The following is a 55,690-nucleotide window of genomic DNA, read 5'->3' on the forward strand; positions in this document are numbered from 1 at the left end:
AAGGAGAACCTCCAGGAGCTCAACCAGCGCAAGCTGGCCGCCGACTACCCCGTCATCCTCGGCGGCGCCGCCCTGACCCGCGCCTACGTCGAACAAGACCTCCACGACATCTACGAAGGCGAAGTCCGCTACGCCCGCGACGCCTTCGAAGGCCTGCGCCTCATGGACGCCCTCATGGGGATCAAGCGAGGAGTGGCCGGAGCGGAGCTCCCGCCCCTCAAGCAGCGCCGCGTGCCCCAGCGGGACGCGGCGCCCGTGGTGGACATCGAGGACATCCCCGAGCTGGGCTCCGTACGCTCGGACGTCTCCGTCACCAACCCCGTGCCCGCCCCGCCGTTCTGGGGGACGCGGGTGGTCAAGGGGATCCCGCTGAAGGACTACGCGTCGTGGCTGGACGAGGGCGCCCTGTTCAAGGGGCAGTGGGGTCTCAAGCAGGCGCGCGCGGGCGGGGCGACGTACGAGGAGCTCGTCGAGAGCGAGGGACGGCCGCGGCTGCGCGGGCTCCTGGACAAGCTGCACACCGAGAACCTCCTCGAAGCCGCAGTCGTCTACGGCTACTTCCCGTGCGTGTCCAAGGGCGACGACCTGATCATCCTGGACGAGCAGGGCAACGAGCGGACCCGGTTCACCTTCCCCCGCCAGCGCCGCGGCCGCCGCCTGTGCCTGGCGGACTTCTTCCGCCCCGAGGAATCGGGCGAGACCGATGTCGTCGGCCTCCAGGTCGTCACCGTCGGCTCCAAGATCGGCGAAGCCACCGCCAAGCTCTTCGCGGCCGACGCCTACCGCGACTACCTCGAGCTGCACGGCCTGTCCGTCCAGCTCGCCGAGGCGATGGCCGAGTACTGGCACGCCCGCGTCCGTGCCGAACTCGGCTACGCGGGCGAGGACCCGGACCGCGTCGAAGACATGTTCGACCTGAAGTACCGCGGCGCCCGCTTCTCCCTGGGCTACGGCGCCTGCCCCGACCTGGAGGACCGGGCCAAGATCGCCGACCTCCTCCAGCCGGAGCGGATCGGGGTCCACCTCTCCGAGGAATTCCAGCTCCACCCCGAGCAGTCCACCGACGCCATCGTCATCCACCACCCGGAAGCGAAGTACTTCAACGCACGCTGAGAAAGGAGACAGACATGCCGGCCACACTCACCGCCCTCACGGAACGCCCCCGCACGTCCGCCCCGGCCACGCTTGGCGTCCGCGACCTGCTGGCCCAGGGCCGGCAGAGCTTCTCCTTCGAGTTCTTCCCGCCGAAGACGGACGCGGGGGAGCGGGTCCTGTGGAACGCCATCCGCAGGATCGAGCCCTTCGCACCCTCCTTCGTGTCCGTCACCTACGGCGCGGGCGGCTCCTCGCGCGACCGGACCGTCGAGGTCACCAAGCGCATCGCGGCCGAGACCACCCTGCGCCCGGTCGCGCACCTGACCGCCGTCGGGCACTCGGTGGCCGAGCTGCGCCACATCATCGGGCAGTACGCCGACGCGGGCATCCGCGATGTCCTGGCCCTGCGCGGGGACCCGCCCGGCGACCCCAAGGGCGAGTGGACGGCGCACCCGGAAGGCCTGGCCCACGCCCATGAACTGGTCTCACTTATACGGCAGTTGGGGGACTTCACGGTCGGCGTGGCCGCCTTCCCCGAGCGCCACCCGCGCTCGCCCTCCTGGGACGAGGACATCCGCCACTTCGTCGCCAAGTGCCGGGCGGGCGCGGACTACGCCATCACCCAGATGTTCTTCCACGTCGAGGACTACCTGCGGCTGCGCGACCGGCTCTGCTCGATGGGCTGCCTGACCCCGGTGATCCCCGAGATCATGCCCGCGACCGACCACCGGCAGATCCAGCGCTTCTCCGAACTGAGCGACGCCCGCTTCCCCGCCGCCCTCGCCCAGCGCCTCGAAGCGGCCAAGGACAGCCCCGGCGACGGCCACCGCATCGGCGTCGAATACGCCACCCGGATGGCCGAACGGCTGCTCGCCGAAGGGGCGCCCGGCCTGCACTACATCACCCTCAACAAGTCCACCGCGACTCTAGAGATCCATCAGAACCTTGACCCGGACACGCGCCGGACATCAGCCATCCCGGTCACCTCAGCCACCCAGGCCACCTCAGCCACCCAGGCCACCCCCGCCACCACCATCACGGAGTAGAACCCCATGGACTTCAAGGTCGCAGACCTCTCACTCGCGGATTTCGGCCGTAAGGAGATCACCCTGGCCGAGCACGAGATGCCCGGTCTGATGTCGATCCGCAAGGAGTACGCACCCGCGCAGCCGCTCGCGGGTGCCCGCATCAACGGTTCCCTGCACATGACCGTGCAGACGGCCGTGCTGATCGAGACCCTCGTCGCGCTCGGCGCGGAGGTCCGCTGGGTGTCCTGCAACATCTACTCCACCCAGGACCACGCGGCCGCCGCCGTCGCGGTCGGCCCGACCGGCACCCAGGAGAACCCGGCGGGCATACCGGTCTTCGCCTGGAAGGGCGAGACGCTGGAGGAGTACTGGTGGTGCACCGAGCAGGCGCTGATCTGGCCGGGGCACTCCGGGCCGAACATGATCCTCGACGACGGCGGTGACGCCACCCTCCTGGTCCACAAGGGCGTCGAGTTCACCAAGGCGGGCGCGGTCCCCGACCCCTCGACCGCTGACAACGAGGAACTGCGCCTGGTCCTCGAGCTGCTCGGGCGCAGCGCCATCGACTGGCCGGCGCTGGCCGCCGAGATCCGCGGCGTGTCCGAGGAGACCACGACGGGAGTGCACCGCCTGTACGAGATGCACCGCGAGGGCGCCCTGCTGTTCCCCGCGATCAATGTGAACGACGCGGTGACGAAGTCGAAGTTCGACAACAAGTACGGCTGCCGCCACTCCCTGATCGACGGCATCAACCGCGCCACCGACGTCCTCATCGGCGGCAAGACGGCCGTGGTGTTCGGCTACGGCGACGTCGGCAAGGGCAGTGCCGAGTCGCTGCGCGGCCAGGGCGCGCGTGTCATCGTCACCGAGATCGACCCGATCTGCGCCCTGCAGGCGGCGATGGACGGCTTCCAGGTCGCCACCCTCGATGACGTCGTCGAGACGGCCGACATCTTCATCACCACGACCGGCAACAAGGACATCATCATGGCCTCGGACATGGCCAGGATGAAGCACCAGGCGATCGTGGGCAACATCGGTCACTTCGACAACGAGATCGACATGGCCGGTCTCGCGAAGATCGACGGCATCGTCAAGGACGAGGTCAAGCCCCAGGTCCACACCTGGAAGTTCCCCGACGGCAAGGTCCTCATCGTGCTGTCCGAGGGCCGCCTGCTGAACCTCGGCAACGCGACCGGGCACCCGTCCTTCGTGATGTCCAACTCCTTCGCGGACCAGACCCTGGCCCAGATCGAGCTGTTCACCAAGCCCGAGGAGTACCCGATCGACGTCTACGTGCTGCCCAAGCACCTGGACGAGAAGGTCGCGCGCCTCCACCTGGACGCCCTCGGCGTCAAGCTCACGACCCTGCGTCCGGAGCAGGCCGCCTACATCGGCGTCCCGGTCGAGGGCCCGTACAAGCCGGACCACTACCGCTACTGATCGACCCCGGCACCCACCGGGCGTACGCGCAGCCGAACAGAATCCGCCACCGGCCCTCGAAAGACGCTCGAGGGCCGGTGGAAAGGCCATGGCCGGGGGTCCCGGGGGATGCCACGATCGGACGTCCGAGCCGAGGGCAGGCACGACCCGACCAACCACCGAAGGACACACCCATGAACACCAATCCGGCCGGTAGCCCGAACCAATACCAGCAGCAGCCGCAGCACTCGCCGTACGCCGGTCAGCCCGGGCCGTCGGCGAGCGCCGAGCGCGGCAAGCTGCCCACCGTCCTGCTCCTCGTCTCGACCGTTCTCGTCGGCCTGATGGCCGGTCTGTTCTTCGCCTTCGACATCTCGGTGATGCCGGGTCTGGCCAAGGCGGACGACCGGACGTACGTCACGGCGATGCAGAACTTCAACTCGGTCATCGACGGCAGCCCCCTCTTCGGGATGGCCTTCATGCTCGCGCTGGTGGTGGCGGTCGTCTCGGCGATCGTCGAGTTCCGCAAGGGCCGCCGCAACGTGGCGATCTGGGTCGCCGCGGCGGCCGTCGCCTACTTCGTCGTCCTCCTGATCACCTTCAGCGTCAACATCCCGCTGAACAACGAGCTGGCCGACGCCGGCAACGCCGCGAAGATGACCGACTTCTCGATCGTCGACAAGTTCAAGACCACCTGGGTGAGCACCAACATCGTGCGCACCCTGCTGTGCACGGTCGCCCTGACGGCCCTGTCCCGGGCCTTGATGCTGTACGGCCGCGCCACCCGCTGACCGGCTGACCCGCACCACCGCCGTCCGCCGGCCCGCCGGCCCCCGAACCGCCACCGCCAGTGCCTCAGGCGGTGGCGGTTCCGTGCAGTACGAGCGCCCAGGCCAGGAAGCCCAGCGCCGCCGTGCACAGCAGCGTGCGCCACACGTTGGCGCGTACCCACGGTCCCTCGAAGGCGCGCCGCACGGCGCCCGGGTCCGCGATCCGCTCGACCGGGCCCGCCTTCTCCAGGGCGTTGTTCAGCGGGATGTTCACCCGGTTCGTCACGCCCATCGAGAGGATGTAGCAGAGCAGCGCCCCGCTCAGCGGGACCAGCAGATCGTGCCCGTCGGCCGTGACGTGCAGGCCCAGCGCCAGCGCCGTGAAGAGGAAGGCGCCGATGTAGCCGAGGACGAACCAGCCGTTCAGAATGGCCACGTTGATCCGCTGCATGACCGTGATGAGGGTGCGGTCGTCGCTGCGCTTCAGCCCCGGCATCACCGCCACGGCGAAGCCGTAGAACAGCCCGCTGACCAGTCCCATGGTGACGGTGGCGGCGATGAGCGAGGCCAGACGGGCGGTCTCCACGTGATTTCCCCCTGCTCGTGGTCATCGACAGGTCATCAGATCGTCAAGTCACCGCGATCATACGGGCGTCGGCCGCCCGAGGCGCGGGCGGCTCCACCCGCTCTCGACGATGCCTTGAGCGGGCCTGTGGGCGCCGGCTCATCGGGGGGCGTGGCTCATCGCGTCCGAGGGGGCGTCCGCCCCCGCGCCCTGCGGGGCGTCGCCGAGCGTCAGGGTCACCGGGATGCCGCCGCCCGCCACGCGTTCCAGCCGGGACCTGAAGTCCGCGGAGGCGAGGCCCTCGGCGCTCGTGAACACGGTGACGCCGCTCGCGTCGCCGGCCGGGGCGGCGGCGTAGACGGGCTCCGCGCCGCGCAGCCGGACGATCCGCTGCGCCGCGTCCGCCAGGGCCCCGTGCGTGTACCGGCTGAGGTAGAGGTCGGCGCGGGCCGGATCGGCCCGCGGATCCGCCCGGTGCGCGGCCTCCAGCAGGAGGCGGCCGCGGGCCAGGTCCGTGACGCAGAGCGTCACCCGGCCCGGGGGCGCGTCGGTGATCTGGGTGGAGTACACGTCGGCGAAGGCGCCCCGGCCCTGTTCCCCGACGGCCTGCGAAAGGGCCGCCGCCTCGGGGGTGTTGGCGGGCGTGCCGTCGATCACGGTCGGCGGCGCCTGCCCGCCGTCCGGGCCGGAGCCGGATCCGGGGCAGCTCCGGGGGCTCGTGGCGCTGATGGGGGCGGGGCGCTCGGGGCTGCCCCCGCCGGCGGGCGTGGTCCCGCAGCCGGTGAGCAGCGCGGCCGCCGCCACGCCGGTCACGGCGGTCGCGGCGGCCCTGCGGGTGAACTGTGCGGTGGTCGTACGGCGCATCGTCCTCGGTCCCCTTTCGGAGCACGGCGGTGGTCGGCACGGAAGGGACGTGCCGACCGGTCCGCCGGTTCCTTCCGGTGCGGACGGGAGCGCGTCAGGCCGCGGCGCCGCCGTCGACGGCCGGGGAGTTTCCGAAGGCCTTGACCGCCTGGTAGTAGGTCCAGGCGGTGGAGTCGCAGGAGGCCTTCTTCACCCCCGAGTACGCGGCGCAGACCCGCTTGAGGTCGGCGTACAGGGCGTCGTCGAGGCGGGACTTGTTCGCCGGGAAGATGCCCGCCGCCTTGTGGTTGCGGTAGCCGAAGTCGTGGCGCGCGCAGGCCGTCGCGAACGGGAAACCGAACGGATTGTCGGGGGAGGAGGAGCAGTAGTCGGTCGACCAGTCGAACCCGTACGCCGCCCACGGGGTCCGGTTGTTCCGCGCCGACAGCCAGGCGTTGTAGCTCGCCGCGCTGGTCTGGGTCCAACTGCTCAGCACCTGCGGCTTGTCGGCCGGCGCGGCGGAGGCGGGCCCCGCGAAGACGAGGAGCGCGGCGGTGGCCGGGACGAGCGCGGCGGTGAGTCTACGGCGCATCAGGAACCTCCAGGGGAAGGGCGCGCCGGGGGGATCGACGGCGCGGCGTGCCCAGGATGTACGGCCGAGATAAAGGGATGGCATCGCGCGGCTTGACAACCGGAAACGCGCCGGGCCCCCGTCCCTGAAGGGACGGGGGCCCGGCGCGTGGCGCGGCGTGGCCGTGCGGGCCGTCAGGCGACCGGCTAGCGGCCCTTCCTGCCCCAGCTCTGGCTGTCCAGGATGCGGCCGTGCTCGTTGCGCAGGGTGGCCGCGTCGCGGTGGTCCCAGACGTAGTTGGTCCGGTCCTGGTACACGTCGTGGGCGGTGTCCTTGCCCTTGCCCGTGTGGACCTTGACGCTGGCGTGGCCGTCGAGGCGCAGGTTGCGGAAGTGGTAGCGGTTGCCCTGGCGGTCGGTGAGGGTGTAGCCGCGCAGGTTGACCGGCTTCTTCCCGGTGTTCTTCACCTCGACCCACTCGCCGTTGAGGCTGCGGTTGGAGCGGTCGTCGCGGCCGGGGCTGTCGTACTGCACCTTGCCGATCATGATCGTGGAGTGCTTGCCCGTCATGCCGTGACCGTGACGACCGTGGTCGCGGCCGTCGGCGGCCGCGGCCGGGAGGGCGGCAGCGCCGAGGACGGCGGCGGAGGCCACGACGGTGGCGAGGACGCGGCGAGTGGTGCGCGAAGCAGACATGGAGATGTCACCTCAAGAACGTGCGGGTCCCCGGCTTGCTGCCGGGAACCCACACTGTGGCGCGCGCGCCGAGCGTTTTCTAGCAAAACGCCCAAGGTTACCGAATACAGACAAATAGGCAATATTCTATGATTGGCGTGTGATCGGAGTGGCGTGAACGGGTTCTGGCTGTGGTTCGTCGCGGTGGGTCACCGGCTGGGGATCTCATTCGAGTAGGTTCACAGCGAACCGAGAAACCCGCTGACAGCTGCGGCGAACTCCACTGGGACGGTCTCGTGGACGGTGTGTCCGGCGGGGAGTTCGATGAGTCGAGTGTGGGGGCGCCGCGCAGCCAAGTCCTTCGCGTGCTCCGCGCTGAGCACCGAGCTGCGGCTGCCGCGGATGAGCAAGGCTGGGCAGTCGCTGGCGAGCCAGTCGTCCCAGTGGTCCCCGTTGAGGTGCTGCTGACCATGCCGCGAGCGGTAGGTCATCCGGAGTTCGCGGGCGACCGCGCGTGACGCCGCGGGGGCGGCGGCCGGTATCTGCCGGACCGTGGCCGGGTGGCCGAGGTCCGGTCCACCACCATCGAGGACGCCCTCGCCGCCGCGCTGGGGAACCCGCCCCCGAGCAGCTCAGGGAGGTGGCCGACGCCCTCGACGTGCTCGCCCGCCACCTGTCCCGGGACTGACCGCCGCCCTCAGCAGACCGGCCGCCGCCCCGCGTCCCGGGCGGCCTCCTCCTCCGCCGCGACGGGGGTCGGCAGGTCCTGCACCGGCGCGTCGAGCGGCACCAGCAGACCCGCCTGCCCCGGCAGGACCGAGGCCCCGCCCTTCGCGCTCACACGGCCCGTCGGCGCGGCCTCGAGGGTGCCGAGGGCGGCGACGTACGCGGTGAAGCTCTCCATGTCCCGCCGGTGGCGCACCGGTTCCCGGTACCCGCCCAGCGCCGGATAGCCGTCCTGCCCGGTCAGCGTGTACGAGGTCGTCACCACCCGGTACACCCGCTCCGGCCGCAGCGCCTCGCCCCCGATCAGCACGTCGGCGGGCGCGACCCGGTCCCCGGCGGGCCGCGCCGGGTCGAAGGAGTAGCGCACGCCCGCCGACACCGCGAGCGGCGCGTACGTCAGGGCGCCCCGCGCGTCCGTCGCCCACTGCTGCTCCAGCGCGTCGTGCAGCTGCGCCCCGCTGACCGAGGCCGTGACCAGCGGATTCCCGTACCCCACCGCCTGCCACGCCCGTTCGAAGGTGACGGCGTCCTCGCCGGGCGCCGCCACCAGGTCGGTATTGATCACGCTGCGGCCCGCCCGCGGCGCGAGCGCGATCAGCGCCAGGTCCGCGGGAGGCGGCGCGGGGACGGGCCGGGGGCTGGTGTCGAAGGGGTCCGGCGCCTGCGCGGCCGCCCACAGCGCCCAGTCGGCCACCAGGTTCCCCATCGTGCTCTCCCCGGCCGCCGAGAGCTGCCGCCGGAAGGGGGCGCGCTGGCGCCCGATGGTCCGGCCGGCCCGCTCCCGGGCGAAGCCCCGCCAGTAGTCCACCACCTCCCGCAGGCCCGGATCCTCCGGCACGTCATGGGAGTTGGGGTGGTTGGTCGAGGTGGTCAGCTCCCGCACCACCGCGCCGGTGTCCGCGTCGAGCCGCAGCGTGATCTCGTTGACGATCTGCCCGTGGCAGCCCGCCTCCACGAACGGCCGCGGCCGTCCGGCCGGGTCCGGCAGCATCATGGTGAAGGCCCGGTGCCAGTGCCCGGTGACGATCGCGTCGATGTCCGCCGACACCCGCAGCGCCAGCTCGTACGCCGGACCGCTCGGCGCGGTCCCCGAGTCGAACGCGTCCCCGGCCACCGCCCCGTCGTGCATGCTCAGCACGATGGCGTTGACCCCCTGCGCCTTCAGCAGCGCCGCGCACCGGTCGGCGGCGGCGACCTCGTCCGAGGTGCGCAGCCCGGGCTGGAACGAGTTCGGGAAGCCCTCCGTGCCCAGCGCGGTCAGGTGGATGAACCCGACGGGCAGCCGCCGCCCGCCCGGCGCGCTCACCCACTCGATGTTGTACGGGGGCAGTACGGGCGTCCCGTCGCCCTGGCCCGCCGTCACGTTCGCGCTGTAGTAGCGGAAGTCGGCGCCGTGGAACCGCAGTCCCGCCGAGTCCGTGAAGGAGTGGGTGACCCCGGCCCCCTCGGCGGCGGCGCCCGCGCCCCGCTCCATGTGCTCCGTCAGGAAGCCCGGCGTCCGGTCGAACTCGTGGTTCCCGGCGGTCGCGAAGTTCAGCCCCAGCCGGTTCAGCGCCTCGATGGTCGGCTCGTCGGACAGGCTGAAGGCGGGGAACTCCCACCCCGAGAACAGATCGCCGGGAGCGAAGAAGAAGGAGTTCGCCCACCCGGCCCGCAGCCGCTCCAGGTGGGTGGCCATGTGCGCGACCCCGCCGACGGTGTACGTCGCCCCGTCCGCCCCCGTGATCACCGCGTCCCGGGCCGGGGGACCGCTCAAGTACCCGTGCAGATCGGTGATGTTCAGCAGCTGTACGTCGACGTACCCGGCCGCGCCGGCCGCGTCGAGCGCCGCCGCGCTGCCCGCGACCGCGGTCCCGGTGAGCGCCTTGACCCCGATCGCTCCGGCGGCCGTCAGGAACCGCCGCCTCCCCAGGCCGGCCCCCGCGCCCGCCCTCCTGCCCGCCCCTGTCATCGTCCCGTCCCCTTCCGGCCGCTGTCGCACGGGTCGTGTCCCCTTCACAACGTCCGGCCGACGGGGGCGTCACGCGCCGGTCACACCTGCTTGAGTGCGAACCCGGCGCCCTGGGCGGGGGCGTGCTCGGCGCGGTAGCGCTTCATGAACTTGAACATCAGGACGACGGAGGCGATCGGCACGCCCCAGTTGCAGATCCAGTTCAGGTCGCCGTCGGCCGGGGCGGCGAGGGCGATCAGGTGGGCCACGGTCATCAGGGCGAACACGCCGCCCCACGCCGCGGAGAAGAGCCGGTTCGTCTTCTTGAAGAAGGGGGAGCTCCAGGCCGCCGCGGGGACCTCCTGGCGGGCGTACTGCTCGGTGAAGGGCATGAACGGCAGGGTCAGGAAGATCAGTACGGCGAGTACGGCGGTCGCCACCGTCCGGCCGTAGTCGGTGACGAAGACCTCGGCTCCGTGCCCGCCGATCCAGGCCACCGCCGAGAGCCCCGCGAAGGTCACCACGCCCATCGCGTCCAGCAGCATCACCTTGCCGCGCACCAGCGCCGGACTCGCGAGGGTCAGCGAGACCAGCGCGGCGAGCGCCGCCGACCACTGGGGGGCGAGACCGCTGCCCGCCGCCTCGGAGAAGGCGATCCAGGGGACGAAGCTGATGAGCGGGTTCGACTTCATGGCCGGGTCTCTTTCGGTCGGGGTGTGTCCGGCCTGCCCTCCTGGCCTGACAGGTCAAAAGTAGAACGTTCCCTTGTGACATGTCAATAGTGGAATGTAGCCTCGTGTCCATGAGCCTCCGACACGCACTCCTCGGCCTGCTGACCGACCGCCCCTCCAGCGGGTACGACCTGATGAAGCTGTTCGACACCACGCTCGCCAACGTCTGGCGCGCCACCCAGAGCCAGGTCTACGGGGAGCTGACCCGGATGGCCGGCGCCGAGCTCGTCGACGTCTCCGCCGAAGGCCCCCGGGGGCGCAAGGAGTACACGCTGCGCCCCGAGGGCCGGGCCGAGCTGGAGCGCTGGCTGACCACCCCCGCCCCGCCCCAGCCGCTGCGCAGCGACGCCATGCTGCGCGTCTTCTTCCTCGGCCTCCTCCCGCCCGAGGGGGCCCGCGAGCACCTCGCGCGCATGGCGGCGGTGGAGGACGGGCAGCGGGTCCGGCTGGAGCGGCTGCGCGACAGCCACGCGTGGACGGGCCATCCGCTCGCGCTCTCCGGGCGCCTGGTCCTGGAGTACGGACTGCGCGACGCCGAGGCCAGGCGGGAGTGGGCCCGCTGGGCCCTCGGCCAGATCCCGGGGCGGGGGCGCGGCGAGGCCTGAGCGGTCGGGGCAGATCGGGCTTACGGGTTACGGGTTACGGGGCTGCCGGGGCCGGGGCGAGGCCGTCCGCCACCAGGCCGGCCAGCACCGCCCGGCCCAGCGCCTGCACCGCCGACTGCGGCCGGACCATCACGGTGAACTCCTTGATCCGCCCCTGCGCGTCCAGGTGCAGCAGGTCGATGCCGTGGATCTCCTTGCCGTCCACGGTGGCCCGGAAGACCAGCACCGCCGCCGGGGCCTCGGATCCGTCCACCCCGGTCTCGGCGGCCCCATCGAACCGCCCGACGTAACGGAAGTCCTCGAAGGTCCGCAGCAGCACCCCGAAGAGCCCGAGCACCATCGGCCGGCCCTCGAAGGGGGTGAACTTCACGGGGCTGTAGAGCCGCACGTCCTCGGTGAACAGCTCCTCCAGGGCGGTGAGGTCACGGGCGTCGACGGCGGCGCGGAAACGGTCCACGGTGCTCGCGGTGGTGGTCATGACGGCTCCTTGATTAGTAGCGAACATGATTAGTCACTTTCTTGACTATGATGGCGCAGGGTCATGCCCGTGACCAGGGCCCGTGACCAGGGCCCGCGAGGGACGAAGAAGAGGAAGGCGGCACCCCGATGGCACTGCGCCACGCCGTACTGGCGGCGCTGCTCGACGAGGAACTGAGCGGCTACCAGCTGGCCAAGGCCTTCGACATGGGGGTCGCCAACTTCTGGCACGCCCTCCCGCAGCAGCTCTACGTCGAACTCGCCAAGCTGGAACAGGAAGGCCTGATCGCGGGCCGCGAGGTCGTCCAGGACACCCGCCCCAACAAGCGGCTGTTCCGAGTCACCCCCACGGGTCTGGCCGAGCTGGACCGCTTCACGGCCGCCGTCACCAAGCCGTCCTTCATGCGCGACGACCTGGTCGTCAAGGTCCAGGCCGCCGACCACGTCGACACCGGCGCACTGATCACCCAGCTCACCGAACGGGCCATCTTCGCCAGCGCCAAGATCGAACTCTTCGACGCGATGCTGTGGAAGATGCGCGGCCAGCGCACCGAGGAGGAGTACCTGCGCCACGGCGACCGCATCGGCCCGTACCTGACCTGCCTGCGCGGCCTCGAATTCGAACGCGCCAACCGCGAGTGGTACGAGCGCACGATCACGGTCCTGCGCGAAAGGCACCCCGACCATGCCTGACCCGACCATGCCTGACCCGACCACGCCGGAGGCGACGATGCCCGAGCCGGTCACGCCGGAGCGGACCACGCCGGAGCCGACGACGGCCGAGCCGAACACGCCGGAGGCGGTCACGGCCGGGGCAGCCATGGCCCGGGACGGCCTCCCGCACCCCCTGCGGTTCGTCGCCCTCGGCGACAGTCAGACCGAAGGGCTCGGCGACGGCGACGACACCACCGGCCTGCGCGGCTGCGCCGACCGCTTCGCCGAGGCGCTGGCCCTCCACCACCCCGGCGCCACCGGCGCCACCGGCGCCCCAGGCGCCCCCGGCGTCCTGTACGCCAACCTGGCGGTGCGCGGCCGCCTCTCGGGCCAGGTCAGGGCCGAGCAACTGCCCGCCGCCCTCGCGCTGCGCCCCGACCTGGCCACCGTCGTCGCCGGGGTCAACGACCTGCTGCGGCCCCGCTTCGACCCCGACGAGACCGCCGGCCACCTGGAGGCGATGTTCGCGGCGCTCACCGGCCAGGGCGCCCGCGTCGCGACCGTCACCTTCCCCGACATCGGCCTGCTCGTCCCGCTCGCCCGCCCGCTCGGCTCCCGCGTCACCGCCCTCAACGCCCGGATCCGGCTGGCCGCCGACCGCCACGGCGTCGCCGTCGCGGACACCGCCCGGTACCCCGTGGTCACCGACCCCCGCCTCTGGAGCCCGGACCGCCTGCACGCGAGCCCGCTCGGCCACGCGCGCATCGCCGCGGCCGTCGCCCACGCCCTCGCCCTGCCCGGCAGCGACGACGCGTGGACCCGCCCCCTGCCCGGCCCCGGCCCGGCGCCCCGCACCCTGGCGTCCGAACTCCGCTGGGCCACCGCCTTCCTGACCCCCTGGCTCAGCCGCCGCCTGCGCGGCCGCTCCTCCGGCACGGACCGCACCGCGAAACGCCCCACCCTGCTCCCGGTGACCCCGTACGCGCCGGACGCCCGACCCCGACACGATCAGGCCCCCGGTCACTGAACCCGACCCACCCAGGCGGGCTCCCGCTCAGGCCCCCGGCCTCGGCGATGGCGACGGCGACGGCGACGGGCCGCGCGCCGCGTCCGTTGCCGTCAGGGCCGCGGCCAGTCTGCGGGCGTCGGCCGGGTCCGTGGCGTCGTAGCCGGTGAGGAGGTGGATCCGGCCGAGCCGGTAGGTCAGGGTGTTGCGGTGCACCGTCAGGGCCTGCGCGGCCTCCGCGCGCCGGTAGCCCGACGCGATGAACTCCCGCAGGGTGTCCAGCAGATGGGGCTGGTCCCCGAGCGGCGCCAGGGTCCGGGCCAGCGCGTCGCGGGCCGGGCCCGGCTGCACGAGCTGGTACTCCACGGCCAGGTCGGCCAACCGGTACAGCCCCGGGCCCCGGCCCAGCGCCTCGGCCAGCGACAGGACTTCGGACGCCTCCGTGTGCGCCTGCGCCACCGCCGCGTGCCCCCGCGCCCTGGCGGCCGCCGCGATGCAGCGCTGCTCGGTCGCCGCGTCGAGCCGCCCGAGCAGCCGCCGCGCCGCGCACGGCGGGTGCCGCAGCCCGTCCGGCCGCCCCGGGCCCGCGCCCGTACCGCCTCCGCCTCCGCCTCCGTCACCGTCCTCCACCACCGGCACGAGCAGCACCCCGCCCTCGCCCTTGAGCGTGGCCAGCACCTCCGGATTGCGGTCGAGTTCGGTCCGTACGGCGCGCAGCACCCCCGTCGCGGCGCCGCCGTGCGCGTCGGGCAGCCGGAAGACGACCACGTCGTACCGCTCCGCGAGCGTGCGCCCGTACCGCTCCGCCGCCCGCCGGGCCGGACGCCCGGCGAGCAGGACGTCGGCCAGATTCCGGCCGTGTTCGCGCTGCTCCCAGTCCAGGTCCGCCTGTTCGCGTACGTACGCCGCGGCGACCTTCGGCATCACCTCGCCCAGGAAGCCGAGCAGCCGCGTCCCCAGCACGTACGGATCGACGGACGGATCGACGGACGGATCGATGGACGGAGCGACGTCCGGATCGATCCCCGGCCCGCTCCCAGGCCCGTCCCCCGACCCCGCCCCCACCCCCGCGGCGGCCAGCGCCAGCTTCCACGCCTCGCCCGCCCCCAGCGAGTAGACCCGCAGCACGGCCTCCAGCGGCACCCCGTCCCGGGCCCGTTCCGCCCCCCACGCGACAGGCGCGGCCAGCTCCGGCGCGGTCGGCGGCCGGCCCTCGGCGAGGGTGGTCAGGAACAGCCGCAGCACCGCCTCGGTGTTGGCGAGGAGGTCCCCGGCGATGACGCTGTCGGGCAGCAGCCGGTAGGCGGGGATCTCGGCCGTCAGGTGCGCGACGGTCGCCGCGGCGATCTCCCCGACCCGGGGCAGCAGCGACGCGGCGAATCCGGACTCGTCCATCCGCGCATTGTCACCGTGCACAAACGCGGGTGGAAGCTTTCTGCGCGTACCGCCAGGGGACAGCGGGTCCCGGCCGGAGCATCCTGTGCAGTCCGACCAGATGTCGGGCCGGCCCCCCGGCCCGACGCGTCCGGCCAGAACGGCTCACCCCCTCAGGAGAGTTGCGATGACAGCGACCGCACACCCCGTCCGCAGGTGGCTCGCCCGGGCCGCCCTCCCGGTGGCCCTCGCCCTGGCGGCCACGACGGCCCCGGCCCGGGCGGCGGAGCCGGCCCCCGCCGCCGCCCCGGCCCCCGCCGCCGCGGCCTCCGGCGGCATCAACGACTTCTCCTGCCGCCCGAGCGCGGCCCACCCGGAGCCGGTCGTCCTCCTCCACGGCACCTTCGCGACCTGGTACGAGGACCTCAACTACCTCCAGGCCGACCTCGCCGCCCGCGGCTACTGCACCTTCGCCCTCACCTACGGCGCCTACGAGGGCTTCCCGCTGGTGGGCGGTCTGAAGCCGGTGGCCGTCTCCAGCGTGGAGATCAAGGAGTACGTCGAGCGGGTGCGCGCCGCCACCGGCGCCGCCCAGGTCAGCGTCGTGGGCCACTCCGAGGGCGGCCTGCAGGCCCTCTACCTCGCGAAGACGCAGGGCATCCAGACCCACATCAAGGCCGTCGTCGCCATCGCGCCCCCGACCCACGGCACGGACGCCGCGCGCCTGGTCGACCTCGGCGACAAGGTCCTCGGCCGCGGCACCCTCGACCACATCGCGGCCACGCTCGGCATCCCGGTCCTGTCCGACGAGTTCCCCGGCGGCCCCGCCATCGTCACCCTCAACGACGGGCCGGTGGCCCAGCGCGGGATCGCGTACACGATCATCTCGTCGCGCTACGACGAGCTCGTCACCCCGACCGAGACGGCGTTCGTCCGCGAACCGGGCGTCGACAACCGCTACGTGCAGGACTCCTGCCCCCTGGACCCGGTGGGCCACATCGGCGAGGCGTACGACCTCAACGTCTGGCACCTGGTCCGGGGCGCCCTCGACCCGAGCCGCGCGACCCCCCTCCTGATCTGCGCCGTCGGCTCCCCGGGCTGAACCGTCCCGGCCACGGGCCCGGTTCATGGTCAGGGCGCGGTGGCTTCCCAGGCCGCCTCGATCATCCGGAAGACCTCGTCGACCGTGGCCCCGGGATCGTCCGCCCGGCAGGCCAGCGCGTAGGCGTCGATGGTGAACCGCGCGGTCGCCCGGCAGGCCGTCGCGCTCCGGGACAGGCGGGGATCGGCGGCCAGCGCCGCGGCCAGCGCCTGCGCGTGACGCAGGCTCATCGACTCCTCGTACTCCCGCAGGGCGGGGGACCCCTCGATCATGCGCCGGAGGGGGGCACTCCCCTCCGCGGTGCAGTGCCGCACCAGGGCCTGGACGGTGTGGCGCAGCGCGGGGATGAGCGGCTCGTGCGGCGGCCGGTCGGTCACCGCCCGCGTGAGGCGCTGCTCGAAGTCCTGGTCGCGCTCGAAGACCAGGGCCTCCTTCGAGGCGAAGTGGGCGAAGACGGTGGTCACGGCCACGTCGGCCTCGGCCGCCACGTCACGGATGCCCACGGCGTCGTACCCGCGCTCCAGGAAGAGGCACAGCGCGGTGTCGGCGATCTTCTGACGGGTCGCGGCCTTCTTGCGTTCGCGGCGCCCGGTCGTCTCGGTCATGCCCTGACACTACCAGGTAGGAATCCAGCACTGTTGCAAAATGCTAACCGTTAGGCCTATCTTCGGCCGCATGAGGAAAATCAGCTTCGCCGCCTTCGGCGGTCCCGAGGTCCTGCACCTGGTGGAAGCCGAGGAGCCCCACGCGGGCCCCGGCCGGATACGCATCGCGGTACGGGCGGCGGGCGTCAACCCCGTCGACTGGAGGGTCCGGGAGGGCCAGGTCCTGGGAGCCCATCCGGTCGAGCTGCCCGCCGGGGTCGGACTGGACGCCGCCGGGGTGGTGGACGAGGTCGGCGAGGGCGTCGAGGGGATCGAGGTCGGCGACCGCGTGTTCGGCGAAGGCGTCGATACGTACGCCGAATTCGCCGTGCTGTCGGCCTGGGCCCGGATGCCCGAGGGGCTGGACTTCGACGAGGCGGCCGGGTACCCGTCGGTGGTGGAGACCGCGCTGCGCGTCATCCGCGAGGTCGGCGTGCGGCCCGGCCGGACGCTTCTGGTCAGCGGCGCGTCCGGGGGCGTCGGGTCGGCGGTGCTGCAGATCGCCCGCGCCCGCGGCATCAGGGTGATCGGCACGGCCGGGGCCGCGAACCAGGACTACCTGCGCGGCCTGGGCGCGCTCACCACGACGTACGACGAGGGCTGGGTCGAACGGGTGCGGCACCTGGGCCCGGTCGACGCGGCCCTCGACCTGGCCGGCTCGGGCGTGATCCGCGAACTCGTCGAGCTGACCGGGGACCCGCGCAAGGTCGTCTCCATCGCCGACCTCGGTGCGCCGCGCCTCGGCGTGCGGTTCTCCGGCGTGGCCGGGAGCGTGCCGGACGCGCTCGCCGAGGCCGTCGATCTCATCTCCCGGGGCAGGCTCCACATCCCGGTCGCGAAGGCGTACGCGCTCACCGAAGCGGCGGCGGCTCACACCGACAGCCGCGCCGGCCACACCCGCGGGCGCCGCGTCCTGCTCGTCTGAACCGCCGCCCGCCCGGCGTCCGGCTCTGCCCGCCCGGCGTCCCGCTCTGCCCGCCCGCCCCGCGTCCCGCGCCGAACGGCCGGTCGCCAGGTCCCCGTCGGCCGGTCGCCGGGCTCCCTCGGCCGTTCATCAGGCCCCGTCCGCCAGTCACCCCGCCGACGGTGACGGCGCGTGCAGCCCCGCCACCACCATCCGCACCAGCAGGTCGTACGTCTCGTCCAGCTTCTCCGGCAGTTGGAAGCCGCCCCCGGTCTCCAGCGCCGCGAACCCGTGCACGGCCGCCCGCAGGCAGCGCGCCGCGTGGATCGCCGCGGAGTCCTCCAGGCCGTACGCCCGCAGCGTGGCCAGCATGATGCTCACCAGCCGGGCCCCCGCCTCGGCCGTCCGGGGCTCGGGGCGCTGGAGGAGCGCCGCGTACCGGTGCGGATGGCGGCGGGCGTAGGCGCGCCACGCCGTCATCAGGGCGCGGACGGCCTCGTCGGAGGAGCGGCCGAGGACGGCGGCGGCGACCTCGTCCGCCATCTCGTTCGTGATCCGCGCCGACAACAGGTCGCGCAGCTCGGCCAGGCTGCGCACGTGCTTGTAGAGCGACGGGGTCGCGACCCCGGCCCGGGCGGCCACGGCCGACAGCGTCAGCGCGGCGGGCCCGCCCTCGGGACCCTCGCCGCCCTCGTCGATGAGCTTCAGCGCGACCTCGACCACCGCCTCCGCCGACAGCGCCGCCCTAGCCACGGGCGTCGTCCTCGACGGAGCCCGCGGGGCCCGCGGAGCCCAGGAAGGCGAGGATCGCGTCGGCGGTCTCCGCGGGGTACTCGGCGTGCGGGTAGTGGCCCGCCCCCTCGATCATCTCCACCCGGCCCAGGCCCGCGGGCAGTTCCGCCACGATGCCCTCGCCCTCGGCGCGGGAGTCGGCCCAGTCGGGGTCGAGCGTGCCCTCGACGATCAGCGCGGGGCACCCCACGGCACCCAGGCGCGCTCCGGCGTCGGTCGGCGCGGACATCCCCATCGCGGCGACCACGGCCATCCGCCCGGGCCTGCGCAGGTCGCCTTCCAGCGCACCGAGCCGGGCGGCCAGCGCGGCCCGCCCCATGTGCGGGTGGGCGTGGCGCAGGTACCGCGTCCACAGCCCCACGCTGCGCAGCACCCCGGCCCCCATGAGCAGCAGCATTCCCTTGCGGTAGCGCCCCTGCCGCGCCATGGCGCCCAGGTCGATCTTCTGCGCTCGCGTGAAGGGGGCGATCTCGACGACCGCGCGGACCAGCCCCGGCTCGTCGGCCGCCGCGATGGTGGCGGCGCCGCCCGCGAAGGAGTGGCCCACCAGGACGGCGGGGCCGCCGCCGAGGTGCCGTACGAGCGCCAGCAGGTCGCCCGCCACATCGGTCCGGCTGTACGAGGCCCACCCGGCGTCGGACTCGCCGTGTCCCCGCAGATCGGTACGGGCGACCCGGTAACCCGCACCGGTCAGGAGCGCGGCCAGCTCGCCGTACGCCCCGCGGTTGTCCCCCATCCCGTGCGCCAGCACGACCAGCGGGCCCTCGCCCGCGACGTCGTACGCGAGCTGTCCGCCTTCGACCTTCAGGAACTCGGTCATCGCCCTGCCCTCTTCCGGAGACCTGCGAGCTAATGTCTGTTGCCATTAAGCTAATGCCATTAGCCGACCCCGTCAAGGCCCCTGCCGCGGCCCCCGCCAAGGCCCTCGCCGAGGCGTCGGCCGGGGCAGCGGGAGCGGTCAATTCGGACCGGGTGATTCCGGACAGGTTTTCGGATACCGGCGGCCCGTTCGGGCGGGTCAGGTTCCGGTCGGCCGGGCAGGCGCGCCCCGAGCCCCGGGTGTGCCCGTGCCGCCCGGTGAGGTCGAAGGCCCGGCCTTTGGCGTAATGACAACTATGCGGCGATTGGCCGGTATTCACCCCGCTGGCCCGCTTATGGGCTGCTCCGGGGCCAGGTTCCAAAGTCCGTACGTTACGGTAACTTCGCTTTCTGTCACCAGGAAGCATCCCCCACCCCACCCTTCCCGCGCGGCCGCCGCGGCAGTTCGCGCTGCCCGTGCGGCGTCCGCGCACGCTCGTCCAGCCTGGAGACACACGTGAGTACGACCGAGCGAGGCAGCCGGTTCGAGGCCTTAGGGGCCCACATACCGGCGCACACGCTGACCACCCGTGACCTGATCGGACGGACCGGCTCCCTCCACGGCGTGGACGTCCAGCGGATCACCGGAGTCGTGGAGCGCCGGGTCGCCGACCCGGATCCCGCCGCGGGTGAGGACTCCTTCGGAATGGCCCTGTCGGCCGCGCGCGACGCGCTGGCCGTCTCCCGCTACGAAGCCGCCGACCTCGACATCGTCATATCGGCGTCCATCACCCGCTTCAAGGACGGCGGCCGCTTCACCTTCGAACCGTCCTTCGCCGCCTCGCTGGCCCGGGAACTCGGCGCGCGTTCCGCGATCCACTTCGACGTCTCCAACGCCTGCGCGGGCATGATGACCGGCGTCTACCTGCTCGACCGGATGATCCGCTCCGGCGCGGTGCGCCGCGGCCTGGTCGTCAGCGGCGAGCAGGCCACCCGCGTCGCCGACACGGCCGCGCGCGAGCTGAGCGACTCCTACGACCCGCAGTTCGCCTCGCTCTCCGTCGGCGACTCGGGAGCCGCCGTGATCATGGACCGGGCCACCGACGAGGACGACCGCATCCACTACGTCGAGATGCTGACCTGCTCCGAGTACTCCCACCTGTGCATGGGCATGCCCAGCGACCGCAGCGAGGGCATCGCCCTCTACACGGACAACAAGAAGATGCACGACAAGGACCGCCTCGCCCTCTGGCCCCGGTTCCACCAGGACCTGCTGGCCAAGGCCGGCCGGGACTTCGCGGCGGAGGACTTCGACTACGTGGTCCAGCACCAGGTCGGCACCCGCTTCATCGACTACGTCAACGCCACCGGCGAGCGGGAGTTCGACGCCCCGATGCCCACCTCCCTCGCGGTCGTGGAGCGCTTCGGCAACACCGCGACCACCTCCCACTTCCTGACCCTGCGCGAGCACCTGCGGGCCGGCACCGCCCGCCCCGGCTCCACCTTCCTGCTGGTCCCCGCCGCCTCCGGCGTCGTGACCGGCGCCCTGTCCGCCACGATCACGAACATGGGGGTCTGAGCCATGGGCATGGTCATCACCACCGCGGCCACCGCGTACTTCGGCGGCTCCGCCACGTCCGGCGGGACCACCACCGTCGCCCTCGCGGGCCGCGCCGCCCGCGCGTGCCTCACCCGGGCCGGGCTGTCCCCCGCGGCCGTCGGCGTCCTCGTCAACGTCGGGGTCTACCGCGAGTCCAACACCTTCGAACCGGCCCTCGCCGCCCTGGTCCAGAAGGAAGCGGGCATCAGCCTGGACTACCTCGCCGACCCCGCCCCGGCCTTCTCCTTCGACCTCATGAACGGTGCCTGCGGGGTACTGGGCGCCGTCCAGGTCGGCCAGGCGCTCCTCGACACCGGCAGCACCGAGCGCCTCCTGATCACCGCGGCCGACGTGCACCCCGGCGGCGACGCGCGCAGCGACCCCGAATACCCGTACGCCGACCTCGCGGGCGCCTGGCTGCTGGAGCGCGGCGCCGACCCCGGCAGCGGGTTCGGTCCCGTACGCCACTACGCGCCCGAGGGGCCGGTCGGCACCGAGGGGTACCTCGACACGGCGCGCATGGGCGGCGACGGCCGCTCCCTGATCACCGTGCGCCGCGAGCCCGGCCACGCCGCCCGCCGCAGCGCCCTGGCCGCCACCGCGGCCGCCGCCTACGCGCGGGAGTTCGGGCTCGACCTCGCCCGCACCCTCGTCATCGGGCCGCCGGAGCCGGCTCCCGCGGAGGTTCGGGGGGCGCAACCGGCGGAGGTTCGGGCGCCGGAATCCGCCGGGGAGCCGCACACCGCCGCCCCCGTGCTCGGCTACCTCCGGGCGCTGGACGCCGGCCGCCCGCGCGACTGCGACCGGCTGCTCTTCGTCAGCGTGGGCGCGGGCCCCAGCGTGGTCTGCGCGAGCTACACCCCCGAGGGCTGGTGAAAGGCGTGAGCGCGAGCGCGCAGGCGAACGCGCAGGCGAACGCGCAGACGAACGCGCAGGCGAACGCGGCACCGGAGAGCCCGGCCGGTGTGCGCCTCGCCGACCCCGACGCCCGCGAGGGCATGGCCGGTCTCGACGCCCGTGAGGCCATGGCCGGTCTCGCCGACCATCTGGCCCGCAACGCCGCCGCCTTCCCCGACCGGCCCGCCGTCATCCACCCCGAGCACGGCGCCCGCGAGCCGGACGGCCGCCCCCGCTACCGCACCGTGTCCTACGGCCGGTTGCAGCGGCAGGTGGAGGAACTCGCCCACGGCCTGACCCGGGCCGGGATCACCCGGGGCACCAAGACCGTCCTGATGGCACCGCCCGGCCCCGACCTCTTCGCCCTCGCCTTCGCGCTCTTCCGCATCGGCGCCGTCCCCGTCGTCGTCGACCCCGGCATGGGGCTGCGCCGCATGCTCCACTGCTACCGGGCCGTCGGCGCGGAGGCGTTCATCGGACCCCCGCTCGCCCACCTCGTACGCGTCCTGGGCCGCCGCACCTTCGCCGCCGTACGGATCCCCGTCACCCTGGGCCGCGGCCTGCCCGGAGGCCTCGGCGGGCACACCCTCGCCCGGCTGCGCGCCCTGCCGGGACCGGGCAGCGCACCCGCTCCCGCACCCGCTCCCGTCGGCGGCGACGACCTGTTGATGATCGGGTTCACCACCGGAAGCACCGGCCCCGCCAAGGGAGTCGAGTACACCCACCGGATGGCGCTGTCGATCGCCCGCCAGATCGAAGCCGCCCACGGCCGGACCCGGGACGACACCTCGCTCGTCACCCTCCCCTTCTACGGCCTCCTCGACCTGGTCTACGGTTCCACGCTCGTCCTCGCCCCGCTGGCCCCGGCCAAGGTGGCCCAGGCGGACCCGGCCCTGCTCGTGGACGCGCTGGAACGATTCGCCGTCACCACCGTCTTCGCCTCGCCCGCCCTCCTGCGCAACCTCGCCGACCACCTCACCACCCACGACGGCCACCCCCTGCCCGACCTGCGCTGCGTGGTCTCCGGCGGAGCGCCCGTCCCCGACGAGGTCGTCGCCCGACTGCGCGCGGTCCTCGACGAGAAGGCCCGCGTCCACGTGACGTACGGCGCCACCGAGGTACTGCCGATCACCTCGATCGAGTCGGAGGACATCCTGGGGGAGCGGGCGGCCCGTACCGCCACGGGAGCCGGCACCTGCGTCGGCCGGCCCGTCCCCGGAACCCGGGTCCGCATCGCCCCCGTCACCGACGGCCCGCTCCCGCGCCTGCTCCCCGGCGAACCGCCCTTGCCCGTGGGCCGCGTCGGCGAGATCCTCGTCGCGGGCGAGTCCGTCAGCCCCCGCTACCACGGCGCGCCCGACGCGGACGCCCTGCACAAGACGTACGAGTACGAGTACGAGTACGAGTCCGCGTCCGGGTCCGAGGAGACGGGCGGGCGTGGGGACGAGGGCCCGGGCGGGCGCGCGGACCAGCACCCGCGCGGCAGCGCTCCCCTCGTCTGGCACCGCACCGGTGACCTGGGCTACCTCGACGCCGACGGCCACCTCTGGTTCTGCGGCCGCAAGGCCCAGCGGGTGCGCACCGACGGCCAGGATCTGCACACCGTGCGCTGCGAGGGCGTCTTCAACGCCCACCCGCTGGTCCGGCGCACGGCCCTCGTGGGGGTCGGCGCCGGGACCGCCGGGGGCGCCGGGACCGCCGGGGGCGTTGGCCCCGGCCCCGACTCCGGTCCCGCCGCCCCACCGCCCGGGGCCCCTCGCCCCGTCGTCTGCGTGGAGACCGCGCACCCGCTCGACGCCGACGCCTGGCACCACCTCACCGCCGAACTCCGGGCCCTGGCCGCCGCCCACGCCCCCAGCGCCCCGGTCGAGGAGTTCCTGCGCCACCCGGCCTTCCCCGTGGACGTCCGGCACAACGCCAAGATCGGCCGCGAGGAGCTGGCCCGCTGGGCCGAGCGGCAGCTGGCCCCGCCCCCGCGCCCCTGGTCCCGCGCCCGCGCCGCCCGCCTGGTCCCGCTCGCCGGATGGGCGTACCTGCTCGGCGGCGCCGTCTGGGCGGCCATCGCGGGCGCCCCCGACGTACCGCCGCTGCACTGGCTGTGGTGGGCCGACGCGGTCCTCAGCACCGTCGGGCACGCCGTCCAGATCCCCCTCGCCCTGCCCCGGGGCCGGGCCGCCGGACACGGCCGCGCCGCCACCGCCGCGCTCACGATGCTCTACGGCGCCACCTGGTGGCGGTCGCTGTGAACATCCTGATCACCGGAGCCACCGGCTTCCTCGGCGGCCACCTCGTCGACGCCTGCCTGCGCGAAGGGCACGCCGTACGGGCCCTGGTGCGGCCCGGCTCCGACACCGCCCGGCTGCGCGCCCTGCCCGCACTCGAACTCGCCGTCGGCGACCTGGCCGACCCCGTGTCGCTGCGCGCGGCGGCCGCCGGCCAGGACGTCGTCCTGCACAGCGCCGCCCGGGTCGTCGACCACGGCACCCGCGCGCAGTTCCACGAGGCGAACGTCGCCGGGACCCGGCGCCTGCTCACCGCGGCGCGGACCGCGGGCGCCCGCCGGTTCGTCTTCGTCTCCAGCCCCAGCGCGCTGATGCGGGTGCGCGAGGGCGACCGGCTCGGCCTCGACGAGCGCGTCCCGTACCCCACCCGCTTCCTGCACCACTACGCCGCGACCAAGGCCCGCGCCGAGCAGGACGTACTCGCCGCGCACACCCCGGAGTTCACCACCTGCGCCCTGCGCCCGCGCGGCATCTGGGGCACCCGCGACCACGCGGGCTTCCTGCCGACCCTGATCGGCGCGATGCACGCCGGACGGCTCCCCGACCTCTCCGGCGGCAAGCGCGTCCTGGTCTCCCTGTGCCACAGCGACAACGCGGTGGACGCCTGCCTGCGGGCCGTCGCGGCCCCCGCCGAACGGGTCGGCGGCAAGGCCTACTTCGTCGCCGACCGCGAGGTGACCGACCTGTGGGCCTTCCTGGCCCGGGTCGGCGCCGACCTCGGCTGCGCGCCGCCCGCGCCCCGCGTCCCGCTCGTGGCCGGGCGCGCCCTGGCCGCCGCCGCCGAGACCCTGTGGCGGCTGCGGCCGGGAGCGGGCCACGGCGGCCCTCCGCTCAGCCGCTACTCGCTGGCCCTCCTCACCCGTTCCACCACCTACGACACCTCCGCCGCCCGCCGCGACCTCGGCTACGCGGCCCCGCGCACCCAGCCCGACGGCCTGCGCGAACTCCTGCCCTGGGTCCGCTCCCTGGGCGGCCCGCAGGCCTGGTCGCGCCCGAGCACCGGCCGCCCCCAGCGAGGAGCCACCCCCCGATGACCCACCAGACCCACCAGACCCACCAGACCGACCAGACCCACCAGACCCACCAGACCCACGTCACGACGCACGGGGATGCCACCTCCCTCCTCCCCGCCCACTGGTACCGGCGCCCCGTGTCCGCCACCGAGCGGCTCTACCTCGCCGCCGGGGATCCCCGGGGCGCCATGGCCCTGCGGATCGTCATCGAGGGCGATGGCCTGCCCGACCCCGACCGCCTGCGGGCCGCGCTCGCCCGGGCCGCCGAGGCCTGCCCCGGATCACGGCTCGTCCGTACGGGCGCCCAGTGGCGGGCCGAGGGCCCCCCGCCCCGCCTGCGCCACGCCGCCCCGGCGGACCCGCACGACGGCGTCCTCGACGCCACCCTGCTCACCGGCCACACGCACCGCGGTGACCCGCCGGGCTGCGAGGTCCTGGTCGTCCCCGGCCTCGACCCGGCCCGCTCCACCCTGGTCTTCAGCGCCTCCCACGCCCTGATGGACGGTCACGGCGCCCTCCTCTGGGTCCGCGAGGTCTTCCGCGCCCTGCGCGACGAACCTCCCCGCCCGGCCCATTCCCCCGAAACCGACCAAGGCCTCCTCCACCGCCTCAACCTCACCTCCCACCGCCCCACCCCACCCCTGGACCGCCCGTCCCCCCTGGCCCCCGCCGCCCCCTCACCCCGCGCCACCAGCACCTCCGCACATCCCGGCCGAGCCACTGATACCTCCGCCCCCCGCGCCCACGCCGCGGCTGCTGTCACATCGTCAGCCCGTGACACCGGGGGCTCCGCGTCTCCCGGCCAGGGAGCCGGCGGTTCCGCGACCCCGGTCCGTGGCACCCACGGCCCCGAGCGCGCCCTGCCTCCCAGCGAGGGCACCTCAGGCTTTCCCGCGCCCGGCCGTGACGCGGGCTCCGCATTCCCCGACCAGGGCGCCGCGGGCTCCGCGACCCCGGGCCGGGTCACCCATGGTCCTGAGCGCACGCTGCCTCTCGGCGAGGCCGCCGCGGGCTCCGCCGCCGCGGGCTCCGCGGCCCGGGGCCCGGTCACCGACGGCGGAGAACGCACCCTCTGGCTGCGCCGGACCGTGCCCGGTCACCACCCCGCCCTCACCGCACGCCTCGCCCAGGCCCTCGCCGACGCCACCGGGCGGGCCGCCCGGGTCATGATCCCGGCCGACCTGCGCCGGTACGACCCCGACATGGCCGCCACCGGCAACCTCACCCTGCCCCTCTTCCTGGACCTGCGCCCGGACACGGAGTGGACCGTCGCGCACACCCGCCTCCTGACGGCGCTCGCCGAAGGCCGCGAGTGCGCCACCGGTTTCGAGAGCGTGGCCGCCAGGCTGCCGCGGGCGGCCACCGCCCTGCTGCTCCGCGCCGCACAGGCCGCCGCGACCCGCACCGACCGGTACCTGGCCACCGCCGTCGTCTCCCACCTCGGCCGTCTGGACCTGGACGAGTACCGGGGCGGCGGGTTCACCGCCACCGCCCTGCACGCCCTGCCCGTCCACGCGCCGCTGGTACCGATCTCGCTGGTCGCGGCCGAGACCGGTTCGGGCGCCGCCGGCACCGCCCGGACCGAGGTGACGATGGGCGTCCGCGGCGGCGGCGCCACCCTCGCGGTCCGCGCGGCCCACCTCCTCGACGCCACCCTCACCCACATCACGGCCCCCGCCCCCAGGCCCGCGGTCCGGGTCGGCCCCACCCCCGACCCGGACGCGGCCTCCGGCCCCCGCACCGCCTCCACCCCCGGCCCGGGCGACACCTCCGCGTCCCCGCCCGCCCGCGCCCAGGGTTCCGCCCCAGGCACCACCCCCGCCACAGCACCGCCCCCGCCCCCCGGGCCAACCCCCGTCACCAGTCCCCCAGTCCGGGCCGGAGCCACCCCCGACCCGGACGCGGCCCAGCGCGGCGCCCCGGCTCCCACCGTCGTGGACCTCTTCCGGGCGCGGGCCGCCCGTACGCCGTACGCGCACGCCCTCGACGGGCCCGACGGCGTGCTCACGTACGCCGCCCTCGACCAGCGCTCCGACGCCGTCGCCGCCGCGCTGCGCGGCCTCGGCATCGGCCGGGAGGACCCGGTCGCCCTGGTGGTCGAGCGCTCGCCCGCCGGGGTCGCCGCCCTGTGGGGGATCCTCAAGGCGGGCGCCGCCTACCTGCCCCTCGACCCCGCCCACCCCGACGCGCGGATCGCCGAGGTCCTGCGCGACTCCGGCGCCCGGCTCTGCCTGACCCAGCGCCACCTCCTGGACCGGCTGGCCGGGTTCGTACCCTGTCCGGCGCTCGCAGCCGAGGACGTGCCCGACCTGCCCGACCTGCCCGACGGCTCCCCGCCGCCCGCCCCCGGCCCCGCCGCCGCGGACCTCGCGTACGTCATGCACACCTCCGGCTCCACCGGCCGCCCCAAGGGCGTCCGGATCGAGCACGGCAGCCTCGTCGGCTTCGTCCGCTGGATGACCGGCCTCTGCCAGGTCACCGAAACGACCCGCTTCGGCTTCGTCTCCTCCTACGCCTTCGACATCTCGTGCTTCCCGCTGTTCCTGCCCCTCCTCGCGGGCGGTACGGCCGTCCTCGCCCCCGGCGCCCCCTCGCGCGCCACCCTGCGCCGCCTCGTCACCGAACACCGGGCCGACACCCTCGCGTTGACCCCGTCCCACCTGCCGCTGCTCACCCCGGGCGGAGCCGTACGCACCCTGCTGCTCGGCGGCGAGACGCTCACCCCGGCCGCCGTCCGGGCGGCGCGCACGGCCTTCGGCCCGGACTGCCGGATCATCAACGGCTACGGGCCCACCGAAGCCACCGTCGCCTGCCTCGCCCACGTCGTCACGGACGACGACGTCGCCGCCGACGCCGTGACCATCCCGCTCGGCACACCGGGCCCGTACGCCCGGGTCGACCTCGTCGCCGCGGACGGCACCCCCCTCCACGAGACGGCGCACGAAACCGGGCAGACCGGCGAGATCGTCGTCACCGGCCCCCAGATCGCCCGCGGCTACCTGGGCGACCACGACGCCCCCGCCGAGCGGAACGCCCGCCCGTCCCCCTCGTCCCCCTTCTTCACGCTCCCCGACGGCACCCGCGGCTACCGCACGGGCGACCTCGGCCGGTGGCTGCCGGGCGGCGCCATCGCCTTCGCCGGGCGCGTGGACGGCCAGCTCAAGATCGCCGGACACCGGGTCGAACCGGCCGAGACCGTCGCCGCGCTGGAGGCCCACCCCGCCGTCCGCCGCGCCGTGGTGGCCGCCCGCCGCCGTACGGACACCGCCGCGCCGGTGCTGTGCGCGTACGTCGTCCCCCGCGTCCCGTGCCCGGCCACCGGCCAGGACACCGCCCCCGCCACCGGCCAGGACACCGCCCCCGCCACCGCCCCGGACATCGGCCCAGCCACCAACCAGCCCACCGCCCCGGACCTCCCCGCACTGCTGCGCGCCGACCTGGCCCGCCGCCTGCCCGCCCACCTGGTCCCGGCGCACCTCGTCCTGGTCGAGGCGATCCCGAGCGGGGTGAGCGGCAAGGCCGATCTCGACGCGCTCCCCGACCCGTTCGGCCACCCCACCCCGGACCCGGTGGCCCCGTACCCGGCGGCCGCCGACCCACTCCAGGACCCACACCGCGACCCGCTCCGCTCCCGGGTCGCCGAACACTGGGCGGCGGTCCTCGGCACGGACGCGGCCGGGCTGGCGCCCGGCGCGGACTTCCAGGACCTGGGCGGCGATTCCCTCGCCCTGATCGAGATGCTCACGGCGGTCTCCTCGGACCTGCTGACCCGCACCCAGGCCGACCACTTCATGGCCCGACTCGAGTCACTGGTCCGCAATGTGACGCTGGAACAGGTCTGCGCCCACATCGAAGCCGCCCGGGAAGAGGTGCCCGCATGATCTTCATCGGCGACGGCGCCCTGCTGCGCCGGGCCGTACGCCACGCCGCGGCCGAGGGCCACCCCGTCGACCTGGTGTGCTGCGCGGACCCGCTCGACGCGGCCGGCGCCCCTCACCTGGCCGCCCCCGACGTCAACGCGCGGGCCGACACCCTCGCCGCCGCCTGCACCGACGGCATCGTCTGGTCCCTCAACAACCGGCGGATCCTGCGCGCCCCCCTGCTCTCCCGCGGCCTGCGCATCCTCAACATCCACAACGGCCTGCTGCCGCAGCACCGCGGACTGCCCTCCGTCGCGCTCCTCTTCGCCCTTCTGCACGGCGATCCGGAGTACGGCGCCACGCTCCACGAGGTCGATGCGGGCATCGACACCGGGCCCGTACTGGCCGAACACCGCTTCCCCATCGGTCCCGAGGACCGCTACCACCAGGTCATGCTCCAGGGCGTACGAGCCTGCCAGCGCCTCTTCGAGGAACACCTTCCCCACGTGGCGGCGGGCACGCCCGCCACCCCGCCCGCAGCCCCCCACCGGCCCCCGGCACCCGCCGCCTACTACGGCGCCCGCGCCCTGGACCGGCTCGCCGACCATCGAGACCACCCCGCCTACGCCCGCGCCACGGACCTCGGCATCTTCGCGCCGCACGCACCCGAAGTGGCCCGCGCGCTGGCGCACCCGCCACGGCACTAGAGGTGGCGCGAACCAGCCTGACCCTCTGTGAACATCCGAGCCCGATTGCTAGAGATGGTCGACGACCGGACCGGCCGACGACCAGACCGACGACCAGACCGGCGACCACCGGCACCTCGGAAGGGCGCACACGATGTCCACGTCCCCGTCCACGGCACATGCCGCCGTACCCGCCGCACCCGCCACCGCCGCCCCACCCCGCACCCCAGCCCCCGTCCCGCCGCCCACCTGGGACGTACGGGCCCTGCTGCCCGGCCAGTGGGACGCCTTCCACACCGCCATCCGGGAGGCCTTACACGAGCCCGAGCCCGAGCCCGAGCCCGAGCCCGAGCCCGAGACCGAGCCCGGTGAGGCGACCGCCCTGTGGCGGCGCCTGGCCGAGCCCGAACGCTGCGTGGTCGTGCGCGACGGCGCCCACATCGTGGGCACGGCCGGGCTCTTCTCCTTCCGGATGAGCGTCCCCGGCGGACACCTCGTCCGGACCGCGGGCGTGACCATGGTCGGCGTCCGGCCCACCCACCGGCGCCGCGGGATCCTCGCCGACCTGATGCGCCACCAGCTGGAATCCCTCCAGCGCCAGGGCGAACCCCTCGCCGCCCTGACCGCCCCCGACGCCCCGGTCCACGCCCGCTTCGGCTTCGGCGCCGCCGCCCGCCGGCTCTCCCTCGACATCCGGTCCCGCCGCTTCACCCTCCGCACCCCCGCCTCCACCCCCACCCGCACCCCCATCCGCACCGCCCCCGAAGACCACGCCGCGGACCTCACCCTCACCCTCGAAGACCCGTACGAGGCCCTGGCCACCACCGAGGCCCTGTACGCGCGCCAAGTCCCGGCACGCCCCGGCATGCTGGCCCGCGCCCCCGGCTGGGAACACCTGCCGCTGCTGGACCCGCCCGCCACCCGCGCCGGCGCCCACCCCCTGGAGTGCGTCGTCGCCCGCGTCGACGGCCGCCCCGCGGGCTACGCCCGCTACACCGTGACGGCCGCCCGGTCGGCCCCGGACACCGCCGAGGGCATCGTCCGCGTCCGTGACATCGAGGCCACCGACCCGCGCGCCTACGCCGCCCTGTGGCGCTTCCTCCTCGACACCGGCCTCACCTCGCGCGTCGTGGCCCCCAACCGCCCCGTGGACGACGCCCTGCTGCACCTCGTCCCCGACGTGCGGCACTGCGCCCCGACCGTGCTGGACAGCCTCTACGTACGCGTCGTCGACGCCCCGATCGCCCTGACCGCCCGCTCCTACGCGGCCCCCCTCGACGTCGTCCTGGACCTCGACGACGCGCAGGCCCCCTGGAACCGGGGCCGCTGGCGCCTCACCGGCGACACCACCGGCGCGGTGTGCGCCCGTACGTACGACACCCCCGACCTCTCGCTGGACGCCTCCGCGCTCGGCTCGGCCTACCTGGGCGGCACCACCTTGACGGAACTGGCGGCGGCGGGCCGGGTCCGGGAACACACCCCGGGCGCCCTCGCCGCCACCACGACGGCCTTCGCCTCGCCCACCGCCCCCTGGCTCCCGCACGGCTTCGGCCGCCCCTGAACACCCACCAACCCACCAACCCACCAACCCACCAACCCACCAACCCACCAACCCACCAACCCACCAACCCACCAGTCCACCCACCACGCCCTATGGCGCCGCCTCCCACGGGTCCCCCGCGAGCGGATCGGCCCGCCCCGGCGAGAGCAGACCGTCCTGGATCAGCCGGTTGGTCATGCTGAGCTTGTCGGGGGCCGGCCGGCCGACGCGGTCGTAGTGCCTGCGGGCGCGTTCGATGTGGGTGGCGACCGTGCTGGGGGCCATGAACAGCTTCCGGGCCACCGCCTGTTTGGACAGCCCGCTGCACCAGGCGCGGAGCACCTCGACCTGCTTCTCGGACAGCTCCGGCTTGTCGGGGGAGGGGTCCGCGACGATCATTCCGGCGTGCTTCGGAGTGGTGTACGTCAGCCCCCGCGCCGCGGCCCGGATGGCGTCCAGCAGGTGTTCCTCGCCCTCCACCTTGGTCACGAACGACTTGGCGCCCAGGCGCCCGCACTCCAGGATGACGGCCGGTGACTCCTCGCCGGAGAACACGACGACGTTGCGCCCCGCGCTGACCAGCCGGCGCAGTTCGTGGAACTCGTGCACCTCCTGCTTCACCAGCCCCAGGTCGAAGATGACGACGTCGGCCTCGGCGCCCTCGCCGGTCCACACCCGGCTGAGCCGGTCGCCCGCCGAAATGAGACGGATCGGGGGGCGGGCCCGCGAGCACCACTCGCGCACCCCGTTGATGACCACCTTGTGGTTGTCGACGATCACGACGGTGATCGGCCGGTCCTCCTCCATTGCGCCTCCATCCAGAGGGTGTCGTCGTCCGCGTCGAAGAAGCTGTCGATCTCTATCGCGGCGCTCTCGGGCGGCGGCAGGCCGATCGCCCCACAGTCACCGACCACCTGCACCGATATGAACTCGGGCGTGAACATCACGGTGACGCGCGCCCAGCTCCGGGCGCGGGCCAGCGCGGGCAGCGGGAAGTTCCCGAGCGCCAGCCGGATGTCCGGCGGCGGATCGACCGCCGTGCCGTAGGTGGAGATCTCCGCCTTGACCTTGCGGCGCTCCGCGGTGTCCACGTACTGCCGCAGCTCGTGGACCAGCTGGTTCGGTACCTCGTCGGTCTCGACGAAGAGCCGGCGCATCCGCGCGGCCTCGATCCAGCAGTCCCGCTGGACCTCCGGGTCCCCGCTGTCGAGGCTGCCGTCCGCGAGTCCGCGCAGCAGCGGGCCCGCGGAGTGCAGCAGACCGGCGTAACTGTCCTGCAGCGCCTGCGCGGTCCGCGCGGCGACCCGCTCGGAATGCCGGATGTCCTCGGTCTGGCGGCGCGCCGCCTCCGCGTCGCGCGCCGTGGCGCGCAGGGCCGTGGCGGCCACCCCGCAGGCCAGCGGGAAGCCGATCGTGCCGAGGGAGCCGGTGACGAAGTTCAGTACGGCGCCTTCCTCCAGGGGCCCCGACAGGGCGAGGTTCACCGCGGTGATCGCCTCGTGCGCGCCCAGGAAGAGGACCAGTTGGGCCATCGGCCGCTCCAGGAGCAGCACGACCCCGATCCAGCCGACGGTGCCGAACGCCCAGTCGGCGGCGGTCGTGGGAGTCCCGGCGGGCAGCGACGCGCAGGACAGGACCGACGCGGCGAGGGCGAGCGCGACACCGGCCCAGCGGGCCCGGCCCCACGAGCGGCGGCGCAGGATCAGCACGCCCTCGACGGCGGCGATGCCGAGCAGCACGCCGTACGCCAGGAGCTGCATCCACAGCGGCCGGTACAGGCCGACGCTGCGCAGCCAGCTCATGGACAGCAGCACGATGCCGGAGATGCCCAGCACGGCCATGCGCAGGTGGCGCAGGAACTCGGCCGCGGTGGGCTCGGCCGCCCGCTGGAAGGCCCGCACGTGCTGGAAGGCCCGCACGTGCCGCAAGGCCCGCACCCGAGGGGAGGTCACCACCCGCTGAAAGGTCTTCATCGTCGCCACTCCAGACTGACGGTGGTTCCGCTGCCGGGCAGGGAGCGGATCCGGGCCCGGCCGCCGACTTCCTCGACGCGTTCGAGGATGGAACCGCGCACCCCGCGCCGGCCGGACGAGATGCCGGCGAGGTCGAAGCCGGTCCCTTCGTCGACCACGTCGACGCGCACCCCGTCGGCCGATCCGTCGACCGTGACCGCGCAGTGGCCCACCTCGGCGTGGCGCGTCACGTTGACGAGCGCCTCCCCGGTGGCATCGGCCAGCGCGACGGTCACCGGCATGGGCAGCCACAGCGCCTGCGGCCCCCGCAGTTCGACCCGCACGGCCGTGAGCCCGATGGTCTCCCGCAACCGCTGGATCAGATCCGCCTCGACGGCCGGTCCGGCCTCCCAGGACAGCAGCCGGCGCAGGTCGCGGGCCGCCTGCGCGGCCAGCAGACCGGCGGGATCGATCCGGGTGCCCACGCCGACCAGCAGCAGGGTCGTGGCCGCGGTGTCGTGCAGCGTCCGGTTGTGCGCCCGCTTGGCGGCCCGGATGCGCGCCTTCGCCGCCTGCTCGGCGCGCGCCGCCTCGGCGCCCGCGGCGGCCTCGTCGGCCAGCCGTCCGCCGCGCAGCATCAGCGTCCAGAGCATGCGCCCGAGCGAGGCCACCACGAGCGACCAGCCCGCGGTCACCAGGCTGTCGAGCGAGCTGTGTTCGGGCAGCGCGACGGCCGTGCCGACGACGGCGCCGGACAGCACGATCAGGGCGGCCACCCCGCCGAGCCGCCATCCCGCGTAGTACTGGTAGCCGACGCACGCGAACGACAGGAACGGCAGCATCCAGGACCTGCCGTGCTCCAGCCAGTCCAGGGGCACCGACCACGGCGCGCTCGAGGCCAGCGCGGCCAGTACGGCGGCGTCGGCCAGGGTCGTCGCGGCCCCCGGTCCCCGGCGCAGGGCCCGTACGTACAGCACGCTCCACACCGCCACCAGCGACAGGACCGCGAAGGCCACCCCCGCGGAGGGCGCCGCGGGCGCCGCCAGCGCGGCGACCAGGAGCGTCGGGACGCCCGTCCCGATCCGGATCACGGCCACGTAGCGGCGGCCGAGCGCGTACAGGTGGGTGACCGCGCTGTCGGCCACGGCTACCGGCATGAGCCCCGCCTCCCCGCCCCTCGCCCTCGCACCGGGCCGCCCGTGCCCCACGACCTCACGACCTCACGACCTCACGACCTCACGGAGCCGATTGTGCCGGTCCGCCGGACCGCGCGCTGTCGGTCGCTCGCACGACTCCCAACGGGCCCCGCCGTCCGTAGCGTTGGCGCCGAGAACGGGCCGTCCGGCCGGTTCCCGCCCACCCCGCCACCAGGAAGGCGCCCATGTCCAGCCCGCACCCGCACCCGCACCCGCAGCCCCACTCGCACCGCCGTCCCCGCACCCGGCCCGGCGCCGGCGCCTACCGTGGGCTCGCCGCGGCCGCCACCGCCGTCGTGGGCAGCGCGGTCCTGCTCCTCGGCCCCGCGTCCCCGGCCTCGGCGACCACCACCCCCGGCACCAACGCCACCCCCTACAACGAGGGCGGCGAGACCTGGGACACCGACGGCTGTACGGACGTCCCCGACTCCGGCGTCCACTACGCCCGGGTCATGTTCGGCAAGCCGCCCTTCAGCGCCTACGGCTACCTCGCCGGGCGCTACGACTTCCACCACGCCTGCAAGCACCACGACGGCTGCTACAAGTTCCGCTGGGCGGACCGGGCGACCTGCGACCAGTGGTTCCGCAACGACATGCACGCCTCCTGCGCCGCCATGAAGTCCAACGCGGCGTGCGACGCGCGCGCCGAGCTGTACTACCGGGGGGTGCGCGTCTTCGGGGAGGTCCCCTGGAAGCTGCACGACATCAGGATCGCGATGAACCAGTACGTCGCCTGAACCAGTACGTCGCCTGATCCACGTGCTCCGTATGCTCCGCGCTCCGTATGCTCCGCTTCCCGCCCGGCCTCCACAGTGGCCGGGCGAGAACGGGTCCGCTCGCCCCCTGTTGGTTCTCGGCACGGGAGCGGGCGGCTTCCGGATGGAAGGCCGACACCAACGGTGCCCTGCCCCCATTGACGGGGGTGGGCGCCGCGATTGCAAGGAAAACCGGGAACTTCTCCCGGCCGGGCCCGCTTGTGCCCTCGACCAGCACCGGAACGGTCATCCGTGTTCAGCCCGATGTCACTCCATGACCGTCATTGTTCCGTGAATTCATGATCACGTGGCGTGGTGACGGGTCGGCGGTCCATGCTGTGCCTCCCCAACAACCGGCCGGCACCCGGGCGTTGGGATCCCCGCCGACGGCTCCGGATGGCCCGGCGGGCAACAGGCCGACTCAACCAACGAAGTCGAGGGACGACCATGCCGAAGAAGTACCTCGTGTTCATCGTCGCGCTGCTGATGGTGCTCGGCTGGAGCGTGGCGATGACCGCGATGGGCCAGAGCGCCGCGATCGCGACCCTCGCCCCGGCCCTGGGGCTGACCTTCCAGCAGATCTTCCAGGTGGCCCGGTCCCGGACCGCCGCGGCCTCCGGGCACCGTGTGGCGACGGTGCCCGACGGGGAGGACAGCACCCCGTGACCATGCCCTTCGAGTCGCGGGTACCGGCCCCCCAGCCGGTGCCCGCACGTCCCGGCCGCAAACTCGGTCCGATAGCGGACACCGTCGGCAGCTCCCACCGCGCGTGGCTCGAGCACACGCGCGACAGCTACCTCGCCAGCGGCCTGACCCTCAGCGAACTGGGCCTGCGGATCCCGCTGGCCAAGTCCAAGCTCTCCGAGCTGCTGCGCGGCCTGGGCCTGTACCCGCGGTGGGAGGTCGTCCACCGCCTCTCCGCCGAGCTGGACATGCCCGTCTCCCCCCTCTACCGGCTGTGGCGGCAGGCCGCCCTGGACGCGCAGAAGACCTGCGAATGGGTCCAGCGCTCCAGCGACAAGTCCGCGCTGACCACCCCGCACCCCCACCCGCCCGTCGCGCACGAACCGTTCCGCCGGACCGTGGAGGGCGACTACCGCCGCTACGCCCAGGTGTTCCTCACCGACGCGTCGCGCGACGCGGCCGTGGACGACACCTTCGACATCCTCTGGCTGTCCTGGAACAGCGCGCTGGCCAGCCCCGACATACGCCGCTACGCCTGGAACATCCTGCGCGCCACCGTCATGGCCAAGACCCCGCACCTGGACGGCCGGCCCGAGCTGGGCTCCGCGGTCTTCGACACCGTCGTCATGCGCGGCCTCACCGGCGTGGCCGAGCGGGCGGAGCAGATGGCCGAGAGCCTCGAACTCTTCCGGGCCATCAGCCGGCTGCCCGACCACCTCCTGGACGTCATGGTGCTGCGCCACCTGTGCGGCCACACCGTCGAGCAGACCTCCGCCCTGCTGGGCGTCCCGCCGCCCGTGGTCCGGTCCGACGAACGCCACGCCATCCGCGTCATCTTCCCGCCGCCCGAGAGCGAAGGTCCCATCGAATGACAGCCGTCGAAGCGATCCTGGCACGCGCGCTGCTGGTCCGAGACCGCGCCGTACCCCGGGACGTCGTCCGCCCCGACCCCCGCCCCCTCCCTCCGGCCGACATCACGCCCGCCGTCCCGCGCGAGGCCCAGAAGGCCACCACCGCCGCGGCCGAGAACCTGCGCGCGCTGTGCGAGACGCTGGTCAGCCACACCCCGGCCGTCATCGTCACCAAGTTCGTCACCGACCAGGTCCCCGAGCCCCGCAGCGCCCTCGTCCTGGCCTGCGTACTGCAACTGACGGAAGCCGACGACGGCGCCCGCTTCTGGTGGCAGTACGCCGCCGGCGCCGGCCAGGCCACCGCCGCCTACTGCCTCTACCTGCACCACCTGTCCCTCGGCGAGCACGACGCCGCCCAGTGGTGGCACCGCCAGACCGACGCCGCCCAATCCGCCCCCGCCCCCGGAGCGGCCTCCGAAGGCGCCGCCGGAGCCGCGTACCGAGCCGACGAACGGATCACCAGCGCCTCCACCACCACGATCCTGCGCGTCCTGCACCGCCTCGCCAAACAGATGACCCGGCACCGCTCGCCCGCCGTGACGGAGCTGATGGACTACATGCCCACGGCCGTCGCCACCGGTTACCTCCGCGAGCCCGACCTGGACCTCCCCATGCCCGGCCCCGACTTCGCGGCCCGCATCCGCGCCCTGCTGACCCCGCGCCCCCACGAACACCGCCACGAGTCCCCGTCCCTGTGCCCGGCCCCGTGAACGGCGGACCCCGGACCGCGTACAGCAACAGCAACAGCAACAGCGACAGCAACAGCAACAGCGACACGCACACGCCCACGCATCACCGTACGAACGTCCCCGCGCCGAGCCGTGTCGCGTCCACGCTCGCCGCGCCGTTCACCGCACCCTGCTCGCGTATGCCGTCGGCCGGCCCGAACCAGCGGGTCAGCACCTCGGTGAGGCCGGCCCCGCCGGCCCAGCAGACGTACCCGTCCGGGCGGACGAGCACGGCCTCGGCGCCGATCGCCCCGGCCTCCGCCCGGGCCCGTATCCGTACGACCCGGTCGTCCCAGGGGTCCGCGGCGGTGAGCGGGGCATCGCCGAGCAGGAGCAGGACACCGCGCCCGGAGCGGGTCAGGTCGCTGTACCGGACCGGCTCGCCCTCGACGAGGAGGTCGAGGTCGGGCATCCGCAGGCCGAGCAGCGGGTGCGCGGCGGCGTCGGGCGCCGGGTAGCAGAGGTCGAGCCCGGACATCATCCCGGCCAGATGCCGGTTGGCGTCCGGCAGGCGCATCACGTCGGTTATCACCTCCCGGAGTTCGCCCAGCCCGTCATCACCCGGCGCCCCCATGAGCGCGCCCTGGGCCCGGGTGAGGGTGAGCACCCGCGCGGCGACCGGGTGCCGCTCGGCGTCGTAGGTGTCCAGCAGCTGCTCGCCCACCTCGCCGCGCAGGACGGCGGCGAGCTTCCAGCCGAGGTTGAAGGCGTCCTGGACACCGAGGTTGAGCCCCTGACCGCCCGCGGGGGAGTGGATGTGGGCGGAGTCCCCGGCGAAGAAGACGCGGCCGTGCCGGTAGTGCTCCAGCTGCCGGCTGGCGTCGCTGAACCGGGAGGCGTAGCGGATCTCGGCGACGTCGAGCTCCGAGTCCTGGGTGGCCCGCAGCACCTCGCGGATCTCCTCCACCGTGACCGGGGCGTCGCGGTCGGCCAGCTGGGTCCGCGGGCCGCTGAGGATGATCTTGTGCAGCCCGTTGCTCAGGGGCGTGATCATGGCGAAGTGGCCTTCGGGCGAGGTGCGGATCCTGCTGCTGATGTGCCCGGACGAGCTGTCGTCGGCGTAGCCGGTGAGCACCAGGTCGGCGGTGGCCATGCGGACGGTGGCGGCCCGCCCGGGGAAGGCGGCGCCGACGAGCTTGCGCACGCTGCTGTGCGCGCCGTCGCAGGCGACCAGGTACCGGCCGTGCAGCGACCGGGTCCCCTCCGGTCCGTCGACGGTGACCGTGACGCCGTCGGCGTCCTGGCGCAGGCCCGTCACCTGGTGCTCCCGGCGTATCCGGACGCCCAGTTCGGTCAGCCGATCCTCGAGTACGGCCTCGAGCTGGTCCTGCGGCAGCAGGACGGGGTGCGGGTAACGGGTGTCCCAGGCCGCGTAGTCCAGCGGTACCGGCAGCCCCGCGAAGTGGCCGCCGACCAACTGGTAGTCGATCGAGCGCTCGAGCGCGCCACCGAGCAGCCCGCGCAGCTCCAGCATCTCGGCGGTCCGGGGCTGGATCGCCCCGGCGCGGGACTGGAGGTTGCGGCCCGGCAGCCGGTCCAGCACCACAGCGGGTACGCCGGCCAGCGCCAGCTCGGTGGCGAGCGTGAGCCCGGCCCCGCCCGCCCCGACGACGATGACCTCGGTGACCTCGCTGTCGGCGGAGCTCTCGGCGGTGCTGTGCCCGGGGCTGTAGACGGAGCTGTTCATGGCGCCTCCCAAAGGTAATTTCTTCACCAGGACTAGAACTATACCAGGTGCAAGTTTCTCCTGGGTACCCCTTTTTGCTATCGTGTTCGCATGGCTGAACAACTTGGACTGCGGGAACGGAAGAAGCAGCGCACCCGGCAGACGATCGCCGAGGCGGCGATGCGGCTGTTCCTGAGCCGCAGCTTCGACGACGTGTCGGTCGTGGAGATCGCCGAGGCGGCCGAGGTCTCCAAGCGCACGCTGTTCACCTACTTCCCGACCAAGGAAGACCTGGTCCTGCAGCAGTTCGCCGACCACGAGGACGAATCGGCCCGCGTGGTCCGCGCCCGCCCGGCCGGTGTGGACCCCCTCGCCGCGCTGTACGCCCATGAGCTCGACGCCCTGTCCCGGCGGGACCCGGTCACCGGGCTCACCTCCGACCCCTTCGCCCTGGACTTCGCCCGGCTGCTCAGCACGACGGCGAGCCTGAGCGAGCGGCTGATCCGCTATCAGGTGCGCAGCATCGAGGCCCTCGCCGAGGCGCTGGAAGAGGCCGGCGCCGACGAGGTCACCGCGCAGCTCGCCGCCGTCCAGATCGTCAACGTCCTGCGCGCCCTCGCCGCGCGCAACGGCGAGCAGGTCCAGGCCGGCCGCCCGGCCGACGAGGTCTACCCCGAGGCGGTCGCCGCCGCCGACCGCGCGTTCCAACTCCTCGGCGGCGGCCTCGCCTCGGCCCTGCCCGCCTGAGCACCGCAGGCCCCTCGGCCATGACAAAGGGGGGATATCCCCCGGTCAAACCCGGAGGAAGCCCCCAGCGCGGCCCGCTCCCGCCCCAGGCCATGATCGTTTCACCGCCGGGGACCGAGAACGAGCCGAGGAGTTCAGCATGACCGCGCACCACCAGACGATCGGCCGACGGAGAATGCTCGCCGTGACGGCCGGCCTCGCGGCCACGGCCCTGCTGGCCCCCGCGGCCTCCGCCGCAACCACCCCACCGGCCCCATCCGCCGCACCCGCCCCCACGGGAACGAAGGGCGGCCAGGCCGAAGCCCTCCGCGCGTTCGAGCGCGCCGCCCACCCCCTGCGCTCGACGGAACCGGGCGGCAGCACCACCGACCTGCGCGCGCTGGACGCCATGATCGGTGACGCCAAGGTGGTCGGACTGGGCGAGGCCACGCACGGCTCGCACGAGTTCTTCGCCATGAAGCAACGCGTCTTCAGCCGGCTCGTCGAGGAGAAGGGCTTCACCACCTTCGCCCTGGAGATGAGCTGGACGGCCGGCCTGCGGATCGACGAATACCTCCAGGGCGGCCCCGGCGACGCCCGGCGCATCGCCAAGGAAACGCTGACCGGATCACCCTGGGAGCGCGAGGAGTTCGTCAGCCTCATCGCCTGGATGCGGCGCTACAACGACCGCCACCCCGGCCGCAAGGTCCACTTCATGGGCAACGACATCGGCGCGCCCAGGCTCGGCGACGCCGTCTTCGAACGGGTGCTCTCCCACGTCCGTACGACCCGCCCCCAGGACGTCGTACGCCTCGAGGAGCTGTACGCGACCCTGCGCCCCCTCGACGACGTCTTCGCCTACCTGCGCAAGCCCGTCGCCGAGCGCCGCCTCCACGCCGCCACCGCCCAGCAGGCGTTCGACCTGGTCACCGCGGGCAAGGGAGTCGGCGGCGACGCCTACGCATGGGCCGAGCAGCACGCCCGCAGCATCGCCCAGACCTTCGCGTTCGCCTCGCTCGACCTCTCCGACCCGGCGTCGGTGTCCGCCGCGGAGCACCTCCGCGACCGGGTCATGGCCGACAACACCGCCTGGTGGCACCGCCGTACCGGCGACAAGATGCTGCTCTCCGCGCACAACGGCCACGTGGGCTACCTGGCCACCGACCCGGTCATGTACCCCACCACCCAGGGCACCTTCCTGCGCGAGGCCCTCGGCCGGGACTACGCCGCCATCGGCTTCACCTTCGGCCGCGGCTCGTTCCTCACCGCGACCACCCTCGGCAGCCCCTGGAACAAGGTCACCGTCCCCGCGGCCACCCCCGACATGCAGGAGTACACCCTCGACCGCGTGCACCACCGCGACTACTACCTCGACCTGCGCACCCTGCCCGCCGCCGGCCGCGCCTGGCTGGACACCCCCCGCCCCACCTACGAGGCCGGCTCGGCCTTCAAAAAGGACCCGCTCCCCACCCTCGCCATCACCCGGGCCTACGACATCCTGATCCACCTCGACCAGGTCCACGCGGCCACCGCCCTCTGACCCCGGGGCCACGCCCGGGTCGGCAGCCCGACGCCCCGGCCCCCCCCACGACGCTCACCGCCGCGCCCAGGCCGGTGTCCACGTCTCCCCGTCGGAGCCGCCTGGGCCGCCGGGGCCGTCGGGGCCGTCCGGCCGGCCGGCGGCGAGGTGCTCGCGGAGCGTGCCGAGCCCGGGGTGGGGGTTGTCCCGGCGCCAGATCAGCGAGTGCGGGTACACGGGCGTCGGGCCGGTCACCGGGATGCGGCGCAGGCCGTGCCCGGCGGGCCAGACGAGGCGGGTGTGCTCGCCCATGAACGTGGCCAGGGCCGGCGTGTCGGCGATGGTGTCGAGGAGCGCGTCGGAGCCGAAGTTGGGACCGGTCGCCTCGATGGTCAGGCCGAACTCGGCGACGAGGTCGTCGTAGTACGCGGTCCACTCGGTCCCCGGGACGAGGCCGGGCATCCAGATCCGGTGCCCGACGAGCTCGGCGAGGGGCACCGACCGGGCACCCGCCAGCGCGTGGGCGGGGCCGGTGAGCAGCTGGAGCGGCTCGTCGAGCACCCGTACGGACTCGAGGTCCTCGGGAAGGGGCCGCCCGGGCGCCGAGACGGCGCGGAAGGACGCGTCGATCGTCCCGGACCGGATGGCGGCGATGGCCGTATCGATGTCGAACAGCATCAGCACGTCGAGCTCGACCTCGGGGTGCGCGCGGTGGAACCCGCGCATCAGGCCGGACTGCGCGCCGCGCGAGGCCAGCACGTCGACGCGCAGCGGACGGCGGCCGAGGTGCACGGACGCGACCGCGCGCTCGGCGACCCGCAGTAGCTCGCGCGCGTGGGGCAGGAACGCCTGCCCGTCGATGGTCAGCTCGGCGCCGCGCGCCGTGCGATGGAACAGCCGCACACCGAGGCTCTTCTCGAGTACGGCGACGCGCTTGGAGACGGCCTGCTGCGTGAGCGCCAGCTGGGCGGCAGCCTCCTGGAACCGGCCCGCGTCGGCGACGGTGACGAAGGTGCGTACGGCTTCGAGGTCCATGCCGCGCCACGCTAATGCACAACAGATGGTTGTGCGGAAGCGCCTGCCCGGTTGTTTGACCTGCCGGTGTCCACCTCGATTAGCTCTCCCTGGGCAACGTCGGTTTGTTCAGGTGAGCGAGCAGCCGGGCCATCGGCCGGCACGTCGAGGAGGCGCGGAGCATGGCGGACAGGAACCCCGAGCCGCTGGGCCGACAGTTCGGGTGGCTCTGGGCGGCGTACGCGGTCAGCACCTTCGGCACATCTCTCGCGTTCGACGCGTTCGCCCTGATCGCGATCCTCGCGCTGCACGCCGGGCCCACCCAGGTGTCGGCGCTGGCGGCCGCGGGGCTCGCGGTGGGGGCCGCGCTGGCGGTGCCGCTCGGGCCGTGGGTGGAGTTCCGCCGCAAGCGGCCGGTGATGATCGCGATGGACCTGACCCGGTGCGCGGCCCTGATGAGCGTTCCCGCCGCGTACGCACTCGGTCTGCTCGGCTTCGCACAGCTCCTGGTCGTGTCCGTCGTCGTCGGCGCGGCCGGCATCGCCTTCAACGCCGCCAGTGGCGCGTACCTGAAGGCGCTCGTACGACCGCAGGACCTGCTCATCGCGAACGGACGGTTCGAATCCACGACCTGGACCGCCACCGTGCTCGGACCGCCCGTCGGCACGGCCGCGATCGGGTTCTTCGGACCGGTGATGACGGTCGCGGCCGACGCCGTCAGCTACCTGCTCTCGGCCGCCGGGATCCGTGCGATCGGCGGCAGCGAGCCGCGCCCCGAGCGCACCGGTGCGCACGGGACGCGGCTGCGGCCCCGCGACCTGCTCGAAGGGTGGCGCTGCATCCTCGCCCACCCGACCCTGCGTCCCCTGTTCCTCAACACGGTCCTGGTCAGCGGCCTGATCCTGGCAGCCTCGCCGCTGCTGGCCGTCCTCATGCTCCGCGACCTGGGGTTCGCCCCCTGGCAGTACGGCCTCGCCTTCGGCCTGCCCTGCGTCGGCGGCATCATCGGCTCACGGCTGGCCCGCAGGCTCGTCGCGCGCTTCGGACGGCGCGAGGTCCTGCTCACCGCCGGGGCGCTGCGCGCGTGCTGGTCGCTCGGGCTGGCCTTCGTCGGGCCCGGCGCGAGCGGGCTCGTACTCGTCATCGCGGTCGAGTTCGGGCTGATCACCTGCATGGGCGTGTTCACCCCGGTGTTCGCCACCTACCGGCTCGAACTGGTCCCGACGGACCGGATCGCCCGCACCCTGTCGGCGTGGTCGGTCACGAGCAAGCTGACGGTCGCGGCCCTGACCGCGCTGTGGGGCCTGCTGGCCGGCCTCGCCGGCCCCCGCGCCGCGATCGCCCTCGCCGGTCTCCTCATGCTGATCACCCCCTTCCTGCTTCCCCGGCACGCCCACCTGCCGCACGAGGAGCGGGACCCGGCCCGAAGCCCCGCCTGACGACACCGCCGCGTCGTACCCGCTGCTCGGCGCCGGGTTTACCGGGGGAGGAGGGCGCGTACGGTCTTGCCGCCTTCGGGTCGGAGCGTGACGACGGTGGCGCGGGCGAGGTCATTGACCATGTGCCAGCCGAACCCGCCGGTCTCGTCCGCCAGGTCGGGCGTGCGCATGCGCGGCGGCAGGGGGCTGGGGTCGTCGACGGCGACCTCGATGGTGTCGGGGTGCGCGGCCAGGTGCAGCGTGTAGGTGCCGCCGCCGTGACGCAGGGCGTTGGTGACCAGCTCGGAGACGACCAGCACCACGGTGTCGGAGTGTTCCGGGTCGATCGCCGGCTGCCACAGGGCTTCGAGGAAGGCCCGGGCGGTCCGGCGCGCCTCGCAGACGGCGGTCGCGGAACGGAGGAGGGGGGTGCTGTCGGCGCTCATCGTGGTCATCGGGCGCTCCGGGTCTCTCGTTCGTCGGGTGTCCGTTCTTCCCCGCCCGGGCGTTGTGCCCCGCCCCGCGACTCCCCAACCCGACCACACCGGATTACCTGGCTTATGGATCGGCGTAAATCTATGTTGGTCAGAGTAGACATTGGGTGGTGTCACCGCTATGGTTTCTCTCGTAGCCAGAGAGACCGAAGGGCCCGGCAGAGACGAACTGCCGGGCGGCAGTACCCGCAGTACGCAGTACCCGCAGTACCCGCAGTAGCAGTACGCAGAACGGTGCGGTGGTGGAGTTCCGAAGCCGAGGTTGTTGCTTGATGGCGACGGGACTGACCACCGGACCGGGTGGCCCGCAGTGATCAGGGGCCGCCATGAGCAGTACGCAGCATCCGTTTGGCAAGCAGTTGAGCAAGTTGTTCATCGAGGGAAGAACGGAGGAGCGAGGCGCCATCAGGATCGCCCGGGAGAGCAGTAAGGAGCCCGGGTACCGCAGGACATCGACAGTGAGGTGGTCTCCGGTCACGCATCCGCGATCCCCGTACTCCCGACAGCGTTCAGGTCGGGTCTGCGGAAACAGAAGGCCGGCGCAGGACTGAGGCCGGCAGATGGTGTAGCAGTTTCCTTCGGGGCCTTGGTGCCGTACGGCGCCAGGGCCCCTCCACGCGTTCCGCAGAGAGGTGCAAATGACAGCAGACGACTCCAACAGCCGTCTCGACGACGACGACTACCCCGCCTACACCATGGGCCGGGCCGCCGAAATGCTCGGCGCCACCCAGGGCTTCCTCCGTGCCCTCGGCGAAGCCCGCCTCATCACCCCACTGCGTTCCGAGGGCGGCCACCGCCGCTACTCCCGCTACCAGCTGCGCATCGCCGCCCGCGCCCGGGAACTCGTGGACCAGGGCACGCCCATCGAGGCCGCCTGCCGCATCATCATCCTCGAAGACCAGCTCGAGGAAGCCCAGCGGCTCAACGCCGAATACCGCCGCGCCGGCGGCACACCCCACCCACCTGTCTCGGTCTGATCACCACACGTCTGATCACCACACCCGCGGGGCAGAGCGACGAGGCCGCGACCCGCGGGCCCCGCACCGGCACGTACCGGTGGGGCCCGCCCGGGCCGCGTCCGGCCTGAACGACGGCGCGGTGCGCAAACAGGGCGCTCCATCCCGCAAATTGATCCGCTTGGCCCCGGAAAGAGCGGGTAAGAGCTGGGCGATCGACGATCGTTCGCCGCTACGGCGTGTCAGGAGAGTGACCCACGATGACGGATGACGCCTACTTGTTCCTCGCGGTGACCACGGCCGGCTGGCAGGGAACACCCCTGGCCCTCGTCGGCGAGCTGGAATGCCTGGACACCCCGGCCGTCCGGGCCTGGTTCACGGCCCAAGGCGTCAGCCCCGCGTCCCCGGCCGTCCGCGTGGTTCCTCCGGAGCAGACCGGAATGATTCCCGAACAGGCCGAGCGGCTCCCGGTGCCCCTGAGCGAGGACGAACTGGAACGGGTCCGCCGCACCGCGGCCACGGACGGCGTGGCGAGCGTCGAGGAGGACCTCCTCGCGTTCCGCGACAGCAAGGACAACCGCGACGCCCTGCTGCGCCGAGCACTCGCCGCCGGCGTGCCGGCCCACCGGATCGTCGAACTCTCCGGAGTGGACCCCACCACGCTGTCCTCGGCCTCCGGCTCCTCGGCCTCCGGCTCGTGAACCCGTGAACCCCGAACGGCAGGACCGGCGCCTCGAACGAGCCATCCTGGAACTCCTGGAGCGCCGCGCCCCGACCGCGACGATCTGCCCCTCGGACGCCGCGCGAGCGGTGTACGCGGGGGACGACGACGGCTGGCGCGCGCTCATGGAACCGGCCCGCCGCGCGGCCCGTCGGCTGGTCGAGGCCGGCGAGGTGGAGATCACCCAGGCAGGCCACCCCGTCGATCCGACGACGACCCGAGGCCCGATCCGCATCCGCCGCGCCCGCTGACCCGCCGGCTCACCGACCCGCTCCGGGGTCAGGCAGTGCCGCGTGAGTCCGTCTCGGTCGTCTCCGCCGTCTCTCCCGTCTCGCCCCTCTCTCCCCTCTCTCCGATCCCAGCCGTTCCGGCCTTCGTGTGGAGGACCTCGCGGGCCTGGTCCGCGGCGCGGGCGATGCTCTCGGAGACGAAGTCGACGAAGCGGGCGATGTTCTCCAGCCGGGCGGCGGCCGGGGTGTGGGGGCCGAGGACGCCGACGCCCTGCCGGGCGATCTCGCCGAGGTGGGCGGTGGCGCGGGCGCTGGCCATCGTGGACTGGTACAAGACGTCGTCGTCGACGACGTACCGCTCACGCCGGCGTTCGTCGCGCTCCCGGCGGATGAGCCCCTGGCTCTCGAGGAACGTGATCGCCTTGGACACGGACGCCGGGCTGACCTGGAGGCGCGCGGCGAGTTCGGCGGCGGTGAGGCTGCCGCTGTCGGTGGTGTAGAGGCCCGCCAACACCCGGGCCGTCATGGTGGGCAGGCCCGACTGCATGAAGACGGTGGCGAACACCTCCTCGTACGCGCGCACGGCCTCGGCATCGCGCCCGTACGCCTGCGGGGCCGCCTTCGGATCCACGGGCGTGGTCTGCCTGCGCCGGTGGGCGCGCTGTTCGGTGGCCCGGTGCGCCAAGTCGGAGCGGTAGGCGGTGGGACCGCCGTTGCGCGTCACCTCACGCGTGATGGTCGAGGTGGGGCGGTCGAGACGTCTGGCGATCTCCGCGTACGCGAGGTCGTCCGCGAGCCCCAGCGCGATCTGCCGGCGTTCCGCCTGGGTGAGCCTGCCTCCCGGCATCGCGGTCTCCTTCGTGCTCCGTGGTCCGTAAGCGGTGGTGTAGCCGCCAGCATAGCGTTCACCCTCCACTCATTGCAACGAATGGAGCCACGACTGTTGCGTTAAACCCATAACCATTGCAACAAATAACAGTCTCTGACCTGGCTAAATGCAACTTCAACGCAACGAATTAATTGCCATCCAAGGAAACGCAACGTAGCTTTTCCATCAACGGAAACAACGAACGGGCCGAACCGAACAGGACCGGCCCGAACCGAACCGAAGGAAGACACCATGCAGAAGTTCGCCACCCCCACCACCGTGACCGCCGTCCTCGACATCCCCGCCGGCCGCATCCAGTTCATCGCCGCCGACCGCGCCGACACCGTCGTCGAGGTCCGCCCCGCGAACGCCTCCAAGAGCCGCGACGTCAAGGCGGCGCAGGAGACCGAGGTCGTCTACGGCGACGGCGTCCTGCGGATCAGCGCGCCGGAGGCGAAGAACCAGATCCTCGGCGCCTCCGGAGCCATCGAAGTCACCGTCCAGCTGCCCTCCGGCTCCCACGTCGAGGCGAAGGCGGCCGACGCCGAACTCCGCGGCGTAGGACGGCTCGGCGACGTCGCCTTCGAGGCCGCGCAGGGCTCCGTCAAGCTCGACGAGGCCGCGAGCGCCCGCCTCGCCCTCCTCGCCGGCGGCATCTCGGTCGGCCGCCTGGGCGGCTCCGCGGAGATCAGCACCAAGAAGGGCGACCTCCACATCGCCGAGGCCGTGCGCGGCACGGTCACGCTGCGCACCGAGTACGGCGGCATCTCGGTCGGCGCCGCCCGCGGGGCCTCCGCCTCCCTGGACGCCGGAACCTCGTACGGCCGGATCCACAACACGCTCAAGAACACCGACGGCGCCGACTCCGCCCTGACCATCCACGCGACGACCGCCTACGGAGACGTCACCGCCCGCAGCCTGTGACCGGCGGGGTCAACGGCGGGGTCAACGCCCACCACCTGGCGGCCGAACGAGCTCTGAGCAGGCCGTGCCGTCCGCGCCTCCTCCTATGAGTACGGTCTGTTCATGCAGAACTTGGGGCTGGAGCAGCGGGGGCACGTCCTTCTCATAGCGGGAGGTACGGCGGTGCACCGCCGCGCCGTACAGGTGGCACCGAGCGCCAATCTGGCCGCGCTCGGGGTGATTCCCGTGTCGATGCTGCTCAACAGCGGGCTCTCCTGTGACACGACTTACCTCGACGGGGCCCAGGACCCGAACCTGGTCCTGACGCGGCTGCGCACGGCCGCGGCCACCCCGGGCCCGCTGCTGGTCTACCTGTCGGGCCGTCTCACCCTCGACCGCCGCGGCCGCCGACTGCACCTGGCGCTGGCCGGCACGACGCCCGGCTCCGTCCGCTACACCGCTCTGCCCTGGGAGTGGCTGGGTACGGAACTGCGGGACCGTCCGGCCGGCCTGACGACGGTGCTGATCGATCTGGTCGCGGACAAGGCGGCATGGCCCCTGCTCCAGGAGTACGGCAGCCTGCCCTCGTCACCGTCGGCCGAGGTGTACGGGGTCGTCGCCCCGCCCGGCTCCTCCGGCAGCGGGAACGCCGTGAGCAGCTACACCAGGTGCTGGATCGATCAGCTCGCCGCGAGTCCCGGCCGCCCGTCCAACCTCCACCTGCACTCCCTCGCCGCGGGAGCGGCGGCGCTGCCACCGGGCACCCTCGTCCTGCCGACCGCCCGCGAACTCGCGGTCTCGGCCTCCGTGTCAGCTTCCGTTCCGGCCTCCGCGAGGCCGGCCGAACCCGCCGTCGCCCCAGAGCCGTCCGTGCGGGCAGAACCGGCACAAGCCCCCGGTCCGGGGTCGGCCGTTGACGAGGCGGTACCGGATCCGCGGCCGCGGATCCACGCCCTGGCCACCTCCGGCCGGCACACCGAGGCCGCCGCCCTCGCCCAGGCCTGGGAGCAGTACGTCCTCCAGCACCAGGGGTACGGGTCGGCGGAGGCGACGGGCTGGCTGGAGATCCGCGCCGACCTCGCCCGGATGGCAGGGGCCTTCGGCCTCGCGACCGAGCTGTGGACCAGCGCCGGACGGATCCGGCTGGCCAGTCAGTCCCCCGACGCACCGGAGGTCCACGCGGCGGCGGCGGGCGCCCTCTACTGCTGGACCCAGCTCAAGGATCCGGCGACGGCCATCGACACCGCGCCGGAGCTCATCGCCCTCCTGCGCGCGCTACCGTCCCCCGACACCCGGCACATCGAACTGGCCCAGCAGCGGCTGGAGTTCCTGCACCGCACACCGAGCAGACTCTGACACGTCCCGCGTCTCACGTCTCACGTCTCACGTCCCGCCCCCCACGACCGGGCGGCGGTCAGCTTGGCATTTATGGTCTGGCGTCGAACGGGTGTCGAACTTGTTCGGTGTTTTCCCAGTTCACCAGCGGTGTGAGGCGCCGCAGGCCGATCCTGTGCTGAGCGACAGCGCAGTACGGAGGCCGGAATCGTGGGACTGGTCGAGCACGAGGTTCAGCGAGACGCGTTGACGGTGGTGGCGGAGTTCCGCTCGGAGTTGTATGCGTGCCTGACCGCGCGGAGTGACGCCCTGTTCGAGCTGTGCGACGCGCTGCTATGCACCGACGGTCCGGTCCGCACCCTCGTGGACCTGGCGCTCGCTCCCGAGCATCGACGCGGGCACGGGGCCTTGTACTCCGGGATCAACCACGGCAGGATCGACCTCGCCCGGCTGCGACGAGCACTGACCAGCGTGCCGCTTCCCCGAGCCGGCGACGGTCGGCTGGTTCTGGCGGCGGACGTCTCGCCGTGGTTACGGCCGGACGCCGATACTTCCTCTGACCGCTCCTTCTGCCATACCTTCGGTTGCGGTCTGGGCAAGCACCAGATGGTGCCTGGCTGGCCCTACTCGATCGTCGCCGCCCTGGAGACCGGCCGGACCTCGTGGACCGCGCTGCTGGACGCGATCCGGCTGGAACCCGGCGCCGACTTGGCCGCGGTCACCGCCAGCCAGGTCCGCGACGTCGTCCAACGTCTCGTGGACGCCGGCCAGTGGCGTGAGGGCGACCCGGAGGTCCTGGCCGTGCTGGACGCAGGCTACGACGCGCCCCGCATCGCCCATCTCCTGGCCGACCTGCCGGTGGAGGTGCTGGGCCGGCTCCGTTCGGACCGGGTGATGCGCAAGCCCGTTCCGGTGCCGTGGATCTGCCCGCCGCAGGGCGGGCGCCCGCCCAAGCACGGCGGCGAGTTCGTCTTCGGCCGACCCGAGACCTGGGGCGAGGTCACCGCGGCGACCGTCACCAACACCGACCGATACGGGGCGGCGACCGCACAGGCATGGGACCGGCTGCACCCCCGGCTGACCCGCCGGGCGGCCTGGCTCGACCACGAGGGACCGCTGCCCATCATCGAGGACACCGTGATCCGGCTGGCAGTCGAAAAGCCGCCCAGCGGCGGGGTGAACAAGCCTGTCTGGCTGTGGTGGTCGGGCACCGGCGCCGGCCCCGCCGACGTCGACCGGTGCTGGAAAGCGTTCCTCCGCCGCTTCGACGTGGAACACACCTTCCGGCTGCTCAAGCAGACTCTCGGGGGGACCAGGCCCAAGCTGCGGGACTCGGCGTCGGCAGACCGCTGGACATGGCTCGTCTTGGCCGCACACGCTCAGCTCCGCCTCGCCCGCCCACTCGCACGCGACCTCCGGCGTCCCTGGGAACGATCCGCGGAACCGAACAGACTCACCCCCGCCCGGGTCCGGCGAGGGTTCAGGAACCTGCACGCGAAGACGGGCACGCCAGCCGGTGCACCAAAACCCACTCGCCCCGGCCCCGGACGCCCGGTCGGCTCGAAGAACCGACAGCCCGCCACCCGCTACGACGTCGGACGTGTCCTCGCCACCGGCGAGCCCTACGCCCGCCCCGCTCACCACAAGAAAGGCACTAAACCGCGCCGAGGCAGCGGCCCCGCGACCCCCGTTCATCGCCACGATCCCGGCGATGTTGGATAGCGACATGGTGAGACGCAAGGAGAAGATGAAGCGGCCCGCCTGGGGCATTCCGAAGGGGATCGTCCTGCTGGCGACGCCGGAGGGCTGGCGCTTCATGATCCAACCCGTAGAAGGCGGCATGCTCTGCGGGCGCCTGGACATTCCGATCAACACCGACCCGCAGGACGCGCGAGCCGCTGCGGCAGTCATGGTGGTGGAACTCGCGCGCGACGTCCACGACACCAACGTCGAGGTGACCTGGGATCTGCCCCCGGAGCCCTGGTCATGGACCGCCCAAGTAGCCCTCGCCACGCCGATCGAACCTGCCCCGTCGGGCACCGGAGGTTAGACGGCAAGGTCAGCACCTGTTCCTGAACTAGGCATGACAGGAGTGATGAGAGGGCGCTGTGTCGGATGCTTTACGAGGCGTGCGCCCGCTCAGGCGATGTCGGGGACTCTGCACTCGATCAGCCGTTCTCCCGTTCCGCGCCAACCATCGACCAGTACCGGTCAATCGGGGCGGACACGGCACACGCCGCGGGCACGCCCCTGGACGATCTTGGGAGAGTCGCTGGCCGGGCCCACCGGGGCCTGGTCCCGACCCGACTCGTCCAGCCCGAAGAGCAGCCGTGACGACCAGTAAGTCGGAGCCCCTCCAGGTGACCCTGAGCGAAGAAGCCCGCAAGGCCCTCGCGGAAGGTGCCACGACCGTGGTGTCCCCTGCCGCCGCCGAAGCCCGCGACCAGCTCCTGCGGTCCATGGGCCGCGAGGCCGAGCACCTCGCGGACACCCAACCCGGCCAGAACTCTGCGGCATTGGCGGAACTCGCCCGTGCCTACTCCCTGGCCACCGCCCCCGTTCTGACCGCCGGTCTCGTCGCGGATACCGAAGGCGGCGACTCAGTAAACAAGCCTCGGGTGGTTCCCTACTTTCACGGCGGCGCGTTCATCAACCCACTCTAGTACTGGGAGCCGGGGCACCGGACCCCGCAGCCGGCGGCGCTACCCTCGGAGTAGAGCCCTTCGGGCCGCGTTCGCCCCCGTCAACGGCGAGTCCGGAACGCGGTGGTGGCGGTGACCGCCGCACTTTCCACAACAGGCTCACCGACACCAGAGCTTCCGTTCGGGAGGCGGTCACTATGACCGCTCCCCGAACGCATCTCGCGGCGGGTATCCCTGAAACCCAGCCTCCACCTGCGACGACGGGGATATGGAACAGGCACTCAGCTTGTTCTTTAACTTTCGTCCGTCTCGGATTGGCGCTCAGTCGCCTCGTGCCTCGCGAGTTCCTCGGGCGTGCCCACGAACGCGGGACCACAGCCGAGCGGCAGGCGTTGCACGACCATCGCGATGGCTTGTCCGGGTGTATCCGCCGGTCCTACGGACTCAGTGCGGAGGGGCCCCGAGACCCAGTAGCCGCCTCCGGCTGCCGGCTGGATGTGAGGGATGTCCCACGTGTGCCGATACTCGGTGCAGCGGCTGAAATGCAGTTCACCCATCCCAGTCCAGGGAAACAGCTGCCGCAAGCGGGGCTCTGCGTACGCGGCGGCCAGAAGCGCGGTCCGTACGCGCCCATCAGTCCGTACGGCTTGCCAGCCTGCCTCGACGATCGCCGTCGATGAAGTCGTGTCCACGAGGTCACCATGCACGGCCTCGTGCCGCCTGGATCGCCCCCGTCGACAGTCGAACGATCGGTCGAACTTGATCACCCGAGCAGGAAAACCTGAATGTGGAGGCGGCCTTCGTCTGATCATGTGCTCCGACCAAGGTGCACGTGATCACGACGAAGGCCGTGGGGTGAGTTTGCTGCCTGATGCTGTTCGGAGGGAAGCGTTCGCGGAAGCGTCACGCTTCCGGGGCGAGTTCTACGAGTGTCTGACCGCTCGGCGCGACGAGTTGTTCGAGCTTGTGGACGCGGTGCTGTGTGGGGACGGTGCGGTGAAGTCCCCGGTGGATTTGACGCTGCTGCCCGAGCATCGTCGTGGGCACGGAGCAATGTACGGCGGCCTGAACCACGGCCGGCTCGACGTCGGTCGGCTGCGGACCGTGCTGGCCGGGCTGTCGCTGCCTCGTTTCGAAGGCGGGCGCCTGGTCCTGGCGGTCGATGTGTCGCCGTGGCTTCGCTCGGACGCGCCGTGCTCGGCGGAGCGCCTGTTCTGCCACGTCTACGGCCGCGCGAAGACGGCATCGCAGTTCATCCCGGGCTGGCCCTACTCCTTCGTCGCCGTGCTGGAGCCGGGCGCCACGTCCTGGACCGCGATCCTGGACGCAGTCCGGCTCGGACCGGTCGACGACGCGACCGCGGTCACCGCCGACCAGCTGCGAGGAGTCGTTGAACGACTCATCGCCGCAGGCCAGTGGCAGGCCGGGGACCCAGCCATGGTGATCGTCAGCGATGCCGGCTACGACGTCACCCGCCTGGCCTGGGTCCTGCGCGACCTGCCCGTCGAGCTGGTCGGCCGGGTCCGCTCCGACCGCGTCATGCGCCTGCCGAACCACCGCGGATGCACGGCGTCAACGGCCGGCCACCCAAGCACGGCCCGGAATTCCGCTTCACCAAGCCGGAAACCTGGCCCGAGCCCGCGATCACCACCGTCACGGACGCGACTTCCCTGATGATTCGTTGAGTTCAAGCGTCAGGGGAGGCTTCGGTTGACCGAGTGGCAAGTGGTGTGGGTTCCGGACCCGGACCGGTGGGACGCCCTCCCGATGGAGGGCGTCCTCGGGGTTCAGGACCTGCCTGCGGCGGTAGCCCGGATCGGGCTTCGGCCCGGCGACCCGGTGTTCGTTGCGCCGGACGGCACTGTGGATCCCGAGCTCCTGGAGTCCCCTGCTCATTGTCGGGGTGTGCGAGCAGATGTCGGCTGCGGGTGATGGAACTACGCCCTGCCGGTCAAGATCCGGCAGCCGGGTTCGAGACCTGCGGCCGGAGGAGCGGGCTGCTCGGCGAGATCGCGAAGGAGAGAGGGTGCGGCCGACGGCCCTCGCCAAGGGGTTCGCGCTCGACAAGGCGACGGCTGTCCGACAGACCGTCGACACCTGCCGCCGACGTTACTTCGCCGTTCTCCGTGCCCTTGTCATCGCGCCAGTACGCTGACTCTGAGATACAGATCGCCGCGGTTTCCCTCGCTGTCTCGGTACCCCATTCCCGGCAGCAGAAGGAACGTGCCGGAGCTGATTCCAGGCGCAAAAGCAATAGCGACTGGCCGGCGTGTACCGGGGACGTGACCGGAGCCTGAGCATGATCGACAAAGTCGTGCAGCGGTCATTCCCCGTCCGTTACAGGCGGAGCACGGCTCATGGAGGCTCGCCGAGAAGATCATGGGTCCGCCCGACTGGGCCTCCGCGCGGCTGAGGCGCAGTTCCTGGATGTCAGGGCCAGAGGCGGTGTCGTCGACGGGAACTCCGTTGAAGGCGTCCTTCATTCGTCCCCAGAGCCGCGAGCGTGGGGGCGCGGGGACGATCTCGAGAAACGTGTGTGTCGGCGTGGGCTCAGGCTGTGGATCCATGGGATGGCTGTTCCGGGGTGCCTTCAGACGAAGGAGATGCTCTGCGGCAGCTGCGATGTCGGCGAGGATTGCCGCGGGAAGCCAGGCCTGCGCCGGGTCAGGAGCGGGGATCTCGCGGAGTGCAGCGATCAGGGGCGGGCGTCGATACGGATTCTTGTCGAGAAGTGCTTCCAGCAAGTCGGCGATGCGGGGGGAGAGTCCGGCGAGATCCGGCGGTTCGTGAACGGATCGGAATTGCACCTGCTCCCAGCGTCCGTGTCCGAAGGGGTGTCGTCCGGTTGCTGCGTAGGCGAGGACGGCTCCGAACGCGAAGAGGTCGGCGCGCTCGTCCGCTGTTGCGGTGGTGAGGTACTCGGGTGCCATGTATCCGATCGTGCCGATGGTCTGGCCCACGTTGGTCAGTGCGGTGTCGCCGTGCGCGCGGGCGATGCCGAAGTCGATCAGGCGCGGGCCCGTGCGTGACAGCAGGACGTTGGCGGGCTTCAGGTCGCGATGCATGGTGCCAGCCTCGTGAACGGTGTGCAGAGCCGTTCCCAGCTGGTGGGCCAAGCCCGCCCAAGCGGACGTTTCCAGTGGGCCGTGCTGAACGACCGCGTCGGCAAGGGTGGGGCCCGCGATGTACTCGGTGGCTAGCCATGGCTGGGTCGCATCTGTGTCTGCGGCAACGATCTCGACCAGTCCCGGTCCTGTCGTTCTTTGCGCGAGGCGAACTTCGCGCATGAACCGGCGGCGGAACTCGTTGTCGTTCGCGTACTGGGGGCGTACCACTTTGATGGCCACCACGTTGCCTTGCGGGCCGCGGCCGATGTAGACCACACCCATTCCACCTTGACCGAGCCGGCCCAGCAGCTGGTAGCCGCCGATCTCCACTGGATCGTCCATCAGTAGTTGCTGCACTGTTCCCCCATCCACATGGCCCACGCAGCATGCCACCTGCTGATGTCCCCATGGGCAAGCGACTTTGCGGACTTCATTCCAGCCGCGGCTGCCCACGCGGCTGGGATACGACGGCCGTTGAGCAAGTGCTCTCGGCCAGTACCCGACATCCCTGGCCAATTGCTCGGAGCATCAGGACGGTACGCCCGCCGACCCGCCGGCTACATCGTCCGGCCACCCACTGGCCGGCCACGTGAACGCATCTCGCCTCGGCCAGATCAGCCGGGGAGATCCAGGGCGCCGCAGTGTCGCCAAGCGGCCGGCGCCCCACTGCCTCAATCCGTCGAGATCAGGAGAACCCCAGCATGACGCAGCGTCCCGCCGTCTTCGCCGCCCTGCTCGGACTGACCCCGCCGGAAGCGCCATCGGAGATTTTTGGGTCCAGGAGCGGTTGGGAGACCTGCTCAACCCACCCCGCTCTGCGGAGGGATTCCGCGCCTGGGCGAAAGAGCAGGCCGCTGCCAAATCCGAGGGCGACTGCTTCGGTTTGGCGATCGAAGCCGTCGACACGGGAAAGATAGTCGGTGCTGTTGGCTCGCACCAGGCTGATCCACGCGCGGGCTGGTTCGAGTACGGCGTCACGATGGAGGCTGGCCATCGGCGCAAAGGCTACGCGTCAGAAGCCGTGCTGATGCTGCTGCGCTTCATGTTCGACGAGCGGCGCTTTCATAAGTGCGGAGCGCGGGTCTTCGCAGACAACGAGGTGTCGTTGGCATTCCAACGGCGGCTCGGTTTCGTTGAAGAAGGTCGCCTCCGCGACCAAGTGTTCTCTGCCGGCCAGCATCTCGATGTCGTGATGATGGGCTTGCTCGCTGACGAGTTCATGCCACCTGCTGGCGGTCCAGCAACTGCATACAGGGCTTGTTCCGGTTGAGTCCGG

At 72.8% G+C, this 55,690-nt stretch carries 52 protein-coding genes and 1 pseudogene; 33 read left to right on the forward strand and 20 right to left on the reverse strand.

Annotated elements, in window-relative coordinates:
* The 4 genes from ABT084_RS26090 to ABT084_RS26105 all read left to right on the forward strand — a co-directional run.
* The coding region (locus tag ABT084_RS26090; protein WP_351048494.1) for a vitamin B12 dependent-methionine synthase activation domain-containing protein at positions 1-1,113 on the forward strand (1,113 nt) is incomplete at its 5' end.
* 14 nt (positions 1,114-1,127) lie between these two features.
* On the forward strand, positions 1,128-2,141 hold the full coding sequence (gene metF / locus ABT084_RS26095; protein ID WP_351048496.1) for a methylenetetrahydrofolate reductase [NAD(P)H]: 1,014 nt from the start codon (positions 1,128-1,130) through the stop codon (positions 2,139-2,141).
* Positions 2,142-2,147: 6 nt separating this feature from the next.
* On the forward strand, positions 2,148-3,566 hold the full coding sequence (gene ahcY, locus ABT084_RS26100; protein WP_351048499.1) for an adenosylhomocysteinase: 1,419 nt from the start codon (positions 2,148-2,150) through the stop codon (positions 3,564-3,566).
* A gap of 173 nt (positions 3,567-3,739) precedes the next feature.
* Positions 3,740-4,336, forward strand: coding sequence for an anthrone oxygenase family protein (locus ABT084_RS26105; RefSeq protein ID WP_351048502.1), 597 nt, complete (start codon positions 3,740-3,742; stop codon positions 4,334-4,336).
* A gap of 64 nt (positions 4,337-4,400) precedes the next feature.
* Here the strand turns inward: ABT084_RS26105 and ABT084_RS26110 are convergent, their stop codons facing one another.
* The 6 genes from ABT084_RS26110 to ABT084_RS26135 form a co-directional block, all read right to left on the reverse strand.
* Complete coding sequence (locus tag ABT084_RS26110) at positions 4,401-4,901, reverse strand: anthrone oxygenase family protein (RefSeq protein WP_351048505.1); 501 nt, start codon at positions 4,899-4,901, stop codon at positions 4,401-4,403.
* A 138-nt stretch (positions 4,902-5,039) separates the two neighbouring features.
* Positions 5,040-5,744 (reverse strand): hypothetical protein, encoded by a 705-nt coding sequence (locus ABT084_RS26115; protein WP_351048508.1) that lies wholly within the window; start codon positions 5,742-5,744, stop codon positions 5,040-5,042.
* Between the two features lie 94 nt (positions 5,745-5,838).
* Positions 5,839-6,315 carry a phospholipase gene (locus ABT084_RS26120; RefSeq protein WP_351048511.1) on the reverse strand — a complete coding sequence of 159 codons (477 nt, stop codon included), beginning with the start codon at positions 6,313-6,315 and terminating at the stop codon, positions 5,839-5,841.
* Positions 6,316-6,500: 185 nt separating this feature from the next.
* Positions 6,501-6,989: a lamin tail domain-containing protein gene (locus ABT084_RS26125; RefSeq protein ID WP_351048514.1), complete on the reverse strand. Its 489-nt coding sequence runs from the start codon at positions 6,987-6,989 to the stop codon at positions 6,501-6,503.
* A 676-nt stretch (positions 6,990-7,665) separates the two neighbouring features.
* Entirely contained in the window at positions 7,666-9,645 is a 1,980-nt protein-coding gene (locus ABT084_RS26130) for a bifunctional metallophosphatase/5'-nucleotidase (protein WP_351048517.1), read from the reverse strand.
* Between the two features lie 80 nt (positions 9,646-9,725).
* Entirely contained in the window at positions 9,726-10,316 is a 591-nt protein-coding gene (locus ABT084_RS26135; protein ID WP_351048520.1) for a DUF3159 domain-containing protein, read from the reverse strand.
* 110 nt (positions 10,317-10,426) lie between these two features.
* On the opposite strand from ABT084_RS26135, the gene ABT084_RS26140 reads away from it, so the two are divergent.
* Positions 10,427-10,960 carry a PadR family transcriptional regulator gene (locus tag ABT084_RS26140; protein ID WP_351048523.1) on the forward strand — a complete coding sequence of 178 codons (534 nt, stop codon included), beginning with the start codon at positions 10,427-10,429 and terminating at the stop codon, positions 10,958-10,960.
* 34 nt (positions 10,961-10,994) lie between these two features.
* Here ABT084_RS26140 and ABT084_RS26145 read toward each other — a convergent pair whose 3' ends face one another.
* Positions 10,995-11,438: a nuclear transport factor 2 family protein gene (locus tag ABT084_RS26145; RefSeq protein WP_351048526.1), complete on the reverse strand. Its 444-nt coding sequence runs from the start codon at positions 11,436-11,438 to the stop codon at positions 10,995-10,997.
* Positions 11,439-11,566: 128 nt separating this feature from the next.
* On the opposite strand from ABT084_RS26145, the gene ABT084_RS26150 reads away from it, so the two are divergent.
* Positions 11,567-12,130, forward strand: coding sequence for a PadR family transcriptional regulator (locus tag ABT084_RS26150; RefSeq protein ID WP_351048528.1), 564 nt, complete (start codon positions 11,567-11,569; stop codon positions 12,128-12,130).
* A gap of 127 nt (positions 12,131-12,257) precedes the next feature.
* Positions 12,258-13,118, forward strand: coding sequence for an SGNH/GDSL hydrolase family protein (locus ABT084_RS26155; protein WP_351048657.1), 861 nt, complete (start codon positions 12,258-12,260; stop codon positions 13,116-13,118).
* Between the two features lie 27 nt (positions 13,119-13,145).
* Here ABT084_RS26155 and ABT084_RS26160 read toward each other — a convergent pair whose 3' ends face one another.
* A complete protein-coding gene (locus ABT084_RS26160; protein WP_351048531.1) occupies positions 13,146-14,492 on the reverse strand; it encodes a PucR family transcriptional regulator in 1,347 nt (448 codons plus the stop codon).
* Between the two features lie 166 nt (positions 14,493-14,658).
* Between ABT084_RS26160 and ABT084_RS26165 the strand changes: the two genes are divergently transcribed.
* Positions 14,659-15,573: an esterase/lipase family protein gene (locus tag ABT084_RS26165; protein ID WP_351048533.1), complete on the forward strand. Its 915-nt coding sequence runs from the start codon at positions 14,659-14,661 to the stop codon at positions 15,571-15,573.
* A gap of 29 nt (positions 15,574-15,602) precedes the next feature.
* Here ABT084_RS26165 and ABT084_RS26170 read toward each other — a convergent pair whose 3' ends face one another.
* Positions 15,603-16,178: a TetR/AcrR family transcriptional regulator gene (locus ABT084_RS26170; RefSeq protein ID WP_351048535.1), complete on the reverse strand. Its 576-nt coding sequence runs from the start codon at positions 16,176-16,178 to the stop codon at positions 15,603-15,605.
* 70 nt (positions 16,179-16,248) lie between these two features.
* Between ABT084_RS26170 and ABT084_RS26175 the strand changes: the two genes are divergently transcribed.
* The gene (locus ABT084_RS26175; protein ID WP_351048538.1) at positions 16,249-17,142 is read left to right on the forward strand and encodes an NADP-dependent oxidoreductase; all 894 of its coding nucleotides are present in this window, start codon (positions 16,249-16,251) and stop codon (positions 17,140-17,142) included.
* Positions 17,143-17,289: 147 nt separating this feature from the next.
* Here the strand turns inward: ABT084_RS26175 and ABT084_RS26180 are convergent, their stop codons facing one another.
* Both ABT084_RS26180 and ABT084_RS26185 read right to left on the reverse strand, forming a co-directional pair.
* Positions 17,290-17,874, reverse strand: coding sequence for a TetR-like C-terminal domain-containing protein (locus tag ABT084_RS26180; protein ID WP_351048540.1), 585 nt, complete (start codon positions 17,872-17,874; stop codon positions 17,290-17,292).
* Positions 17,867-18,733, reverse strand: coding sequence for an alpha/beta fold hydrolase (locus ABT084_RS26185; RefSeq protein ID WP_351048543.1), 867 nt, complete (start codon positions 18,731-18,733; stop codon positions 17,867-17,869). Before ABT084_RS26185 ends, ABT084_RS26180 begins: the two co-directional genes overlap by 8 nt.
* Positions 18,734-19,228: 495 nt before the next feature.
* Here ABT084_RS26185 and ABT084_RS26190 point away from each other — a divergent pair, with 495 nt between their 5' ends.
* The 7 genes from ABT084_RS26190 (at position 19,229) to ABT084_RS26220 (ending at position 30,610) form a co-directional block, all read left to right on the forward strand.
* Positions 19,229-20,290, forward strand: a complete 1,062-nt coding sequence (locus tag ABT084_RS26190; RefSeq protein ID WP_351048544.1) for a 3-oxoacyl-ACP synthase III family protein — start codon at positions 19,229-19,231, stop codon at positions 20,288-20,290.
* A 3-nt stretch (positions 20,291-20,293) separates the two neighbouring features.
* Positions 20,294-21,187, forward strand: a complete 894-nt coding sequence (locus ABT084_RS26195) for a hypothetical protein (RefSeq protein ID WP_351048547.1) — start codon at positions 20,294-20,296, stop codon at positions 21,185-21,187.
* Positions 21,188-21,192: 5 nt separating this feature from the next.
* Positions 21,193-23,454 (forward strand): fatty acid CoA ligase family protein, encoded by a 2,262-nt coding sequence (locus ABT084_RS26200; RefSeq protein WP_351048549.1) that lies wholly within the window; start codon positions 21,193-21,195, stop codon positions 23,452-23,454.
* Complete coding sequence (locus tag ABT084_RS26205) at positions 23,439-24,524, forward strand: NAD-dependent epimerase/dehydratase family protein (RefSeq protein WP_351048552.1); 1,086 nt, start codon at positions 23,439-23,441, stop codon at positions 24,522-24,524. The genes ABT084_RS26200 and ABT084_RS26205 overlap by 16 nt, the downstream gene beginning before the upstream one ends.
* Positions 24,521-28,384, forward strand: a complete 3,864-nt coding sequence (locus ABT084_RS26210) for an amino acid adenylation domain-containing protein (RefSeq protein WP_351048555.1) — start codon at positions 24,521-24,523, stop codon at positions 28,382-28,384. Before ABT084_RS26205 ends, ABT084_RS26210 begins: the two co-directional genes overlap by 4 nt.
* Positions 28,381-29,070: a formyltransferase family protein gene (locus ABT084_RS26215; RefSeq protein ID WP_351048558.1), complete on the forward strand. Its 690-nt coding sequence runs from the start codon at positions 28,381-28,383 to the stop codon at positions 29,068-29,070. The genes ABT084_RS26210 and ABT084_RS26215 overlap by 4 nt, the downstream gene beginning before the upstream one ends.
* A 133-nt stretch (positions 29,071-29,203) precedes the next feature.
* Positions 29,204-30,610: a GNAT family N-acetyltransferase gene (locus tag ABT084_RS26220; protein WP_351048560.1), complete on the forward strand. Its 1,407-nt coding sequence runs from the start codon at positions 29,204-29,206 to the stop codon at positions 30,608-30,610.
* A gap of 90 nt (positions 30,611-30,700) precedes the next feature.
* Here ABT084_RS26220 and ABT084_RS26225 read toward each other — a convergent pair whose 3' ends face one another.
* Genes ABT084_RS26225 through ABT084_RS26235 form a run of 3 tightly spaced genes read right to left on the reverse strand, consistent with a single transcriptional unit; the run spans position 30,701 to position 33,698 of the window.
* Entirely contained in the window at positions 30,701-31,396 is a 696-nt protein-coding gene (locus ABT084_RS26225) for a LuxR C-terminal-related transcriptional regulator (RefSeq protein WP_351048563.1), read from the reverse strand.
* Complete coding sequence (locus ABT084_RS26230; protein WP_351048565.1) at positions 31,366-32,562, reverse strand: hypothetical protein; 1,197 nt, start codon at positions 32,560-32,562, stop codon at positions 31,366-31,368. Before ABT084_RS26230 ends, ABT084_RS26225 begins: the two co-directional genes overlap by 31 nt.
* Positions 32,559-33,698 (reverse strand): sensor histidine kinase, encoded by a 1,140-nt coding sequence (locus ABT084_RS26235; protein WP_351048568.1) that lies wholly within the window; start codon positions 33,696-33,698, stop codon positions 32,559-32,561. The genes ABT084_RS26230 and ABT084_RS26235 overlap by 4 nt, the downstream gene beginning before the upstream one ends.
* Before the next feature lie 224 nt (positions 33,699-33,922).
* Between ABT084_RS26235 and ABT084_RS26240 the strand changes: the two genes are divergently transcribed.
* From ABT084_RS26240 to ABT084_RS26255, 4 genes are all read left to right on the forward strand, one after another.
* Positions 33,923-34,474, forward strand: a complete 552-nt coding sequence (locus tag ABT084_RS26240) for a phospholipase A2 (protein ID WP_351048571.1) — start codon at positions 33,923-33,925, stop codon at positions 34,472-34,474.
* A 465-nt stretch (positions 34,475-34,939) separates the two neighbouring features.
* Positions 34,940-35,158, forward strand: a complete 219-nt coding sequence (locus ABT084_RS26245; RefSeq protein WP_351048574.1) for a hypothetical protein — start codon at positions 34,940-34,942, stop codon at positions 35,156-35,158.
* A 2-nt stretch (positions 35,159-35,160) separates the two neighbouring features.
* Complete coding sequence (locus ABT084_RS26250; RefSeq protein WP_351048660.1) at positions 35,161-36,048, forward strand: sigma-70 family RNA polymerase sigma factor; 888 nt, start codon at positions 35,161-35,163, stop codon at positions 36,046-36,048.
* Positions 36,045-36,797, forward strand: a complete 753-nt coding sequence (locus ABT084_RS26255; RefSeq protein ID WP_351048577.1) for a hypothetical protein — start codon at positions 36,045-36,047, stop codon at positions 36,795-36,797. Before ABT084_RS26250 ends, ABT084_RS26255 begins: the two co-directional genes overlap by 4 nt.
* An 82-nt stretch (positions 36,798-36,879) precedes the next feature.
* On the opposite strand, the gene ABT084_RS26260 is transcribed toward ABT084_RS26255, so the two are convergent.
* Entirely contained in the window at positions 36,880-38,502 is a 1,623-nt protein-coding gene (locus ABT084_RS26260; RefSeq protein ID WP_351048580.1) for an FAD-dependent oxidoreductase, read from the reverse strand.
* A gap of 90 nt (positions 38,503-38,592) precedes the next feature.
* Between ABT084_RS26260 and ABT084_RS26265 the strand changes: the two genes are divergently transcribed.
* Both ABT084_RS26265 and ABT084_RS26270 read left to right on the forward strand, forming a co-directional pair.
* On the forward strand, positions 38,593-39,228 hold the full coding sequence (locus tag ABT084_RS26265) for a TetR/AcrR family transcriptional regulator (RefSeq protein WP_351048582.1): 636 nt from the start codon (positions 38,593-38,595) through the stop codon (positions 39,226-39,228).
* Between the two features lie 139 nt (positions 39,229-39,367).
* Positions 39,368-40,747: an erythromycin esterase family protein gene (locus ABT084_RS26270; RefSeq protein ID WP_351048584.1), complete on the forward strand. Its 1,380-nt coding sequence runs from the start codon at positions 39,368-39,370 to the stop codon at positions 40,745-40,747.
* 54 nt (positions 40,748-40,801) lie between these two features.
* Here the strand turns inward: ABT084_RS26270 and ABT084_RS26275 are convergent, their stop codons facing one another.
* Positions 40,802-41,761 (reverse strand): LysR family transcriptional regulator, encoded by a 960-nt coding sequence (locus ABT084_RS26275; RefSeq protein WP_351048587.1) that lies wholly within the window; start codon positions 41,759-41,761, stop codon positions 40,802-40,804.
* A 161-nt stretch (positions 41,762-41,922) separates the two neighbouring features.
* Here ABT084_RS26275 and ABT084_RS26280 point away from each other — a divergent pair, with 161 nt between their 5' ends.
* A complete protein-coding gene (locus ABT084_RS26280) occupies positions 41,923-43,179 on the forward strand; it encodes an MFS transporter (RefSeq protein ID WP_351048590.1) in 1,257 nt (418 codons plus the stop codon).
* A gap of 38 nt (positions 43,180-43,217) precedes the next feature.
* On the opposite strand, the gene ABT084_RS26285 is transcribed toward ABT084_RS26280, so the two are convergent.
* On the reverse strand, positions 43,218-43,613 hold the full coding sequence (locus ABT084_RS26285) for an ATP-binding protein (RefSeq protein ID WP_351048593.1): 396 nt from the start codon (positions 43,611-43,613) through the stop codon (positions 43,218-43,220).
* A 677-nt stretch (positions 43,614-44,290) separates the two neighbouring features.
* Here ABT084_RS26285 and ABT084_RS26290 point away from each other — a divergent pair.
* The 3 genes from ABT084_RS26290 to ABT084_RS26300 all read left to right on the forward strand — a co-directional run bounded on the left by ABT084_RS26290 (position 44,291) and on the right by ABT084_RS26300 (position 45,580).
* Complete coding sequence (locus tag ABT084_RS26290) at positions 44,291-44,629, forward strand: MerR family transcriptional regulator (RefSeq protein WP_351048596.1); 339 nt, start codon at positions 44,291-44,293, stop codon at positions 44,627-44,629.
* A gap of 239 nt (positions 44,630-44,868) precedes the next feature.
* Positions 44,869-45,309 (forward strand): DUF6003 family protein, encoded by a 441-nt coding sequence (locus ABT084_RS26295; RefSeq protein ID WP_351048599.1) that lies wholly within the window; start codon positions 44,869-44,871, stop codon positions 45,307-45,309.
* Between the two features lie 4 nt (positions 45,310-45,313).
* Positions 45,314-45,580: a DUF3253 domain-containing protein gene (locus tag ABT084_RS26300; RefSeq protein WP_351048602.1), complete on the forward strand. Its 267-nt coding sequence runs from the start codon at positions 45,314-45,316 to the stop codon at positions 45,578-45,580.
* A gap of 28 nt (positions 45,581-45,608) precedes the next feature.
* Here ABT084_RS26300 and ABT084_RS26305 read toward each other — a convergent pair whose 3' ends face one another.
* Positions 45,609-46,406 carry a GbsR/MarR family transcriptional regulator gene (locus ABT084_RS26305; protein ID WP_351048605.1) on the reverse strand — a complete coding sequence of 266 codons (798 nt, stop codon included), beginning with the start codon at positions 46,404-46,406 and terminating at the stop codon, positions 45,609-45,611.
* A 273-nt stretch (positions 46,407-46,679) separates the two neighbouring features.
* On the opposite strand from ABT084_RS26305, the gene ABT084_RS26310 reads away from it, so the two are divergent.
* From ABT084_RS26310 to ABT084_RS26330, 5 genes are all read left to right on the forward strand, one after another.
* Positions 46,680-47,351 carry a DUF4097 family beta strand repeat-containing protein gene (locus tag ABT084_RS26310; RefSeq protein WP_351048607.1) on the forward strand — a complete coding sequence of 224 codons (672 nt, stop codon included), beginning with the start codon at positions 46,680-46,682 and terminating at the stop codon, positions 47,349-47,351.
* Positions 47,352-47,453: 102 nt separating this feature from the next.
* Positions 47,454-48,686, forward strand: a complete 1,233-nt coding sequence (locus tag ABT084_RS26315) for a hypothetical protein (RefSeq protein WP_351048610.1) — start codon at positions 47,454-47,456, stop codon at positions 48,684-48,686.
* A gap of 189 nt (positions 48,687-48,875) precedes the next feature.
* Positions 48,876-50,387 (forward strand): NF041680 family putative transposase, encoded by a 1,512-nt coding sequence (locus tag ABT084_RS26320; protein WP_351048613.1) that lies wholly within the window; start codon positions 48,876-48,878, stop codon positions 50,385-50,387.
* Positions 50,377-50,715 carry a hypothetical protein gene (locus ABT084_RS26325; RefSeq protein ID WP_351048616.1) on the forward strand — a complete coding sequence of 113 codons (339 nt, stop codon included), beginning with the start codon at positions 50,377-50,379 and terminating at the stop codon, positions 50,713-50,715. Before ABT084_RS26320 ends, ABT084_RS26325 begins: the two co-directional genes overlap by 11 nt.
* Before the next feature lie 280 nt (positions 50,716-50,995).
* Positions 50,996-51,328 (forward strand): hypothetical protein, encoded by a 333-nt coding sequence (locus ABT084_RS26330; protein WP_351048619.1) that lies wholly within the window; start codon positions 50,996-50,998, stop codon positions 51,326-51,328.
* 272 nt (positions 51,329-51,600) lie between these two features.
* Here ABT084_RS26330 and ABT084_RS26335 read toward each other — a convergent pair whose 3' ends face one another.
* Positions 51,601-52,119: a DUF6193 family natural product biosynthesis protein gene (locus tag ABT084_RS26335; RefSeq protein ID WP_351048622.1), complete on the reverse strand. Its 519-nt coding sequence runs from the start codon at positions 52,117-52,119 to the stop codon at positions 51,601-51,603.
* Between ABT084_RS26335 and ABT084_RS26340 the strand changes: the two are divergent.
* A pseudogene (locus tag ABT084_RS26340) lies at positions 52,118-52,968 on the forward strand (transposase); the annotation flags it as partial. The gene ABT084_RS26335 and the pseudogene ABT084_RS26340 sit on opposite strands and share 2 nt — an antisense overlap.
* Before the next feature lie 474 nt (positions 52,969-53,442).
* Here the strand turns inward: ABT084_RS26340 and ABT084_RS26345 are convergent.
* On the reverse strand, positions 53,443-54,756 hold the full coding sequence (locus tag ABT084_RS26345; protein WP_351048625.1) for a serine/threonine-protein kinase: 1,314 nt from the start codon (positions 54,754-54,756) through the stop codon (positions 53,443-53,445).
* 247 nt (positions 54,757-55,003) lie between these two features.
* On the opposite strand from ABT084_RS26345, the gene ABT084_RS26350 reads away from it, so the two are divergent.
* Positions 55,004-55,684: a GNAT family N-acetyltransferase gene (locus tag ABT084_RS26350; RefSeq protein ID WP_351048628.1), complete on the forward strand. Its 681-nt coding sequence runs from the start codon at positions 55,004-55,006 to the stop codon at positions 55,682-55,684.
* The last annotated feature ends 6 nt before the right edge of the window (positions 55,685-55,690 follow it).

The sequence above is a fragment of the Streptomyces sp. NPDC002138 genome (assembly GCF_040296485.1).
GTDB lineage: Bacteria > Actinomycetota > Actinomycetes > Streptomycetales > Streptomycetaceae > Streptomyces.

What these genes read in the sequence shown, in the direction of transcription:
- ABT084_RS26160 (WP_351048531.1), bottom strand. Translation starts at nt 14,492, where the DNA reads ATGGACGAGTCCGGATTCGCCGCGTCGCTGCTGCCCCGGGTCGGGGAG.
- ABT084_RS26260 (WP_351048580.1), bottom strand. Translation starts at nt 38,502, where the DNA reads ATGAACAGCTCCGTCTACAGCCCCGGGCACAGCACCGCCGAGAGCTCC.
- ABT084_RS26305 (WP_351048605.1), bottom strand. Translation starts at nt 46,406, where the DNA reads ATGCCGGGAGGCAGGCTCACCCAGGCGGAACGCCGGCAGATCGCGCTG.
- ABT084_RS26275 (WP_351048587.1), bottom strand. Translation starts at nt 41,761, where the DNA reads ATGGACCTCGAAGCCGTACGCACCTTCGTCACCGTCGCCGACGCGGGC.
- ABT084_RS26255 (WP_351048577.1), top strand. Translation starts at nt 36,045, where the DNA reads ATGACAGCCGTCGAAGCGATCCTGGCACGCGCGCTGCTGGTCCGAGAC.
- ABT084_RS26240 (WP_351048571.1), top strand. Translation starts at nt 33,923, where the DNA reads ATGTCCAGCCCGCACCCGCACCCGCACCCGCAGCCCCACTCGCACCGC.
- ABT084_RS26195 (WP_351048547.1), top strand. Translation starts at nt 20,294, where the DNA reads ATGGGCATGGTCATCACCACCGCGGCCACCGCGTACTTCGGCGGCTCC.
- ABT084_RS26185 (WP_351048543.1), bottom strand. Translation starts at nt 18,733, where the DNA reads ATGACCGAGTTCCTGAAGGTCGAAGGCGGACAGCTCGCGTACGACGTC.
- ABT084_RS26215 (WP_351048558.1), top strand. Translation starts at nt 28,381, where the DNA reads ATGATCTTCATCGGCGACGGCGCCCTGCTGCGCCGGGCCGTACGCCAC.
- ABT084_RS26135 (WP_351048520.1), bottom strand. Translation starts at nt 10,316, where the DNA reads ATGAAGTCGAACCCGCTCATCAGCTTCGTCCCCTGGATCGCCTTCTCC.
- ABT084_RS26290 (WP_351048596.1), top strand. Translation starts at nt 44,291, where the DNA reads ATGACAGCAGACGACTCCAACAGCCGTCTCGACGACGACGACTACCCC.
- ABT084_RS26295 (WP_351048599.1), top strand. Translation starts at nt 44,869, where the DNA reads ATGACGGATGACGCCTACTTGTTCCTCGCGGTGACCACGGCCGGCTGG.
- ABT084_RS26335 (WP_351048622.1), bottom strand. Translation starts at nt 52,119, where the DNA reads ATGATCAGACGAAGGCCGCCTCCACATTCAGGTTTTCCTGCTCGGGTG.
- ABT084_RS26250 (WP_351048660.1), top strand. Translation starts at nt 35,161, where the DNA reads ATGCCCTTCGAGTCGCGGGTACCGGCCCCCCAGCCGGTGCCCGCACGT.
- ABT084_RS26225 (WP_351048563.1), bottom strand. Translation starts at nt 31,396, where the DNA reads ATGGAGGAGGACCGGCCGATCACCGTCGTGATCGTCGACAACCACAAG.
- ABT084_RS26310 (WP_351048607.1), top strand. Translation starts at nt 46,680, where the DNA reads ATGCAGAAGTTCGCCACCCCCACCACCGTGACCGCCGTCCTCGACATC.
- ABT084_RS26315 (WP_351048610.1), top strand. Translation starts at nt 47,454, where the DNA reads ATGCAGAACTTGGGGCTGGAGCAGCGGGGGCACGTCCTTCTCATAGCG.
- ABT084_RS26130 (WP_351048517.1), bottom strand. Translation starts at nt 9,645, where the DNA reads ATGACAGGGGCGGGCAGGAGGGCGGGCGCGGGGGCCGGCCTGGGGAGG.
- ABT084_RS26120 (WP_351048511.1), bottom strand. Translation starts at nt 6,315, where the DNA reads ATGCGCCGTAGACTCACCGCCGCGCTCGTCCCGGCCACCGCCGCGCTC.
- ABT084_RS26105 (WP_351048502.1), top strand. Translation starts at nt 3,740, where the DNA reads ATGAACACCAATCCGGCCGGTAGCCCGAACCAATACCAGCAGCAGCCG.
- metF (WP_351048496.1), top strand. Translation starts at nt 1,128, where the DNA reads ATGCCGGCCACACTCACCGCCCTCACGGAACGCCCCCGCACGTCCGCC.
- ABT084_RS26150 (WP_351048528.1), top strand. Translation starts at nt 11,567, where the DNA reads ATGGCACTGCGCCACGCCGTACTGGCGGCGCTGCTCGACGAGGAACTG.
- ahcY (WP_351048499.1), top strand. Translation starts at nt 2,148, where the DNA reads ATGGACTTCAAGGTCGCAGACCTCTCACTCGCGGATTTCGGCCGTAAG.
- ABT084_RS26345 (WP_351048625.1), bottom strand. Translation starts at nt 54,756, where the DNA reads ATGGACGATCCAGTGGAGATCGGCGGCTACCAGCTGCTGGGCCGGCTC.
- ABT084_RS26170 (WP_351048535.1), bottom strand. Translation starts at nt 16,178, where the DNA reads ATGACCGAGACGACCGGGCGCCGCGAACGCAAGAAGGCCGCGACCCGT.
- ABT084_RS26115 (WP_351048508.1), bottom strand. Translation starts at nt 5,744, where the DNA reads ATGCGCCGTACGACCACCGCACAGTTCACCCGCAGGGCCGCCGCGACC.
- ABT084_RS26165 (WP_351048533.1), top strand. Translation starts at nt 14,659, where the DNA reads ATGACAGCGACCGCACACCCCGTCCGCAGGTGGCTCGCCCGGGCCGCC.
- ABT084_RS26140 (WP_351048523.1), top strand. Translation starts at nt 10,427, where the DNA reads ATGAGCCTCCGACACGCACTCCTCGGCCTGCTGACCGACCGCCCCTCC.
- ABT084_RS26285 (WP_351048593.1), bottom strand. Translation starts at nt 43,613, where the DNA reads ATGACCACGATGAGCGCCGACAGCACCCCCCTCCTCCGTTCCGCGACC.
- ABT084_RS26270 (WP_351048584.1), top strand. Translation starts at nt 39,368, where the DNA reads ATGACCGCGCACCACCAGACGATCGGCCGACGGAGAATGCTCGCCGTG.
- ABT084_RS26155 (WP_351048657.1), top strand. Translation starts at nt 12,258, where the DNA reads ATGGCCCGGGACGGCCTCCCGCACCCCCTGCGGTTCGTCGCCCTCGGC.
- ABT084_RS26235 (WP_351048568.1), bottom strand. Translation starts at nt 33,698, where the DNA reads ATGCCGGTAGCCGTGGCCGACAGCGCGGTCACCCACCTGTACGCGCTC.
- ABT084_RS26145 (WP_351048526.1), bottom strand. Translation starts at nt 11,438, where the DNA reads ATGACCACCACCGCGAGCACCGTGGACCGTTTCCGCGCCGCCGTCGAC.
- ABT084_RS26125 (WP_351048514.1), bottom strand. Translation starts at nt 6,989, where the DNA reads ATGTCTGCTTCGCGCACCACTCGCCGCGTCCTCGCCACCGTCGTGGCC.
- ABT084_RS26325 (WP_351048616.1), top strand. Translation starts at nt 50,377, where the DNA reads ATGTTGGATAGCGACATGGTGAGACGCAAGGAGAAGATGAAGCGGCCC.
- ABT084_RS26175 (WP_351048538.1), top strand. Translation starts at nt 16,249, where the DNA reads ATGAGGAAAATCAGCTTCGCCGCCTTCGGCGGTCCCGAGGTCCTGCAC.
- ABT084_RS26280 (WP_351048590.1), top strand. Translation starts at nt 41,923, where the DNA reads ATGGCGGACAGGAACCCCGAGCCGCTGGGCCGACAGTTCGGGTGGCTC.
- ABT084_RS26245 (WP_351048574.1), top strand. Translation starts at nt 34,940, where the DNA reads ATGCCGAAGAAGTACCTCGTGTTCATCGTCGCGCTGCTGATGGTGCTC.
- ABT084_RS26230 (WP_351048565.1), bottom strand. Translation starts at nt 32,562, where the DNA reads ATGAAGACCTTTCAGCGGGTGGTGACCTCCCCTCGGGTGCGGGCCTTG.
- ABT084_RS26220 (WP_351048560.1), top strand. Translation starts at nt 29,204, where the DNA reads ATGTCCACGTCCCCGTCCACGGCACATGCCGCCGTACCCGCCGCACCC.
- ABT084_RS26265 (WP_351048582.1), top strand. Translation starts at nt 38,593, where the DNA reads ATGGCTGAACAACTTGGACTGCGGGAACGGAAGAAGCAGCGCACCCGG.
- ABT084_RS26210 (WP_351048555.1), top strand. Translation starts at nt 24,521, where the DNA reads ATGACCCACCAGACCCACCAGACCCACCAGACCGACCAGACCCACCAG.